Annotated in this window: 54 protein-coding genes (2 of these 54 running past the window's edge); 27 read left to right on the top strand and 27 right to left on the bottom strand. The window is 63.2% G+C overall.

Translation table 11 applies throughout. From position 1 onward, the window contains the following. Positions 1–272, top strand: partial view of a DUF2087 domain-containing protein gene (locus K1X15_RS12620; protein ID WP_220303981.1) — the 3' portion only. It extends 250 nt beyond the left edge of the window; the window shows 272 of its 522 coding nt (coding positions 251–522); its start codon lies beyond the left edge, outside the window; it ends in the stop codon at positions 270–272. A gap of 75 nt (positions 273–347) precedes the next feature. On the opposite strand, the gene K1X15_RS12615 is transcribed toward K1X15_RS12620, so the two are convergent. The 3 genes from K1X15_RS12615 to K1X15_RS12605 form a co-directional block, all read right to left on the bottom strand. Continuing rightward, complete coding sequence (locus K1X15_RS12615) at positions 348–566, bottom strand: hypothetical protein (RefSeq protein WP_220303980.1); 219 nt, start codon at positions 564–566, stop codon at positions 348–350. 96 nt (positions 567–662) lie between these two features. Further along, positions 663–884 carry a hypothetical protein gene (locus K1X15_RS12610; protein ID WP_220303979.1) on the bottom strand — a complete coding sequence of 74 codons (222 nt, stop codon included), beginning with the start codon at positions 882–884 and terminating at the stop codon, positions 663–665. 60 nt (positions 885–944) lie between these two features. Next, entirely contained in the window at positions 945–1,556 is a 612-nt protein-coding gene (locus K1X15_RS12605; RefSeq protein WP_220303978.1) for a LysE family translocator, read from the bottom strand. A gap of 186 nt (positions 1,557–1,742) precedes the next feature. Here K1X15_RS12605 and K1X15_RS12600 point away from each other — a divergent pair, with 186 nt between their 5' ends. Both K1X15_RS12600 and K1X15_RS12595 read left to right on the top strand, forming a co-directional pair. Then, complete coding sequence (locus tag K1X15_RS12600; protein WP_220303977.1) at positions 1,743–3,320, top strand: ABC-F family ATP-binding cassette domain-containing protein; 1,578 nt, start codon at positions 1,743–1,745, stop codon at positions 3,318–3,320. A gap of 279 nt (positions 3,321–3,599) precedes the next feature. Further along, positions 3,600–4,766 carry a hypothetical protein gene (locus tag K1X15_RS12595; protein WP_220303976.1) on the top strand — a complete coding sequence of 389 codons (1,167 nt, stop codon included), beginning with the start codon at positions 3,600–3,602 and terminating at the stop codon, positions 4,764–4,766. A gap of 197 nt (positions 4,767–4,963) precedes the next feature. Here K1X15_RS12595 and K1X15_RS12590 read toward each other — a convergent pair whose 3' ends face one another. Together K1X15_RS12590 and K1X15_RS12585 are read right to left on the bottom strand one after the other, a co-directional pair. Continuing rightward, a complete protein-coding gene (locus tag K1X15_RS12590; protein ID WP_220303975.1) occupies positions 4,964–5,515 on the bottom strand; it encodes a fasciclin domain-containing protein in 552 nt (183 codons plus the stop codon). A 110-nt stretch (positions 5,516–5,625) separates the two neighbouring features. Then, positions 5,626–6,573, bottom strand: a complete 948-nt coding sequence (locus tag K1X15_RS12585) for a nucleoside hydrolase (RefSeq protein WP_220307534.1) — start codon at positions 6,571–6,573, stop codon at positions 5,626–5,628. Between the two features lie 189 nt (positions 6,574–6,762). Between K1X15_RS12585 and K1X15_RS12580 the strand changes: the two genes are divergently transcribed. The 8 genes from K1X15_RS12580 to glgX all read left to right on the top strand — a co-directional run bounded on the left by K1X15_RS12580 (position 6,763) and on the right by glgX (position 21,292). After that, on the top strand, positions 6,763–8,016 hold the full coding sequence (locus K1X15_RS12580; protein WP_220303974.1) for an AI-2E family transporter: 1,254 nt from the start codon (positions 6,763–6,765) through the stop codon (positions 8,014–8,016). A gap of 80 nt (positions 8,017–8,096) precedes the next feature. After that, positions 8,097–9,953 (top strand): monovalent cation:proton antiporter-2 (CPA2) family protein, encoded by a 1,857-nt coding sequence (locus K1X15_RS12575; protein WP_220303973.1) that lies wholly within the window; start codon positions 8,097–8,099, stop codon positions 9,951–9,953. A gap of 97 nt (positions 9,954–10,050) precedes the next feature. Beyond that, complete coding sequence (locus K1X15_RS12570) at positions 10,051–12,522, top strand: glycogen/starch/alpha-glucan phosphorylase (protein WP_220303972.1); 2,472 nt, start codon at positions 10,051–10,053, stop codon at positions 12,520–12,522. Positions 12,523–12,676: 154 nt separating this feature from the next. Then, positions 12,677–14,872, top strand: coding sequence for a 1,4-alpha-glucan branching protein GlgB (gene glgB, locus K1X15_RS12565; protein WP_240549482.1), 2,196 nt, complete (start codon positions 12,677–12,679; stop codon positions 14,870–14,872). A gap of 56 nt (positions 14,873–14,928) precedes the next feature. After that, the gene (glgC, locus tag K1X15_RS12560) at positions 14,929–16,200 is read left to right on the top strand and encodes a glucose-1-phosphate adenylyltransferase (RefSeq protein ID WP_220303970.1); all 1,272 of its coding nucleotides are present in this window, start codon (positions 14,929–14,931) and stop codon (positions 16,198–16,200) included. Continuing rightward, complete coding sequence (gene glgA / locus K1X15_RS12555; protein ID WP_220307533.1) at positions 16,200–17,660, top strand: glycogen synthase GlgA; 1,461 nt, start codon at positions 16,200–16,202, stop codon at positions 17,658–17,660. The genes glgC and glgA overlap by 1 nt, the downstream gene beginning before the upstream one ends. Next, on the top strand, positions 17,641–19,275 hold the full coding sequence (locus tag K1X15_RS12550) for an alpha-D-glucose phosphate-specific phosphoglucomutase (RefSeq protein WP_220303969.1): 1,635 nt from the start codon (positions 17,641–17,643) through the stop codon (positions 19,273–19,275). The genes glgA and K1X15_RS12550 overlap by 20 nt, the downstream gene beginning before the upstream one ends. Positions 19,276–19,288: 13 nt before the next feature. Next, positions 19,289–21,292 carry a glycogen debranching protein GlgX gene (gene glgX, locus K1X15_RS12545; RefSeq protein WP_220303968.1) on the top strand — a complete coding sequence of 668 codons (2,004 nt, stop codon included), beginning with the start codon at positions 19,289–19,291 and terminating at the stop codon, positions 21,290–21,292. Here glgX and K1X15_RS12540 read toward each other — a convergent pair. From K1X15_RS12540 to K1X15_RS12475, 14 genes are all read right to left on the bottom strand, one after another. Further along, the gene (locus K1X15_RS12540; RefSeq protein WP_220303967.1) at positions 21,289–21,753 is read right to left on the bottom strand and encodes a GNAT family N-acetyltransferase; all 465 of its coding nucleotides are present in this window, start codon (positions 21,751–21,753) and stop codon (positions 21,289–21,291) included. The genes glgX and K1X15_RS12540 overlap by 4 nt on opposite strands. Positions 21,754–21,755: 2 nt before the next feature. After that, positions 21,756–22,388 carry an urease accessory protein UreG gene (gene ureG / locus K1X15_RS12535; protein ID WP_220303966.1) on the bottom strand — a complete coding sequence of 211 codons (633 nt, stop codon included), beginning with the start codon at positions 22,386–22,388 and terminating at the stop codon, positions 21,756–21,758. 14 nt (positions 22,389–22,402) lie between these two features. Then, on the bottom strand, positions 22,403–22,834 hold the full coding sequence (locus K1X15_RS12530; RefSeq protein WP_220303965.1) for a DUF3995 domain-containing protein: 432 nt from the start codon (positions 22,832–22,834) through the stop codon (positions 22,403–22,405). After that, complete coding sequence (locus tag K1X15_RS12525; protein ID WP_220303964.1) at positions 22,831–23,484, bottom strand: urease accessory protein UreF; 654 nt, start codon at positions 23,482–23,484, stop codon at positions 22,831–22,833. Before K1X15_RS12525 ends, K1X15_RS12530 begins: the two co-directional genes overlap by 4 nt. Then, a complete protein-coding gene (locus K1X15_RS12520; protein WP_220303963.1) occupies positions 23,481–23,954 on the bottom strand; it encodes an urease accessory protein UreE in 474 nt (157 codons plus the stop codon). Before K1X15_RS12520 ends, K1X15_RS12525 begins: the two co-directional genes overlap by 4 nt. Before the next feature lie 5 nt (positions 23,955–23,959). Further along, a complete protein-coding gene (locus K1X15_RS12515) occupies positions 23,960–24,547 on the bottom strand; it encodes a hypothetical protein (protein WP_220303962.1) in 588 nt (195 codons plus the stop codon). A 5-nt stretch (positions 24,548–24,552) separates the two neighbouring features. Beyond that, complete coding sequence (locus tag K1X15_RS12510; protein ID WP_220303961.1) at positions 24,553–24,981, bottom strand: MliC family protein; 429 nt, start codon at positions 24,979–24,981, stop codon at positions 24,553–24,555. A gap of 85 nt (positions 24,982–25,066) precedes the next feature. Further along, positions 25,067–25,348, bottom strand: a complete 282-nt coding sequence (locus K1X15_RS12505) for a YrhK family protein (RefSeq protein ID WP_220303960.1) — start codon at positions 25,346–25,348, stop codon at positions 25,067–25,069. 130 nt (positions 25,349–25,478) lie between these two features. Then, positions 25,479–27,188, bottom strand: coding sequence for an urease subunit alpha (gene ureC, locus K1X15_RS12500; RefSeq protein WP_220303959.1), 1,710 nt, complete (start codon positions 27,186–27,188; stop codon positions 25,479–25,481). Between the two features lie 118 nt (positions 27,189–27,306). Further along, positions 27,307–27,708 (bottom strand): hypothetical protein, encoded by a 402-nt coding sequence (locus K1X15_RS12495; protein WP_220303958.1) that lies wholly within the window; start codon positions 27,706–27,708, stop codon positions 27,307–27,309. A gap of 91 nt (positions 27,709–27,799) precedes the next feature. Beyond that, positions 27,800–28,105 carry an urease subunit beta gene (locus tag K1X15_RS12490; protein ID WP_220303957.1) on the bottom strand — a complete coding sequence of 102 codons (306 nt, stop codon included), beginning with the start codon at positions 28,103–28,105 and terminating at the stop codon, positions 27,800–27,802. Positions 28,106–28,115: 10 nt separating this feature from the next. Further along, positions 28,116–28,694 carry a HupE/UreJ family protein gene (locus K1X15_RS12485; protein ID WP_220303955.1) on the bottom strand — a complete coding sequence of 193 codons (579 nt, stop codon included), beginning with the start codon at positions 28,692–28,694 and terminating at the stop codon, positions 28,116–28,118. 10 nt (positions 28,695–28,704) lie between these two features. After that, positions 28,705–29,007 carry an urease subunit gamma gene (locus tag K1X15_RS12480; RefSeq protein WP_220303953.1) on the bottom strand — a complete coding sequence of 101 codons (303 nt, stop codon included), beginning with the start codon at positions 29,005–29,007 and terminating at the stop codon, positions 28,705–28,707. A gap of 9 nt (positions 29,008–29,016) precedes the next feature. After that, complete coding sequence (locus tag K1X15_RS12475) at positions 29,017–29,859, bottom strand: urease accessory protein UreD (RefSeq protein ID WP_240549481.1); 843 nt, start codon at positions 29,857–29,859, stop codon at positions 29,017–29,019. Positions 29,860–29,936: 77 nt separating this feature from the next. Between K1X15_RS12475 and K1X15_RS12470 the strand changes: the two genes are divergently transcribed. Continuing rightward, a complete protein-coding gene (locus K1X15_RS12470) occupies positions 29,937–30,281 on the top strand; it encodes a hypothetical protein (RefSeq protein WP_220303951.1) in 345 nt (114 codons plus the stop codon). Between the two features lie 55 nt (positions 30,282–30,336). On the opposite strand, the gene urtE is transcribed toward K1X15_RS12470, so the two are convergent. The 5 genes from urtE to urtA form a co-directional block, all read right to left on the bottom strand. Then, positions 30,337–31,041, bottom strand: a complete 705-nt coding sequence (urtE, locus tag K1X15_RS12465) for an urea ABC transporter ATP-binding subunit UrtE (RefSeq protein ID WP_220303949.1) — start codon at positions 31,039–31,041, stop codon at positions 30,337–30,339. 2 nt (positions 31,042–31,043) lie between these two features. Then, positions 31,044–31,793, bottom strand: coding sequence for an urea ABC transporter ATP-binding protein UrtD (urtD, locus tag K1X15_RS12460; protein WP_220303948.1), 750 nt, complete (start codon positions 31,791–31,793; stop codon positions 31,044–31,046). Between the two features lie 5 nt (positions 31,794–31,798). After that, positions 31,799–33,007 carry an urea ABC transporter permease subunit UrtC gene (gene urtC / locus K1X15_RS12455; RefSeq protein ID WP_220303946.1) on the bottom strand — a complete coding sequence of 403 codons (1,209 nt, stop codon included), beginning with the start codon at positions 33,005–33,007 and terminating at the stop codon, positions 31,799–31,801. Between the two features lie 163 nt (positions 33,008–33,170). Then, complete coding sequence (urtB, locus tag K1X15_RS12450) at positions 33,171–34,784, bottom strand: urea ABC transporter permease subunit UrtB (RefSeq protein WP_240549480.1); 1,614 nt, start codon at positions 34,782–34,784, stop codon at positions 33,171–33,173. 184 nt (positions 34,785–34,968) lie between these two features. Next, positions 34,969–36,264 (bottom strand): urea ABC transporter substrate-binding protein, encoded by a 1,296-nt coding sequence (gene urtA / locus K1X15_RS12445; protein WP_220303944.1) that lies wholly within the window; start codon positions 36,262–36,264, stop codon positions 34,969–34,971. Between the two features lie 240 nt (positions 36,265–36,504). On the opposite strand from urtA, the gene K1X15_RS12440 reads away from it, so the two are divergent. From K1X15_RS12440 to K1X15_RS12405, 8 genes are all read left to right on the top strand, one after another. Further along, complete coding sequence (locus K1X15_RS12440) at positions 36,505–39,873, top strand: hybrid sensor histidine kinase/response regulator (RefSeq protein WP_220303942.1); 3,369 nt, start codon at positions 36,505–36,507, stop codon at positions 39,871–39,873. Then, positions 39,860–40,789 carry a response regulator transcription factor gene (locus K1X15_RS12435; protein WP_220303940.1) on the top strand — a complete coding sequence of 310 codons (930 nt, stop codon included), beginning with the start codon at positions 39,860–39,862 and terminating at the stop codon, positions 40,787–40,789. Before K1X15_RS12440 ends, K1X15_RS12435 begins: the two co-directional genes overlap by 14 nt. A gap of 419 nt (positions 40,790–41,208) precedes the next feature. Then, positions 41,209–41,670: an Lrp/AsnC family transcriptional regulator gene (locus tag K1X15_RS12430; RefSeq protein WP_220303939.1), complete on the top strand. Its 462-nt coding sequence runs from the start codon at positions 41,209–41,211 to the stop codon at positions 41,668–41,670. Between the two features lie 138 nt (positions 41,671–41,808). Beyond that, positions 41,809–42,840 carry an ABC transporter substrate-binding protein gene (locus tag K1X15_RS12425; RefSeq protein ID WP_220303937.1) on the top strand — a complete coding sequence of 344 codons (1,032 nt, stop codon included), beginning with the start codon at positions 41,809–41,811 and terminating at the stop codon, positions 42,838–42,840. A gap of 145 nt (positions 42,841–42,985) precedes the next feature. Continuing rightward, complete coding sequence (locus K1X15_RS12420; protein ID WP_240549479.1) at positions 42,986–43,777, top strand: ABC transporter ATP-binding protein; 792 nt, start codon at positions 42,986–42,988, stop codon at positions 43,775–43,777. Next, positions 43,774–44,589, top strand: coding sequence for an ABC transporter permease (locus K1X15_RS12415; RefSeq protein ID WP_220303936.1), 816 nt, complete (start codon positions 43,774–43,776; stop codon positions 44,587–44,589). Before K1X15_RS12420 ends, K1X15_RS12415 begins: the two co-directional genes overlap by 4 nt. Positions 44,590–44,656: 67 nt before the next feature. After that, the gene (locus tag K1X15_RS12410; protein ID WP_240549478.1) at positions 44,657–46,828 is read left to right on the top strand and encodes an FdhF/YdeP family oxidoreductase; all 2,172 of its coding nucleotides are present in this window, start codon (positions 44,657–44,659) and stop codon (positions 46,826–46,828) included. After that, positions 46,825–47,514 (top strand): DUF2461 domain-containing protein, encoded by a 690-nt coding sequence (locus K1X15_RS12405; protein ID WP_220303935.1) that lies wholly within the window; start codon positions 46,825–46,827, stop codon positions 47,512–47,514. Before K1X15_RS12410 ends, K1X15_RS12405 begins: the two co-directional genes overlap by 4 nt. A gap of 10 nt (positions 47,515–47,524) precedes the next feature. Here K1X15_RS12405 and K1X15_RS12400 read toward each other — a convergent pair whose 3' ends face one another. Further along, positions 47,525–49,156, bottom strand: a complete 1,632-nt coding sequence (locus K1X15_RS12400; protein ID WP_220303933.1) for an alpha-amylase family protein — start codon at positions 49,154–49,156, stop codon at positions 47,525–47,527. A gap of 159 nt (positions 49,157–49,315) precedes the next feature. On the opposite strand from K1X15_RS12400, the gene ettA reads away from it, so the two are divergent. Beyond that, positions 49,316–50,971, top strand: coding sequence for an energy-dependent translational throttle protein EttA (ettA, locus tag K1X15_RS12395; RefSeq protein ID WP_220303931.1), 1,656 nt, complete (start codon positions 49,316–49,318; stop codon positions 50,969–50,971). Positions 50,972–50,984: 13 nt separating this feature from the next. Next, the gene (locus tag K1X15_RS12390; protein WP_220303929.1) at positions 50,985–51,761 is read left to right on the top strand and encodes a BglII/BstYI family type II restriction endonuclease; all 777 of its coding nucleotides are present in this window, start codon (positions 50,985–50,987) and stop codon (positions 51,759–51,761) included. Here the strand turns inward: K1X15_RS12390 and K1X15_RS12385 are convergent. Next, positions 51,740–52,375, bottom strand: a complete 636-nt coding sequence (locus K1X15_RS12385) for an MT-A70 family methyltransferase (protein WP_220303928.1) — start codon at positions 52,373–52,375, stop codon at positions 51,740–51,742. The genes K1X15_RS12390 and K1X15_RS12385 overlap by 22 nt on opposite strands. 269 nt (positions 52,376–52,644) lie before the next feature. On the opposite strand from K1X15_RS12385, the gene K1X15_RS12380 reads away from it, so the two are divergent. From K1X15_RS12380 to K1X15_RS12365, 4 genes are all read left to right on the top strand, one after another. Next, the gene (locus K1X15_RS12380) at positions 52,645–54,087 is read left to right on the top strand and encodes a sensor histidine kinase (protein WP_220303927.1); all 1,443 of its coding nucleotides are present in this window, start codon (positions 52,645–52,647) and stop codon (positions 54,085–54,087) included. Continuing rightward, entirely contained in the window at positions 54,080–54,445 is a 366-nt protein-coding gene (locus tag K1X15_RS12375) for a response regulator (protein ID WP_220303926.1), read from the top strand. The genes K1X15_RS12380 and K1X15_RS12375 overlap by 8 nt, the downstream gene beginning before the upstream one ends. Positions 54,446–54,571: 126 nt before the next feature. Further along, a complete protein-coding gene (locus K1X15_RS12370) occupies positions 54,572–54,910 on the top strand; it encodes a hypothetical protein (RefSeq protein WP_220303925.1) in 339 nt (112 codons plus the stop codon). A 4-nt stretch (positions 54,911–54,914) separates the two neighbouring features. Then, on the top strand, positions 54,915–55,757 hold the full coding sequence (locus K1X15_RS12365; RefSeq protein WP_220303924.1) for an alpha/beta fold hydrolase: 843 nt from the start codon (positions 54,915–54,917) through the stop codon (positions 55,755–55,757). A 151-nt stretch (positions 55,758–55,908) separates the two neighbouring features. On the opposite strand, the gene K1X15_RS12360 is transcribed toward K1X15_RS12365, so the two are convergent. Beyond that, the gene (locus K1X15_RS12360; RefSeq protein WP_220303923.1) at positions 55,909–56,358 is read right to left on the bottom strand and encodes a host attachment protein; all 450 of its coding nucleotides are present in this window, start codon (positions 56,356–56,358) and stop codon (positions 55,909–55,911) included. Between the two features lie 194 nt (positions 56,359–56,552). On the opposite strand from K1X15_RS12360, the gene rarD reads away from it, so the two are divergent. Further along, positions 56,553–56,710: the 5' portion of an EamA family transporter RarD gene (gene rarD, locus K1X15_RS12355; RefSeq protein WP_220303922.1), read on the top strand. The gene runs 790 nt beyond the window's last position; only the first 158 of its 948 coding nucleotides appear in the window; it begins with the start codon at positions 56,553–56,555; the stop codon falls past the right edge of the window.

Genomic DNA, 56,710 nt, shown 5'->3' with positions numbered 1-56,710 from the left:
TGCGCTGGCCTTCAAAGAACAGCCTGCAGCCACTCTGCCTGTGGGTCCTGTGGTCGCGGATGGAGCCGGGGCGCGACTATGCGGACCGGGAAAACACCGAATTGCTCAATGCCTGGGCGAGTTTTGGCGACCATGCCCTGCTGCGGCGCGCCATGGTGGACATGGGCTATGTGACGCGGACGCCGGATGGCCGGACCTACCGCCGGATCGAGCAGAAGCCGCCGGCCGAATTGTCGGCCCTGCTCAAGCGCATTATGCCGCAAGACGCCTGATCGGCGATCCCGCCGGGCGTGACGCGTGCTTCCGGCTGTGCGCTGGAGGACATGCTGACCCCGGCAGGGCCCGGCTCAGGCCGTCTTGGAAATGCGCTGCATCGCCATTTTGGAGAAGAGGTTGCCCATTTGCGCAGCGTTGTTCTGCTGGATGCTGGCAAAGCTGCCGGCAAAGGCGGCCTGGCGCTGGGCCTCGGCCGCAGCTTCGGCTCGGCGCGAGCGCATGAACTGCATTCGGTCGTATGCCGAAAGCTGATGCATGTTGAAGCGGGTGATGCGATCACTATAGCCCATGGCCCATTAGGCGCGGAGAGAGGTTACCCAAGCCTAAACGCGGTGCGCGGGAATCTGCCGCTTCTTCTAAGGATTTTTGGGGCGTGATGAGCAGCGTCAGGCTGTTTTGGAGATGCGCTGCATCGCCATCTTGGAGATGAGATTCCCCATCTCGGTGGCGTTGTTGCTCTGTATTGAGGCGAAGCTATTGGCCGTGCTGGCATTTTTCTGCGCCACTTCGGCTGCCGCCGCACGGCGCTCGCGCAGATATTGCATCCGCTCATAGGGCGGAAGCTGATGCATGTTGAAGCGCGTGATCTTGACGTCGCCATAGGCCATGGCGGCAAGCTTCGACAATTATGGTTAATGGGCGGTTAACTGGTTAGCGATTGATTAACGTCAGTGCTGCATGACCACCAGGCCCGCCGCGCCGGCCATCATGGCGCCCGCAGTCTTGTTGAGGCGTCCGAGGGCCTTTTCGCTGCGGAACATCTCGCGTGCCGCCGAGGCCAGCCAGGCATAGCCGCAGCCGATGAGCAGCAGCACCACAATCACGATGCTCGTCAGTTCGACAAAGGCCACAGGGTTCATCTCGCCCAGCGGCACGACGGTGGGCAGGATGGCAAGGTAGAAGACGATGGTCTTGGGATTGCCCATGGTCAGCGAGAAGCCGGCGAGGAAGGTCCTCCAGGGGTCTTCATTGCGCGGCTTCATCTGTTCGGAGCCGGGGCGGGCGGTCCAGAACTTCCAGGCGATGTAGAGCAGGTAGGCAGCACCGGCCCAACGCACAATGACGAAGACAGGGCCGAACCAGGTGGCAATGGCGGCCAGGCCAAAGACGGCAAAGAAGAAATAGACCAGGTCCCCGGCCAGGATGCCAAGCACCATTGGGAACGCCCCCTTGAATCCGCCACCAAGGGCGCGGGCCACCACGGCGGCCACGCCCGGACCCGGCACGAGTACGGCAATGGCATAGGCGATGGTGAATGCGGCGAGGGTGAAGAGGTCCATTTCAGAGGCTTCCGGGCAATAGGGCGGGCGGACACTACGCCTCGACCCCGAAATTTGCCAGCCCACGCTTGACCCGCCGCTCGTCTCGCCTATGTTTGGCCCATCGCAACCCGACCGGACGGTTCCCAATGGATCGCATCCTCACCGCAATGCCCACCTGCCTTGCCCCTGAGGATTTGTCGAACCATGCCTTCCGTGACGCTGTCGCACCTGACCTGTACCGGCCCTGACGGCCGGACGCTCTTCTCCGATCTCGATCTCAGCTTTGGTGCCGGACGCACCGGACTTGTCGGCCGCAACGGCGTTGGCAAGACCACGCTTTTGCGCCTTGTTGCCGGTGAACTGACCCCCGCTGCCGGAACGGTCAGCGTTTCGGGCCGGATGGGCCTGTTGCGGCAGGCGGTGCAGCCGGCGGCCGATGAAACCATCGCCGATCTGTTTGGGGTGCGCGAGGACCTGGCCCTGTTGGAGAGGGCCGCCGCCGGCCTGGCCGACAGTGCTGAGCTGGCGGAGGCCGACTGGACGCTGGAGGCACGATTGGGCGAGGCGCTTGCAGCGCTCAAGCTGGACGTGGGCCCTGGCACGCTGCTCTCGACCCTTTCGGGTGGCCAGCGGACGCGGGCGGCATTGGCCGCATTGGTGTTCGATGAACCGGACCTGATCCTGCTGGACGAGCCGACCAACAATCTCGATGCCGAGGGGCGGGAGGCGGTGGCCGGGCTGCTGGAGAGCTGGCGCGGTGCGGCCATCGTCATCAGTCACGACCGGACCCTGCTCGACACAATGGACGCCATTGTCGAGCTCACAAGCCTGAGCGCCAGCACCTATGGCGGCAACTGGAGCCATTATCGTGAGCGCAAGGCACTCGAGCTCGCTGCCGCGCAGCACGATCTCACCGTGGCCGAGCGGCAGGTGCGAGACGCTTCCAGGACCGCGCAGGAGAACAGGGAGCGGCAGGACCGTCGAGACGCCGGCGGCCGGCGCAAGGCGGCCAAGGGCGACATGCCCAAGATCCTGCTTGGTGGGTTGAAACGGCGGGCCGAAGCCACGGCCGGCGGGATCGACCGGCTGGCAGAAAAGCAGGCCGATGCGGCACACGCGCAGGCGGCGGGGGCCCGGGCCAGGATCGAGGTCCTGGCGCCCTTTGCAATAAGGCTCGTGCCGAGCGGCCTACCTGCGGGCAAGGTCGTGCTGCGGGCCAGTGATCTATGGGGCGGATATGAAAAGGATCGCCCGCTGATCCGTGCCTTTTCCATGGATTTGATCGGCCCCGAGCGGGTGGCGATCACCGGTCCGAACGGGGTGGGAAAAACAACGCTGCTCAGGCTGCTGACGGGCGAAATGGAGCCGTTGTCGGGGGCGGTGCAGGTTGGCGGGGCGATGGTCCTGCTCGACCAGCAGGTCGGTCTGCTCGACCGCAGCCAGAGCATTGTCGACAATTTCCGGCGGCTCAATCCGGAGAGTTCGGTCAATGACTGCCGCGCCGTGCTGGCGGCCTTCAAGTTCCGCAATGACGCGGCACTGCAGGTGGTGGGCACGCTGAGCGGCGGTGAGATGCTGCGTGCCGGGCTGGCCTGCGTCCTGGGCGGCAAGACGCCACCCATGCTGGTGGTGCTGGACGAGCCGACCAACCATCTCGACATCGAGGCGATCGAAGTGGTCGAGGCAGGACTGCGTGCTTATGACGGCGCGCTGCTGGTCATCAGCCATGACCGGGCGTTTCTCGATGCGATCGGCGTGGAGCGGGAGGTGGTGCTGGGGTGAGGCGAGGCGAGGCGAGGAGAGGAGAGGAGAGGAGAGGAGAGGAGAGGAGAGGGGCAGGAAGTAGGGACGTTTTGGTGGCAGGCGCCAAACGGGCATGTACCGTCTCGCTGGAAGTAGTCTTGATGATCAAATTGGACGGGGTGCATAATTGGTCGGCGCGGGTGCGTACAGAGTAACTCGCACACATGTACTCAATCATCGAATCTCCCCATACATTGTGCTTTCTGGTCGATTCCTCGCTTCAGACGGCGAAGTTCGGTCATCGGGGGAGACGGCATAATGCAAGAACAAATATTGAGAGTGTTGTTCGGAGCCAGTCTGGCGCTGCTTGCGTACCCTGCTCATGCTGTCGAGGTTGATGACTTCGTGAGGAGCATCGAGGCTTCCGGGGGTAATTTGATATATCTTGGCGATGCCAGGGTCGCGGGGGACGCTGTAATCGTGGATGGCTTGAGCGTCCGGGATGGTGTCAGAGATATACTTCTCGATGGCCAATTCACTTTTGCAGGCATAACCAGGCAACCCAATTCGGGTTATCTGGTAGACTCGATCACCGCGCCGAAAATCGTGTTTCGAGACCAGGCAACCGACTTTGCCTTTGCAACGCTGAAGGGTCTATCGCTCGAAGGGTATGTGGTCCCGGGCCAATCGAGTCCGATACCTTACCCGATCTACCTGCATACGGGGCGCTTCACCTGGCTTGATTTCCCTCTGACGGTTGGGGGATTCGCATTCGAAATCGAGCCGACAATCATCAACGACACCGTAGCCAGCGTGGCGATCTCGACGGCCATCAATGGGTTGAACGTCGACCTGCCGGACGACCCGCCCCAATCGGATAAACTTGCCAGCACACTGAGCGCTTTGGACGTGCACGAGCTCACGTTCGACTTCAGCGAGTCATATCTCTGGCACGACGACGGTCGGCTGAGTTACTCCAACCAGACCCGCCTTGCCGGATTTGGCGAGGCGCTGCTGGAATTTGCCGTCGATGGCCTGACCCAGGCCAGAATTGAAGACATCGGATTAGCCTGGATAACGGCGCAAATCGACAATCCCACCGCCAGAACATCATGGGCCGACCCAATCTTTGGCCTTTCCATTGAACAGGCCAGCTTCCGTTATGAAGCTGGGCCTCTGCTTCCCCAAGTCCTCGACCACCTGGGGGGCGAGATAGGCAGTCGGGATGCCCTCGCTGCTGCGATCGAAGACACCATCATGGCGCAAGTGGAAGCCCTCGATATTCCCGCAGTGACGGTTATGGTTCGCCCGACTCTGCGAGCGTTCCTGGCCGCGCCGTCCAGCCTGGAGGTCCGGAGCGATCCTCCGGCGCCAGTTACGCTCATGTCCGTCAGTGCAGCCATGATGCTCGACAAGGCTGGCATTGTGCGGCTGCTTGGCCTGTCGATCGACGCAAACAACCCGCCCCGTGCTGACGCCCCCTAGCAACTGGAGTGGCACGACAGGGGGCAACTTGTGCGCTCGTCATATTTGCAGTTCGAACACTGATCGGCATTGCTGTCATGGCTGGCTAACTTGAACGGCCGAAACGCGGCCGACGAGGGCATCAGTATTTCTTGGTACCCCACACGACTGGACCCCGCACTCGCGTACGGGGCCCGGGCCGTGCCGGACGGAAGGGACTATCGCGGCAACAGCACGTCGTCGACGACGTGGATGACGCCGTTGGACTGGTTGACGTCGGCAATCGTCACGAGGGCCGCACCGCCTGCTTCGTCGTAGATATAAACGTGGCTGCCGCGCACCTCGGCGGTGAGGGCGTCGCCACTGACGGTCTGCATATTGTAGCGGCCGCCATTGGCGCGGGCGCGGCTCACCAGATCGGCGGCGGAGAGCTTGCCCGCGACCACATGGGCGGTAAGCACCTTGACCAGCTGATCCTTGTTCTCCTTCATCAGCAGCGTATCCACCGTGCCGGCGGGCAGCTTGCCGAAGGCATCATTGGTGGGTGCGAAAACGGTGAAGGGACCCGGGCTCTGGAGCGTTTCCACCAGGCCTGCGGCCTTGACGGCGGCAACCAGGGTGGTGTGGTCGGCCGAATTGACGGCGTTTTCGACGATGTTCTTGTCGGCGAACATGGCGGCCCCGCCGACCATGGGATTGTCCTGCGCGACGGCAAAGCTCGAGACGAGTGCGAAGGCGGTGGCGGCCGCGATTGTCCTGGCGAATTGCATGATGTTCTCCCTGTTGACCACGCCGGCGGTATTGTCCGCCGGTCGTGACAGAGGGAGCTACGGCATGGTTGCGGGGCGGGTTTCGACCCGCCCTTCACGCTTTGGTGAGGTCAGGGCAGCCGCGCCAGGCGTTCCATGAGCAGGGCATAGAAGCCCTCGGCATCGCCGGAGCGGAGGTAGTTCGCGTTGTAGCTGCGGCCGCTGACGTGCCAGTAGTCCACCACGGTCATGCCCATGGTCAGCTCGCTGGCGGTCTCGATGGTGACATTGCAGTGCCGGCCTTCGAAGAGCTCCGGCTTGAGCAGGTAGGCGATGACGGTGGGGTCGTGCAGCGGGGCGCCCTCCCGTCCATATTTCTGCAGGTCGAAGGTTTCCGAGAAGGTCAGCATGGCGTGGACCGCATCGCCGGTCTTGCTGTTGAGCGCCTTGATGGCGTCGAGCCGCGCCGGGGTCGACTGGATCATGTGGGTGACATCGAGCGGCAGGATGGTGATCGGCGCGCCGCAGCGCATCACGACGTCGGCCGCTTCGGGGTCGACATAGATGTTGAATTCGGCCGCAGGGGTGATGTTTCCCACCTCGAAATAGGCGCCGCCCATCATGACGATTTCCTGGATGCGCTCGGCGATGGCGGGCTGCTTGACCAGGGCCATGGCGATATTGGTCAGCGGTCCGAGGGTGCACAGGGTAATGGTTTTCGGTTCCGCGTTCATCAAGGTGTCGATGATGAAGTCGACGCCGTGCTGGTCCTGGAGCGGCAGTTCGGGCTCGGGCAGGTCGGGGCCATTGAGGCCGGTCTCGCCATGCACGTGCTCGGCGGTCACCAGATGACGGCGCATGGGGCGGGCGCAGCCTGCATAGACCGGCACATCGGTGCGGCCGGACAGTTCCACGACCTTGCGGGCATTGTTGGCATTGTGGTGCAGGCCGACATTGCCGGCCACCGCAACGACGCCCAGCACGTCGAGCTCCTCGGGCGAGGCGAGGGCGAGAAGGATCGCCACGGCATCGTCCTGGCCGGGGTCGGTATCGATAATGATCTTGCGGGACATGGGAATTTCCGTCGACTCGGTAAGCATTTGGCCGGGACATTATCCAAGTGTGTGCGTCGGGTCGACGGGGGCAGGGCAGCGCCTCGTAGCGGGGGCGTGGAAGGAGGTGTTCCGCCGGCATGAGTGCCGGGCCGGTGGCGGAACGAAAGCCGTCAGTCGGGCGTTTCCTGTCACCTCTCCCCCGTGGATCAAGACATGCGTCGCCCCTATGCCGGCCCACAGCCTTTGGATGTAAATGAAAGCCAGTTCGAGCGCGTGCTCAACAACGCGGCACGGCTGGCCGTGGTGGGTATCGGCTTGGCCGTCCTGCTGGCCGTGCTACAGGCGGGGCAGGTGTTCCTCGCCCCCGTCACGCTGGCAATCGTGGTGGGCCTGATGTTCGGCCCGGTGGCCGACCGGGTGGAAAGCTGGGGCGTGCCGCCGGCCCTGTCGGCGGGTGTCGTCGTGCTGCTGCTTCTGGGCGTCATTGCGGGCTTTGCCACGCTGTTCGCGGTCCCGCTGAGCGAATGGGTGGCGCGGGCGCCGCTGATCTGGGACAAATTGCAGGGGCAGTTGGCGAACCTCAAAGAGCCACTGGAATCGATCGGCCAGTTCCAGGAGCAGCTGACCTCAGTCCTGGGCTCGGATGGCGCTATGTCGGTGCAGGTTGAGGATGCCAGCACGGTCACCGGCATGGCCATGCTGGCGCCAGCGGTGCTCGCGCAGGTCGCGATCTTCCTGGCCAGCCTCTACTTCTTTGTCGCGACGCGCGACCATATCCGCATGTCCGTGCTCTCGATGTGCGTCACCCGCCGGATGCGCTGGCGCACCGCCCATGTGTTTCGCGACGTTGAATTCAAGGTCAGCCGCTTCCTGCTCTCAGTGACCATGATCAACCTGTGCGTGGGTACGGCGGTGTCGATCGCGATGTGGGTGATCGGCATGCCCTCGCCGCTGCTCTGGGGAGCCATGGCGGCCGTGCTCAACTATATCCCCTATGTGGGGCAGGCGATCATGGTCACGGTGTTGCTGGCCGTGGGCCTGGGGACCCAGACCGAACTGGTGCAGATCCTGCTGCCGGTAGCGTGCTACGCCAGCATCAACTTCGTCGAAGGACAGATTTTCACGCCCCATTTCATCGGGCGTTCTCTGACCCTCAACCCCTTCATCATCTTTTTGTCCATCACCTTCTGGATCTGGGCCTGGGGTCCGGTTGGCGGGCTGGTTGCGGTACCGACCCTGCTCATCGCGCAGTCGCTGATCGCCCACGCGCTCCCGAGCAAGCCGGTCAAGCCGCGCCGTCCGGTGCGCCGCACGCGCACCATGACCGACCGCGAGGAGCTGCTCGCCAATGCCGCGCAGGTGATCAGGGAACAGCGCCAGGACGAACGCGCTGGAAATCGCGAGCGTGAGCGCGACGAGCCGCCACAGGGCACCGGGCCGACCGGCGTGGAGCCGAGCACGAACTGAGGGGCAGGGTCGCGCCAGGCCCGCTTGACGGAGGCGCGCGCCAGCACCAGTGTCGCAATGAATTGGCGCTGGGGGAATGAATGGCAGGTGAAGTTGTAGCGCATGCGGCCGAGGCGGCTCACCATGGCGTGGACCTGGTGCCGGTGGTGGCGCTACTGGCGGCAGGCGCCATTGCGGTCCCCATCTTCCGTCGCATTGGCCTTGGTTCAGTCCTGGGTTACCTGGCCGCCGGCCTGTTGCTCGGGCCCTCGGGGACAGGGCTGATTTCCGATCCGGCCTCGGTGCTGGCGGCGGCCGAGCTGGGCGTCGTGCTGTTCCTGTTCATCATCGGGCTGGAAATGGAGCCCAGCCGGCTCTGGGCGCTACGCAAGCAGATTTTCGGGCTCGGCATCATCCAGGTCGCGACCTGCGGTGCGCTCCTGACCGGCATCGGCGTCCTGCTCGGTTTTGCTCCCGTCGTGGCCTTCGTCTTCGGCATGGGATTCGTGCTGACCTCGACGGCCATCGTCATGCAGATCTTGGGCGAGCGCGGGGAAATGTCCACCGAGGGTGGGCAGAAGATGGTCTCGATATTGCTGCTCGAGGACCTTGCGATCGTGCCGCTGCTGGCGGTGGTATCGCTGCTGGCGCCGTCAACGGACGATGTCAGCATGCTCACGCGGCTGGTGTCGCTTGGCATTGCCGTCGGCGCCATCCTGTTGCTGATCTTCCTGGGGCGCCGGATCATGAATCCGTTCTTCTCGCTCCTGGCCCAGGCGCGGGTGCGCGAGGTCATGACGGCGGCCGCCCTGCTTGTGGTGCTCGGCGCGGCCTTGCTGTTCCAGGTCAGTGGCCTCTCAATGGCCATGGGCGCGTTCCTCGCCGGCGTGCTGCTCTCGACCTCGGCCTTCAAGCATCAGCTCGAGGCCGACGTGGAGCCGTTCCGCGGCCTGTTGCTCGGCCTGTTCTTCCTGGCGGTGGGCATGTCGCTCGACCTCGCCGTGGTCGTCGATAGCTGGCAGATCATCGCGCTCAGCGTGGTGGCCTATATGCTGGTCAAGGCAGCGGCTATCTATGTCATCGCGCGGCTCATGCGGTCCGGTCACGGGGAGGCGCTGGAACGCGCGGTGCTGATGGGGCAGGGCGGCGAATTCGCCTTCGTGCTCTATACTACCGCCGCGGCCAGCGGGCTCATCGATGCGCCGACCAATGCCATCTTCACCGCAACCGTTATCATTTCCATGGTGCTCACGCCCTTCACCATCATCGGCATGCGTTACCTGATGCCCCGGGCGGTGGAATCAATGGACGGCGTCGAGCCCGCGGACGACCTCTCGGCCAAGGTCCTGATCATCGGGTTCGGGCGCTTCGGGCAGATTGTCAGCCAGCCGCTGCTGGCCCTGCACCACACCGTTTCAATCATCGACAATGACACCGACATGATCCGGGCGGCGGCGCAGATCGGTTTCAAGGTCTATTACGGGGACGGCACGCGGCTCGACATCCTGCGTGCGGCGGGCGCTGCGACGGCGGACCTGATCCTGGTGTGTACGGACAAGCGCGAGCAGACCACGCGAATCGTGGAACTGTTGCGAGACGAATTCCCCCTAGCGCGGGTCATGGCCCGGGCATTCGACCGCTCGCACGGGATCGAGCTGATGCGCCATGGCGTCGACTTCCAGATACGCGAAACCTTCGAATCGGCGCTGCAGTTCGGCAGTGAGGCGGTCACGCTGCTGGGGGCCACGGACGAGGAGGCCGCCGAAGTGCTCGAAGGCGTGCGCGGTCGCGACCGGCAGCGCTTCGAGCGCCAATTGGCCGGCGAGGACTGGCGCAATCTGAGCCAGCTGTTGATCAGCAATGCCCAGGACCAGGCACGCGAAGGCGGGGTGTCGGTCAGCGAGGAGAGCGCCGAGGCGGCGGCAAGCCAGTCTGCCCGGCCTGCGCAGACGAGCTAGAGGGGACCGGTTCGCGCGGGGGCTTTCCCCTGCACAAATTAAGTGCAAGAGTGTTCCTATTCTGAGGGGAACATCGTCATGAACACTGGATTGCGAGATGCCGCAAAAGCCGATCGTCTACGATGCGCCCACGCCCGAACCCCGCGCGACGACTGTTGAGGCCCTACAGGCCGAAATCCTTGAAAATCTGATCTACTCGGTTGGCAAGGATCCCATCGTTGCCCGGCCGCATGACTGGCTCAAGGCAACGATCCTGGCGGTGCGTGATCGCATCATGGACCGCTGGATGGAGAGCTCCCGCGAGACGTGGCGGACCTCGCACAAGCGCGTCTACTATCTCAGCCTCGAATTTCTGATCGGGCGCCTGATGCGCGACGCGATGAGCAATGTCGGGCTGATGGAACCTGTGGCCGAGGCGCTCAAGAACCTCGATGTCGACCTCGGTGACCTGATCAATCTCGAGCCCGACGCGGCGCTGGGCAATGGCGGCCTGGGGCGCCTGGCGGCGTGTTTCCTCGAATCCATGTCCTCTGTGAAGATCCCGGCCTATGGCTATGGCATCCGCTATGTGCATGGGCTGTTCCGCCAGGAAATGAGCGAGGGCTGGCAGGTCGAGCTGCCCGAGGACTGGCTGGCGCATGGCAATCCCTGGGAATTCGAGCGTCGCGAAAGCGCCTACGAGGTTGGCTTTGGCGGACATGTCGAGCCGGTAACCGACCCGGACGGCACGGAGCGTCAGGAGTGGCGACCCAACGAGCACCTGCTGGCGGTTGCCTACGACACGCCCATTGTTGGCTGGCGCGGCGCGCGGGTGAACACGCTCCGGCTCTGGAGCGCGCAGCCGATCGATCCGATCCTGCTCGACAAGTTCAACTCAGGCGACCATATCGGCGCGCTTGAAGAAAGCGCCAAGGCGGAAGCCATTACCCGGGTTCTCTATCCCGCCGACTCGACGGCGGCGGGCCAGGAATTGCGGCTGCGGCAGGAGTTTTTCTTCTCCTCGGCGTCGCTGCAGGACATCGTTCGGCGGCATCTGCAGCAATATGGCGATCTGGGTTCGCTCTCCGACAAGGTCGCCATCCAGCTCAACGACACGCACCCGGCCATTTCGGTGGCCGAGCTGATGCGCATCCTGGTCGATGACAACGGCATCAAATGGGCCAAGGCCTGGAAGATTGCCAAGGGCACATTCGGCTATACCAACCACACCTTGCTGCCCGAGGCGCTCGAGAGCTGGCCGGTGGCGCTGCTGGAACGGCTGCTGCCGCGCCACATGCAGATCGTCTACCAGATCAATGCCGATATCCTGGCCGAGGCCCGGGCGAAGAAGGGGTTCTCGGACCAGCAGATCGCCGCGGTCTCGCTGATCGACGAGCATGGCGGCCGACGGGTCCGCATGGGGCAACTCGCCTTTGTCGGGTCGCATTCGATCAATGGCGTATCGGCGCTGCACACGGAGCTCATGAAGCAGACGGTGTTTGCCGACCTGCACAAGCTCTATCCGGATCGCATCAACAACAAGACCAATGGCATCACGCCGCGCCGCTGGCTGATGCAGTGCAATCCGGCGCTGACCAAGCTGGTGTCGGACCGTATCGGCACCGATTTTCTCGACGACGTGCAGAAGCTGCACCAGCTTCTGCCGCACGCCGAGGATCCGGGCTTCCAGAAGCAGTTCGCCCAGGTCAAGCTTGCCAACAAGAAGCGGTTGGCCAAGCTGATCAAGGACCGGCTCAATATCACGGTCTCGCCCGATGCGATGTTCGACGTGCAGATCAAGCGCATCCACGAATACAAGCGGCAATTGCTCAACATCATCCACGCGGTCGCGCTCTATGACGAGATCCGCGCCCATCCCGAGAGGGAATGGGTGCCGCGCGTCAAGATTTTCGCCGGCAAGGCGGCGCCGAGCTACTGGAACGCCAAGCTGATCATCAAGCTGATCAACGACGTGGCGCGGGTGATCAACAACGATCCGGCGGTGCGGGGCCTGCTCAAGGTGGTGTTCCTGCCCAATTACAATGTGAGCCTGGCCGAGGTGATCGTGCCGGCGGCCGATCTCTCCGAGCAGATTTCCACCGCCGGTATGGAGGCCTCGGGCACTGGCAACATGAAGTTCATGGCCAATGGCGCCATCACCATCGGCACGATGGATGGCGCCAATGTCGAGATGCACAAGGAAGTGGGGGCGGACAATATCGTCATCTTCGGCCTGACCACCGACCAGGTCGAGGACAAGCGGGCGCGCTCGGAAGTGCCACGCTCCGCCATCGATGCCTCCCCGCGTCTTCGCGAAGCGCTCGATTCCATCGCCTCGGGCGTGTTCTCGCCGGATGATCCCCATCGCTATCGCGATCTGATCGGGGGGCTCTATGACCACGACTGGTTCATGGTGGCCCGCGATTTCGAGGCCTATGTCGCGGCGCAGACCAAGGTGGACAGCATCTGGCGGGACAAGAAACGCTGGACCGCCATGGCGATCCGCAACACGGCCAGCGTCGGCTTCTTCTCGTCCGACCGGACGATCCGGCAATATGCAGAGGAGATCTGGGGCGTTCCAACGGCATAGGGTGTTTTGGGGTGCGGTTGACCGCGAGGGCCTGCGGGCCTGGTGGTCACCTGGCCCGGTGCAGCGCCCGGACCCCTGACACCAAGATCAGGGCGGGCGCAGGTAAGTTCAGGCCGGTCGAAATGGCGCGGCTGACGCGTGGGGGAGTTTGGGTGTGAGCGTGAGCAAGGAAAACTGGCAGGCAGAGGCGTGGGAAGTCGAGGCCATCGTGGCGGGTCGCCACAGCAATGCCTTTGCCTTTCTGGGCCTGCACGAGGTCAATGGACACTGGGTCCTCAGGGCCTTCGTGCCCCATGCCGATACGCTCAATGCCTTCACGCTCGATGGGACGCCTCTTGGCCATATGATCCCGCGCCATGCCGCGGGTTTCTTCGAGGCCAAGGTCAAGATCGACCAGCGCCAGCCTGTCCGCTACGAGGCGAAGAATGCCGGAGGCACCTGGACGGTGTTCGACCCCTATTCCTTCGGTCCGGTGCTGGGGCCGATGGACGATTACTATATCGGCGAGGGCAGCCATTTGCGGCTGTTCGACAAGCTGGGCGCCCACGAAATGGAGTTCGAGGGCATTCACGGTACCCATTTCGCCGTCTGGGCGCCCAATGCGCAGCGCGTCTCGGTCGTCGGTCCGTGGAACGACTGGGACGGGCGGCGCCACCCGATGCGCAACCGGCAGGGTATCTGGGAAGTCTTCATCCCCGTGCTGGGCACGGGCACCATCTATAAATACGAGATTGTCGGCCCCAACGGGCAGGTGCTGCCATTGAAGGCTGACCCCTTCGCCCGGCAAGCCGAGTTGCGGCCGCGCACGGCCTCGGTCGTGCCCGATCCGACGCCCTTCACCTGGACCGACCAGAAATACATGGAAGAGCGCGCCACCCGGGATTGGCGGCGCACGCCGATGTCGATCTACGAGGTGCATCTGGGCAGCTGGCGCCGCCGGCCCGATGGCAGCTTCATGAGCTATGACCAGCTGGCCGAACAGCTTGTCCCCTATGCCGCCGACATGGGCTATACCCATCTCGAATTCCTGCCCGTCTCCGAGCATCCTTTCGATCCGAGCTGGGGATACCAGCCGACCGGGCTCTATGCACCGACAGCGCGTTTCGGCGATCCGGCGGGTTTCGCCCGGCTGGTCAATGCCGCGCACGAGGCCGGGCTGGGCGTGATCCTGGACTGGGTGCCGGCGCATTTCCCCACCGATGAATTCGGCCTCAGCCATTTTGACGGCACCGCGCTCTATGAGCACGAGGACCCGCGCCAGGGTTTCCATCCGGACTGGAACACGGCGATCTACAATTTCGGGCGCAAGGAGGTCTCGGCCTTCCTCACCAATAATGCGCTGTTCTGGTTCGACCAGTTCCATGTCGATGGGCTGCGCGTGGATGCCGTGGCCTCGATGCTCTATCTCGACTATTCCCGCCAGCCCGGTGAATGGGTGCCCAACAAGCATGGCGGCAACCAGAACCTGGAGGCCGTTGCCTTCCTGCAGCGGGTCAATGCCGAGGTTTACCGCCAGTTTCCTGGCGCCTTCATGATCGCCGAGGAATCGACGGCCTGGCCGGGGGTGAGCTCGCCCATTTATGCGGGCGGGCTGGGCTTCGGCTTCAAGTGGAACATGGGCTTCATGAACGACACGCTGCGCTTCATGAGCCGCGAGGCCGTGCACCGCCGCTTCCATCACAACGACATGACCTTCGGCCTGGTCTATGCGTTCTCGGAAAATTTCGTGCTGCCGCTCAGCCATGACGAGGTGGTGCATGGCAAGGGGGCGCTGCTCTCCAAGATGCCCGGTGATGACTGGCAGCAATTCGCCAATCTGAGGGCTTATCTGGCGTTCATGTGGGGGCATCCGGGCAAGAAGCTTCTGTTCATGGGTCAGGAATTTGCGCAGCGTGAGGAATGGAGCGAAAGCCGCGCGCTCGACTGGTGGCTGCTCGATGCGCCGAGCCACGAGGGCATGCGGCGGCTGGTCTCGGACCTCAACGCGGCCTATCGCAGCCTGCCGGCGCTGCATGAGCGCGACTGCGAGCCAGAGGGTTTCGAATGGATCATCGGCAATGATCAGGCCAATTCGGTCCTGGCCTGGTTGCGCAAGGCACCCGATGCCGATCCGGTGCTGGTGATCTCCAATTTCACGCCGGTGCCGCGCAGCGGTTACAAGGTGCCGCTGCCCAAGGCCGGGCGCTGGGTGGAGCGGATCAATACCGATGCCGGCTGGTATTCTGGCGGGAACACCGGAAACCAGGGTGGCATCGTTGCCAAGGCCGTCGAAGGACAGCACTGGCCGGCCGAGGCGGAAGTCTATCTACCGCCACTGGCGACCCTGTTTCTGAAATACGAGCCGGCATAGCGCGGCTGACGGGACAAGACCCGGTGAAATCCGGGCACAAGCGGAGGGAAGTAAATATGGCTGACTATCGAGTTCCATCGCCTCTGGCGCGTGAGGCCATGGCCTATGTGCTGGCCGGAGGGCGCGGCACGCGATTGATGGAGTTGACGGACAGGCGCGCCAAGCCTGCGGTGTATTTTGGCGGCAAGTCCCGCATCATCGATTTCGCGCTCTCCAACGCGATCAATTCGGGCATTCGACGCATTTCGGTGGCGACGCAGTACCAGGCCCATTCGCTGATCCGTCACCTGTCGCGCGGCTGGAACTTCCTGCGTCCCGAGCGCAATGAAAGCTTCGACGTGCTGCCGGCCAGCCAGCGGGTGCGCGAGGACATGTGGTATGCCGGCACCGCCGACGCGGTCTACCAGAACATGGACATCATCGAGGATTCGGGCGCCCGCTACATCGTCATCCTGGCAGGCGACCACATCTACAAGATGGACTACGAGATCATGCTGCGCCAGCATGTGGATACCGGTGCCGACGTCACCATAGGATGTCTGGAAGTGCCGCGCATGGAAGCCACGGGCTTCGGCGTGATGCATGTGGACGGGCGCGACCGGGTGGTCGATTTCGTCGAGAAACCCAAGGATCCGCCCGGCATTCCCGACAAGCCGGACATGGCGCTGGCCTCGATGGGCATCTATGTGTTCGAGACGCGGTTCCTGATGGAACAGCTTCGTCGCGATGCGGCTACCGAAGGCTCGAGCCGCGACTTCGGCAAGGACATCATTCCCTATATCGTCAAGAACGGCACGGCCTGGGCCCACCGTTTCCCGCGCTCCTGCGTGCGTTCGAGCAATGAGGAAGTCAGCTACTGGCGCGATGTCGGCACTATCGACGCTTATTGGAAGGCGTCGATCGACCTCACCGACATCAAGCCGCAGCTCGATCTTTACGACCGCGACTGGCCGATCTGGACCTATGCGGAAATCACTCCGCCGGCCAAGTTCGTGCATGATTTCGATGGCCGTCGCGGCTCGGCGGTCAACTCGCTGGTCTCGGGCGATTGCATCGTCTCGGGTGGCCACCTGCAGAAGACGCTGCTGTCCACCGGCTCGCGCGTGCATTCCTATTCGATGCTCGATGAGGCCGTGGTGCTGCCTTATTGCGATATCGGGCGCAATGCGCGGCTCAAGAAGGTCGTGATCGATCGCGGCGTCAACATTCCGGAAGGCCTGGTTGTGGGCGAAGATCCCGAATTCGACGCCAAATGGTTCCGCCGTTCGGATGACGGCGTGACGCTGATCACCCAAAGCATGGTCAACAAATATCTGGCGGATCGATGATCGAAGTTCTTTCGGTCACCTCGGAGATCTACCCGCTGATCAAGACCGGGGGGCTGGCGGATGTCGCCGGCGCCCTGCCGGGGGCGCTCAGCGAATCCGGGGTCACCATGCGCACGCTGGTGCCGGGTTATCCCGCGGTGACCGGCAAAATGACAGGCGGACGCGAAGTCGCCCGGTTCGATGATCTGTTCGGCGTCACCGGCCGGCTGGTTGCCGGTCGAGTCGAGGGGCTCGACCTCATCGTCCTCGACGCGCCGGCGCTCTACGACCGGCCGGGCAATCCCTATATGGGGCCGGAGGGCTGGGACTGGCCGGATAACTGGAAGCGGTTCGCGGCGCTGAGCTGGGTGGCTTCCGAACTGGGCCTGGGTTTGGTCGATGGCTATCGGCCACAGGTGATCCACGCGCATGACTGGCAGGCCGGGCTGGTGCCCGCCTATGTGAAATTCGGTCCCTCCACCAGGTTGCGAACGGTGATGACGGTCCACAACATGGCCTTCCAGGGCACGTTCGGGGCGGAAATCTTTCCGCAGCTGCGGCTGCCGGCCCACGCCTTCTCGGTCGAGGGCGTCGAATATTACGGCGGTGTCGGCTATCTCAAAGCGGGCGTGGAATGCGCCGATGTGGTGACCACGGTGTCGCCCACCTATGCCGCAGAAATCCGCACGCCGGCCTTCGGCATGGGCCTCGAAGGGCTGCTCAACAATCGCTCCGCCACGGTCTTTGGCGTTCTCAACGGCATCGACATGGATGCCTGGAACCCGGCGACCGATCCGGCGCTGGCGCAGAACTATACGGCCAGCACGATGCAGGGGCGCCTTGCCAACAAGCGGGCCGTGCAGGAGGCGTTCGGGCTTGAGGCCGCCGATGGCCCGCTGTTCGCGGTGGTCAGCCGCTTGACCTGGCAGAAGGGCATCGACCTGCTCGCTGCCAATATCGACATGCTGGTCGCCTCGGGCGGCCAACTCGCGGTGCTCGGCTCGGGCGACGCGGAACTGGAAAATGCGGTGCGCGGTGCGGCCCTGCAATATCCAGGCAAGGTCGGGCTCGTCACCGGCTACAATGAGAGGCTGAGCCATCTGGTGCAGGGCGGGGCGGACGTGATGGTGGTGCCCTCGCGGTTCGAGCCCTGCGGGCTCACCCAGCTTTACGCCTTGCGCTATGGCTGCGTGCCGCTGGTCAGCCGCGTGGGCGGGCTCAATGACACGGTGATCGACGCCAATGTGGCCGCGCTGCAGGCCGAGGTGGCGACCGGCGTGCAGTTCGCGCCGCCGAGCGAAACGGCGCTGGCAGACGCCATAAGGCGGGTGCTGGCGCTCTACGCCGACGAGAAATCATGGAAGAAGATGCAGAGGCGCGGCATGAAATCGGATGTGAGCTGGCAGGCCAGCGCCGCCCGCTACGCCGAACTCTATGCCTTGTTGATCGGATATTCGACAGATGACAGTGCAAGTGAATAAGACCACACCCTACGCCGACCAGAAGCCCGGGACTTCGGGCCTGAGAAAGCGCGTGACGGTCTATCAGCAGCCCAATTATGTCGAGAACTACATCCAGGCCATCTTCGACAGCCTTGAAGGCTTTGCCGGCCAGACGCTGGTGATTGGCGGGGATGGACGGTTCTACAACGACGTGGCGATCCAGAAAGCCATTCGCATTGCGGCGGCCAATGGGTTCGGCAAGGTGCTGGTGGGGCAGGGTGGTTTGCTTTCGACCCCGGCCGCCAGCCATGTCATTCGCCACTACAAGGCCTTCGGGGGGCTGGTCCTGTCAGCCAGCCACAATCCCGGCGGGCCCGAGGGTGATTTCGGCATCAAGTACAATATCGGCAATGGTGGTCCGGCACCCGAAAAGATCACCGACGCAGTCTATGCCCGCACCAAGGTGATCGACAGCTACAGAACGCTCGATACGCCCGATATCGACCTGGATGCGATTGGCACGCAGATGGTCGGCGACATGGTGGTCGAAGTGATCGATCCGGTCAAAGACTACGCCGCGCTGATGCAGACGCTGTTTGATTTTGACGCCATCCGCGCCCTGTTCGCCGGTGGATTCCGCATGACGTTCGATGCCATGCATGCCGTTACCGGCCCCTATGCCCATGCCATTCTCGAAGGCATGCTCGGCGCGCCCAAGGGCACCGTCATCAATGGCGTGCCCTCGCCATCGTTCAACGATGGGCACCCGGATCCGAACCTGGTCTATTGCAAGGACATGCACGACCTGCTGATGACACCCGATGGTCCCGATTTCGGTGCCGCCTCGGATGGGGACGGGGACCGGAACCTGATCATCGGCAAGAACCGGTTCGTTACCCCCTCGGACTCGCTGGCGCTGCTGGCGGCCAATGCGCATCTGGCGCCGGGCTACAAGCAGGGCATTGCCGGCATTGCGCGTTCGATGCCGACCAGCGCGGCGGCGGACCGGGTGGCCGAGAAGCTCGGCATCGAGATGCATGAGACGCCGACGGGCTGGAAATTCTTCGGCAATCTGCTCGATGCGGGCCGCGTGACCATCTGTGGCGAAGAGAGCGCCGGAACGGGCTCGAACCATGTCCGCGAAAAGGACGGGCTCTGGGCCGTGCTGCTCTGGCTCAACATCCTGGCCGTGCGCAAGCAGAGTGTCGACGCGATCGTGCGCGAGCACTGGAAGACCTATGGCCGCAATTACTACACGCGGCACGATTATGAAGAGGTCGACGCGAGCATTGCCGGCAAGCTGGTGGAAGACCTGCGCGCGCAGCTGCCGTCGTTGCCAGGCAAGGTGCTGGCTGACGATATGCAGGTCGCCTATGCGGACGATTTCACCTATCACGACCCGGTCGATGGCTCGACCAGCGCCAGGCAGGGCATTCGCATCGGTTTTACCGACGGCTCGCGCATTGTGCTCAGGCTCTCCGGAACCGGGACCGTGGGCGCCACGTTGCGGCTCTACCTTGAACGGTATGAGGCCGCCGATGGACGCCATGATCTCGATACCCAGCTTGCCCTCGAGCCCCTTATCGGGATCGCCGACTCCCTGGCCCAAATCCAATCCAGAACCGGGCGAGACGCGCCCAGCGTCATCACCTAGGCTGGCATTGTCCATGAAACCTGAACTTGTGCCCCATGGCGGGCACACCGAGCAACTCGGCGCGGTGGCGACCGCCGAGGGTGTCAATTTTGCCGTCTATTCGGAAAGCGCCTCGGCCATCTGGGTCTGCCTGTTCGACGAACAGGACAAGGAGATCGGGCGCTTCGAACTGGATGTGCATGAGGACAATATCCATGCCGGGCTGATCGCCAATGTGGGGCCAGGCGCCCGCTATGGTTTGAGGGCAGACGGTCCCTACGATCCGGACCAAGGTCTGTTCTTCGATCCGCACAAGCTGCTGGTCGATCCCTATGCCCGGCATCTGGATCGGGTTTTCGTTCGTTCGCCGCGCTTGCGACTGGCGCGCGAGGATGCGGTAGACACCGCGGAACTGGTGCCAAAAGCCATCGTTCCCGGTGGCGGCAACGAGCCGGCGCATCCGCGGCGCAAGGCGCCGGGGCTCTATTACGAGCTCAATGTGCGCGGCTTCACCATGCGCCATCCGAGCGTGCAGGGCCCGCTTCGCGGAAGCGTTGCGGCGCTGACGACCCGCCGCGTCATCGATCATTTCAAGCATCTGGGCGTCGATACGGTGCAATTGATGCCGACTGCGGCCTGGATCGACGAGGGACATCTGCCCCAGCTCGGCCTGACCAATGCCTGGGGCTATAATCCGGTCGCCTATTTCGCGGTCGATCCGCGCCTGGCGCCCCGCGGGCCGCAGGAATTGCGGGTGATGACCGATGCCTATCGCAAGGCCGGCATCTCGGTGATCCTCGATGTGGTCTATAACCATACCGGCGAGGGCGATAGCCAGGGGCCGATCCTCTCGATGATGGGCCTGGACCCGCAGACCTACTATCGGTGGGTGGATGTGGACGGGAAGAAGCACCTGGTCAACGACACGGGCACCGGCAATACGCTGCGCTGCGATCACCCGGCCGTCCAGCGCCTGGTGATCGAGAGCCTGCGCTATTATGTCGAGGAACTGGGCGTGTCCGGGTTCCGGTTCGACCTCGCCACTATCCTGGCTCGCGATCCGGGCTTTGATCCCGAGGCCGAGATGCTCAGGAAGATCAAGGCCGACCCGGTGCTCAAGAAGGCGATCCTTGTGGCCGAGCCCTGGGACCCGGGTCCGGGCGGCTATGGGTTGGGCAAGTTCGGCAAGGAATTTGCCGAGCATAACGATACTTATCGCGACGAAATCCGCGCCTTCTGGAAGGGCGAGAACGGCAAGATCGGCGCGCTGGCCGGCAAGGTTGCGGGCTCATCGGAAATCTTCGATGTGGCCGGACGCAAGCCCAGTGCCGGGGTCAACATGCTCGCCGTGCATGACGGCTTTACCCTGCGTGACCTCGTCACCTATCACGACAAGCACAACGAGGCGAATGGCGAGAACAATCGCGACGGCCACAACCACAATTCGTCATGGAATTGCGGTGTCGAGGGCGAGACCGACGATGCGGCGATCAACGATGCGCGCAAGCGCGACGTCCGCGCCTTGCTGGCAACGCTGTTCCTGTCGCGGGGCACGCCGCTGATCCAGCAGGGCGACGAGATGTTCCGCACCCAGCAGGGCAATAACAATGCCTATGCGCAGGACAATGAGATCACCTGGGTCGATTGGGAAAGCGCCGACGGGACACTGGTCGATTTCGTGGCCGCAATGAGCCGGTTCCGCAAGGACCATCCCTCGGTCAGCCACGATCACTGGTTGACCGGGCAGGATCGCAACGGCGTGCGCGACGTGGTGTGGCTGCACCCGGATGGCCGCGAGATGAACGAGGGCGACTGGAGCGACAGCGCCGCCTCGGTTTTGGGCATGCATCTCAGGCACAAGGACGACGAGGTGCTGGTCTGGTTCAACCGGCGGGTCGAGCCGGTGGTCGCGCGCCTGCCGGAGGGCCATTGGGCCGTCGGCATCCAGTCTGACCCCGGTTCCGAAGTGCCGTTGACCGAGGGCACTGCGACCCTGCCGCCCCGCTCCGTCGTGGCCCTCGTGCGGCCGCAGGCCTAGCTGTCGACTTCGGTCATGCCGTGGCGCGCATAGAATCGGCGCGCCGCGCTGTTGGTTGCTTCAACCTTGAGGTCGACATGCGGGTGTCCGCGCTCGCGCAGCAGGGCAAAGGCGCGGGTCAGCAGGGCCGAACCAAGTCCCCGGTTCCGGGCGCTAGGATCAACCACGATGTCCTTGACGAAGCTGCTCGTCCAGCATTGGACCAGCCCCAGCGGGTCGCCGGCAGCATCAGCCAGAATGACAACCAGTTCGGGGTCGAACTCGGCATCCTCCACCAGCGGCCACCACCATTGGTCGAAATTGTCGACCGTGCCGCCGCCATCGGCATAGGCGCGTCCAAGCAGGCGGTGCAGTTCGATCGGCTTGCTGCGCCAGAGCGGCAATATCTCCACCCCCGGCGCCAGGCCGGACAGTGCTACAGGTTCTGCAAGCGCGCGCCGCAGGCGGACGAAGTCGGCCAAGGCTATTCCGCCGCTTCGGCGGCAAAGCCGCCATGCTTCTCGATGAAGCCGATGATCTGGTCGAGGCTTTCGCGACGCAGCAGATCGGTAAAGACATAGGGCCGGCCCTCGCGCACCTTCTGCGTGTCGCTTTCCATCACCTCGAGGCTGGCCCCGACATAGGGCGCCAGGTCGGTATGGGTAATGACCAGCAGGTCGGAGCGGGAAATCGCCGGGCCGCCCTTGCGGGGCACCTTTTCGCCCTGCGCCACCGAGATGACGTAGATGGTGAGGTCCGCCAGATCCGGCGAGAAGGTGGCGGCCAGATTGTCGCCGCCGCTTTCGATCAGCACGATGTCGAGATCGGGGAACTTGCGATTGAGATCGTCGATGGCCGCCAGGTTCAGCGAGGCATCTTCGCGAATGGCGGTGTGCGGGCAGCCGCCGGTTTCCACGCCCACGATGCGGTCCTCGGAAATCGCCTGCGCCCGCGCCAGGATCAGAGCGTCTTCCTGGGTGTAGATGTCATTGGTGACCACGGCCATGGAATAGCGCTCGCGCATGGCCTTGAGCAGCATCTCGCACAAGGTGGTCTTGCCCGAGCCGACCGGCCCGCCAATGCCGATGCGCAGGGGTCCGTTGAGGCTCTTGGACATGTTCCCTCCTTGGGTCAGACGAAGCGAAGCCAGACCAGGGCGAAGAAGCCCAGGGCCAGCAGGATGCAGAGCGGAGAATAGACGCGGCGGTCGTTGAGACGGAAATTGGGCTCGGGGGTAATGCCCGCCCACCATGATGTGTAGCCGACAACGCCGCGTGCCAGGAATACCAGGCCCAGCGCGATGCCCCCCAGGTTCAGCCACAGGCCGCCGCTGTCATGGTCGGCCAGCGCCAGGCCATAGACCGCCGCCGCAATGGTGGCGATCGACACGGCCAGCGAGGCCAGGCGCGGCGGCATGCGTTCGATATCCTTGAACCCCACCACGGTCTGGGCCAGCAACTTCTCGTTGCGGATCGGCCAGGTGCGTCCCAGGGCCCAGATGAAATGGGCCATGGAGACGGCGAAGAGCGCGATGAACATGAGGGATGAAATGAACATGTTCATGAGCGGAAGATCCTTGTGGGCAGGGTTTCGTGCTGCATCTGCGCAATATCGGCGCCATAGGCCACGCTGCCAATCTCGTCCAGTGCGGCATGAAGGCACAGATCGGCCAATGCCGCGACCTGCGGCTCCAGCCTGGCCATGATGGCAAGCCCATCACTCTGCCCGATCGGGACCAGCCGGACGGCGACCGAGACCTGGCTATGGACCGTGGCCGTGAGGAAGGCAATGAGGGTATCGCGCCGGTCGATGCCATGGGCACCGGCCAGAGCACCCACCGCCACCGGGTAGGGGCAAGGGTTGGGTAGGGCTGATGGTGCTTCGGTTGGCCAGGCGGCACTGGCCAGCACGAAGGCATTGCCCGTCTGCAGGGTTTCGGCGTGACGTTCCCGCGCTGGTGCCAGGGCGAGACACAGGTCGGCGAGGGCGTTGATGTCGTCTGCGTCGGCGAAGCCGGAATGGGCATGGGAGAGCAGGATGGCATCGGTTCTGAGCCCGCCAAGGGTGAGCGCGCCTCCAATCCAGTCCTCGGCGCTGGCCCGGTCCGTCACCCGCCCCTGTACAATCGCGGTTTCCAGTCCGGCCGACCAGGCAAAGGCGCCGACGGGAAAGGCCGGCGATAGCCAGGTCAGGAGTTTTTGCAGGTCACTCATTTGCGGTTGAGCAGCGCGTGGCCGCCATCGCCATGGGAATGGCTGTGATAGGCGCCATGCTCGGCGGAAAAGGGCTCGCTGACATTGGTCACCGTGGCGCCGAGGCCTTCGAGCATGGTCTTGAGCACGTGGTCACGCTTAATCAGGATACGGTCCTTTTCCATCTGGGCCGGGGTGTGCCGGTTGCCGATATGCCAGGCGAGGCGCAGCAGGTGTTCCCCATCCCTGCCGCGCACTTCGTAGAGCAGTTCCTCGGCGGCAATCACCTCGACCAGACGGCCATCTTCCAGCTTGAGCACCTGCCGGTCCTCGAGCGTGATGGTCTGGGGAAAGTCCACCAATATCTCGTCGCCATGCATGAGGCGCAGCATCTTGCGGCGCATGCGGCGCTCGTCGTGTTCGAGGACGACCAGATCGAAGGGGGTGCCCTGGGCGTGATCGGGCGGCAGGACGGAGACGACGCGAAGCATGGGCACTAGCTGACCGTGTTGAAAAAGCGCGTGATGAGGAACACTTGGAAGGCAATGTGCAGGCCGACAATGGCCAGGTGCACATTGCGGCTGGCACTGCGCCAGGCGATGACGCAGAGGACGAGGCCGAGCGGCACCTGGCTGAAATAACTCCAGTCGAAGCGCGACCAATGGTTCTGGCCCTTGACCAGGGTGTCTATGGTGTCGAGCAGAAACGTGGCCGCCAGCAGCCCGAAGAACCAGTGCCGGCGCTTGAGGAAAAAGTCCTCATAGCCGGTATAGTCCGAGACGCTGTCGGGGGAGAGCAGGGCCGCCATCAGGAACAGCGTGGTGGCGTAGAACATGATGAAGAGGACGAGGCCGAAGCTCCAGAACTCGATCCGGTGCAGCGCAAACTCCCACCACCAGAACAGCACCAGTTCGAGCAGCATCGACCCGATCCAGAGCAGGTGCAACAGGGAGCGCTTGCCGCGTTGCGGATGCTGGATGATGCTCGCCACCGTCATCAGCAGGCGCGTGATGGCGAGCCCGACAACGGTGCCCATGACGATGCGCACATGTGGAAACAGCTCGGCGACGGGCGATGGATCCATCCGGGTCAGGGCGTGTTGCTGGTTTCGGTGCAGCTGGCCAGCGGGGCGGCATCCTCATCCTGCATGAGGTCACGCAGGGCCGCCTCGCCCTGGTGGCTCCACCACTCATAAGGACCGGACACATAGCGGGCGCCGGAGGCCGACAGCGCCGATGCGAAGACCAGGTTCTGCCCCTCGACCGGAACGATGGCGAGAAAATTGGGCGCGGCGTTGATATATTGTACGCTTAGGGTCTGATCGCCCTCGCAATTGTAGCCCACGATACGCCGCTCGATATCGCCGGTGCTGTCGAGAGACAGAGTGAGACCTGCCCGGGCCGACACCATCTCATCAATGGCCATTGGCGTTGCGGGCACCTCAGTGCCGGTGTCCTGACCAAGTGCCGGAGCTGCCATGAGCGGCAGGACCATGGCGAGAGCGCGATAAGGGATCATGGGTCAGTCCAATCTTGCGTTTTGCGGCGGCTTGAGCCTCCGCACAATCATGGCGTTTGCATGGAGTGGCAAGGCCCGGATCGCCCTAACCTCGAAAGCGCCGCGCCAGGTCGTCGTAATCGCCCTCCGAGGCGAGGTGAAGCTCGCGGACAATGCGCAAGATCGGCTTGAAGGCGAAGAAGACCGAACCGATGACGAAGCACCAGATGGCCGGGTTTTCGAGCGACTTGTCAAAGAACATGATCGAACCGATCAGAAACAGCAGCGCCGCAGAGACATCGATCAGCGTATAGGCCAGTTCGTAAAGCGCGTAGAGCTTGCGTTGACCTGGGGTCCGGATGCCACGATCTCTCTCGAAAAACGACATGGATGAATGGTCTCCTTGCGGTTGTAGTGTCCGGGCCAAGAACGCGACTTCTGACCCTCGCTGCCCTCGAGGAGCCGGGCGGCCCGAACGAGCCTTGGTCGCAAGGCACGCTGTGCCTGTTCGCCGTGCCTCAGAACAGGAAATAGCGCTGTGCCATGGGAAGGACCGTGGCCGGTTCGCAGGTGAGCAATTCGCCGTCTGCACGCACCTCGTAGGTTTCGGGGTGGACGTCGATTCTCGGGGTAGCGGTGTTGAGTTTCATGGCCGCCTTGCCGATCCCACCGCGCGTATTGGTGACGGGCAGGAGCTGTTTGTCGATCCCGAGACGTCCGCGCAGGCCAGCATCATGGGCAGCCTGGGAGATGAAGACCACCGAAGAGCGGCTCACCAGTTTGCCATGGGCGGCGAACATGGGGCGGTAATGCATGGGCTGGGGCGTGGGGATGGAAGCATTGGGGTCGCCCATCGGCGCCGCGGCGATGGAGCCACCCAGCAGCACCATTTCCGGTTTCACACCGAAAAAGGCAGGGTTCCAGAGGACCAGGTCGGCGCGCTTGCCCACTTCCACCGAGCCGATATGCTGGCTCATGCCATGGGCGATGGCCGGGTTGATGGTATATTTGGCGACATAGCGGCGGACGCGGAAATTGTCGTTGTCGCCGGTCTCGTCCGGCAGGCGCCCGCGCTGGCGCTTCATCTTGTCTGCGGTCTGCCAGGTGCGGATCAGCACTTCGCCGACGCGGCCCATGGCCTGGCTGTCCGACGAGATGATCGAGAGGGCACCCATGTCGTGCAGGATATCCTCGGCGGCAATCGTCTCCTTGCGGATGCGGCTTTCGGCAAAGGCCACGTCTTCGGGGATGGACTGGTCGAGATGGTGGCACACCATGAGCATGTCGAGATGCTCGGCGATGGTGTTGACCGTGTAGGGCCGGGTCGGATTGGTCGAGGAGGGGATGACATTGGGCAGGCCCGCGACCTTCAAAATGTCAGGCGCGTGCCCACCACCGGCGCCTTCGGTGTGGAAGGCGTGGATGGTGCGGCCCTTGAAGGCGCCCACCGTGTCCTCGACGAAGCCGCTCTCGTTGAGCGTGTCGGTATGGATCATCACCTGCACGTCATAGGCGTCGGCGACCGAGAGGCAATTGTCGATGGCGGCGGGCGTGGTGCCCCAGTCCTCGTGCAGCTTAAGCGCGGATGCGCCCGCCAGGATCATCTCCTCGAGCGGCGCGGGCAAAGCCGCGTTGCCCTTGCCGGCGAGCGCCAGGTTCATTGGAAAAGCATCGAAGCTTTCGATCATGCGCTCGATATGCCAGGCGCCGGTGCAGGTGGTGGCGAGGGTGCCATGGGCCGGGCCGGAGCCGCCGCCGAGCATGGTGGTGACGCCGCTCATCAGCGCTTCTTCGATCTGCTGGGGGCAGATGAAATGGATGTGGGCATCCATGCCGCCGGCGGTAATGATCTTGCCTTCGCCGGCAATGGCCTCGGTGGAAGGCCCGATGATGATGTCGACGCCGGGCTGGGTATCGGGATTGCCGGCCTTGCCGATGCCGGCGATCAGCCCGTTTTTCAGGCCGATATCGGCCTTGTAGATGCCGGTGTGGTCGACGATCAGCGCATTGGTGATGACAGTGTCGACGGCCCCTTCGGCCCGGGTGCGCTGGGACTGGCCCATGCCGTCGCGGATGACCTTGCCGCCGCCGAACTTCACCTCTTCGCCATAGGTGGTGAAGTCCTTCTCCACCTCGATGAAAAGCTCGGTATCGGCCAGGCGGACGCGATCGCCCGTGGTGGGGCCATACATATCGGCGTAGGTGGCGCGAGAAATCCGTGCTGGCATGTCATGTCCCGTTCTATAGGCCCGGAACAATGGCTTGCCGGGCGTGACTGTGGTCCATCGCATCCGGCTCGCAAATCAGTCCGGCGCGCGTTGTTGTGCCATCGCGCGCCGTGCAGCATCAGTGCCTTGGGCGGTTCTGGCGGTGGATGGCGGCGGCACGGTCGATCAACTGATCCACCAATTGTTCGCCCGCCGCGATATCGGCGTCGCTGCGCTGGGTGAAGGCGACCAGCGAAACGCTCAGCAGCTGGATGGCGTAAGCAAGTTTGGTGCGGCCATCCTTGTGGTATTCATTGCCGCGCTTCTGGAAGGTCTGCAGGAGCTCGTCATAGATGGCCGGCGTCAGGCTCTGCTTGATCCCTGTCCAGCTCGTCTTGTTGAGGGCATCGGCCAGTTCCGCCGCCAGGCCGCCAATCATGGCCATGGCTTCAGGATCATTGATGCCATCCTGCCGCAGATCCGCGACTACGGAAATGAAGCGCTGCTTGAACTGGGCTTGGGTGGTCGGCTGGTCGGTCATGGCTCGGTCCTAGATGGGATCGGAGCCCTTTAACCAGCTTTCGCCTGCAAGCGCCATCGTTGGAGGGATGAAAAGAACCCGCCAAACGCTCTCAAAGTCCTCCCATCACCTGTTGGCGGAACCCGAAAATGCGCCGGTCGCCGCCGATCGGCACCAGCCGCACCTCGCGGGACTGGCCCGGCTCGAACCTCACGGCGGTGCCAGCGGCAATGTCGAGCCGCATGCCGCGCGCCTTGTCGCGATCAAAGCGGAGGCCGGCATTGGTTTCGAAGAAATGGTAGTGGGAGCCGACCTGGATCGGGCGGTCGCCGGTATTGGCGACTTCCAGCACCACCTGCGCGGCGCCGGCATTGAGCTCGATGTCGCCTTTGGCGGGAATGACTTCTCCTGGGATCATGCCTGCCTCCTTAGCCGCCGATAGCCAGATAGAGACCACCAAAAGCTGTTGCCGCCCCGGCAATGCGGGTGAGGCCCTTGCCGCCGAAGCGACCAAGCAGCAGGCCGATGGCAATGCCGACCACATGCAGGACCGCGGTGGCCAGGATGAAACCGGCCGCGAATTGCCAGGCGCCGGCGTTGCCCAGTTCGCCACCATGCGCGTGGCCATGGAAGAAGGCAAAAAAGCCGACCATGGCGGCAATTGCCGACGTGGGAACGGGCAAGGCCAGCGCGATGGCAATACCGATGAAGATGACCGAAGCGAGGATCACCGGTTCGACAAAGGGCAGTGGCATGCCGGCGATGGCCGCCGCAAAGCCCAGCGCCATGGTGCCGACAAAGGCGGCAGGAACCAGCCAGAGTGCGCGCCCACCCTGCATGGCGGCCCAGAGGCCGACTGCCACCATGGCCAGGATATGGTCGAGGCCGAACAGGGGGTGGCTGAAGCCGGCGGCAAGGGAGCCATGTTCGGCCGGATTGAGATGGGCAAAGGCGGGCAGAGTGGCGGCGATGGAAATTGCCAGGGTCAGCAGGCTGCGCTTGAGCATTTTTGCCTCGTTATCGAATTGGCTGGTGAACAGTGACGAGCTTGGTACCGTCGGGGAAGGTGGCCTCGACCTGGACGTCGTGGATCATCTCGGCAACGCCCTCCATGACCTGGTCGCGGGTGATGACATGGGCGCCGTCCTCCATCAGCTCGGAAACCGCGCGGCCGTCGCGGGCGCCTTCGACCACGAAATCGGTGATCAGCGCGATGGCCTCGGGATGGTTGAGCTTGACGCCGCGCTCGAGGCGGCGACGCGCCACCATGGCGGCCATCGAGATCAGCAGCTTGTCTTTTTCGCGGGGGGTGAGGTTCATCCAACGATCCTAGAGATGCCAGAGGCGCGGCAGGCTGCCGGCGCCGGTGAGTTCGATCAAGACTGGTACGATCAGGCGCCGCAAGGCAAGCCCGGTGGGCGCCATGGCCCGCACGACCAGGCGTTCGCCCGTTGCGCTGGCGCCGATGGCGCCGCCTTCGGGCAGCATGGCGCGAAGCTGGGCACAGAGCGCTTCAGCCTGGTCGGGCGTCGCGGCGACATGCAGCACCGTGGCAAAGGCCCGGTTGCCAGCCAGCAGCGAGAGGCTTCGGCGTTCCGCGGGGTCGGCCCGAAGGGCGGTGGCCTCGGCGTGAATGAGCCGGCCATTGCGGCGGATGCGCCAATTGTCGCGCAGCAGCGCGTCGGCGGCATCCTCACCCATGGCATCGCGTCCCAGCAGCACCGATTCAATCGCGGTCAGCGTGGCGCCCTCCGCCATGTCGACATCCAGTTTCCGCGCCAGCTTGCTGGCGGCGAAAAGGATCGTTTCCTGGGGCAGCCAGTCGAGATGGGCGCCAGCGCCCAGCTGCAGGCGTGTTTCGACCCGTCCGAAATCGCCTGTGGAGCGATAGCTGCGTTCGCAGGCCTGGGTGGTGAGCACGAGATGCCCATCAGGGGCCACCTCGGCGGACCAACTCAAGTGATCGCCGCCGGTTATGCCTCCGGCAGTGTTGATCAGCACGGCCTCAAGGCTCGGTGAATGCGTATTGGGCAAGCGGATCTTGCCGCAGCCCTCCTGAAACAGCGTGTCGAGGCGGGTGCGGCCGTTGCCCTGCTTGGTCGCAATTCGGCCGACACCGCGCGCCCTTTGCAGGGCCGGGGCGATCACGATTTCTTTCTGAGCCGATTTCACTGCAACGATCCTGGGGTCTCGCCGTTCTGTGGATGAGCAAGCGCTCTTTCATAGATAATTTTCAAGAGGTTATTCAAATGACCATCAAATCTGCACTGTCCGTTGTTGCTCTCGCCGCCGGTCTGGTTGCCGGCCCGGCCTTCGCCCAGAGCTCCATGATGATCGGTACCCAGAGCGTTGCCGAGACCGATGTTGGAGCCGTGAAGGCCCGTTGCGCCGATCTGAAGCTGGCGGACGAAACGCAGTCGCTGTCCGACGATGCCAATACCGACACCGATGATGAGGAAACGGCCGACGACAACGTTGCCGGTGACGCCGACATCGAAGACGTGCCCGCCACCGATTCCGAGACTGCCCTGCAGGTCGATCTGGGTATCATCACCCTCGCAGAATGTGAGGCAGACGGCTGGTTCGACATGTAATCGGGGCCCTTCCGGTTCCAAGGCGCCTGGCTCCGGCCGGGCGCCTTTTTTGTTTCTAGACCATCAGATGGCGGCGCACATCGGGATGGTCGAGATCGCTCGCCGGGCCTGCATGCATGATTTCGCCGCGATCCATGACGTAGATGTCGTCGGCGATCTCGCGACAAAAATCGAGGAACTGCTCGACCAGCAGAATGGTCATCCCTTTCTCGTCGCGGAGAAACTGCAGCGCGCGGCCGATATCCTTGATGATCGAGGGTTGGATGCCTTCGGTCGGCTCATCGAGCACCAGCACCTTGGGTCGCGTGACCAGGGCGCGGCCGATTGCCAATTGCTGCTGCTGGCCGCCCGAAAGATCACCGCCGCGGCGCCCGAGCATGGACTTGAGGACCGGGAACAGCTCGAAGATGTATTCGGGAATGTTGCGCTCGGATCGCAGCAGGCCGGCATAGCCGGTCTCGAGATTCTCCTTCACTGTCAGCAATGGAAAGATTTCGCGGCCCTGCGGCACATAGCCAATGCCCATGCGTGCGCGCTTATAGGGCGGGGTGCGCTTGAGGACGTCGGTGCCGAAGGTGATGTCGCCGGCCGAGATGTGATTGATTCCGGTGATGGCGCGCAGCGTCGAGGATTTGCCCACGCCGTTGCGGCCCAGCACGGCCGTGATCCTGCCCGGCTGGCAGGTGATGGAAATGCCCTTGAGCGCCTGGGCGGCGCCGTAATGCAGGTCGATGGCGTTGATCGAAAGTGCAGTGGTCATGTTCACCTCCCCAGATAGCGTTCGATGACGACCGGATTGGCGCTGACCTGGTCGAGCGAGCCTTCGGCCAGGACCGACCCTTCGGCGAGGCAGACCACGCGTGACCCCAGGTCTCGCACGAAGCTCATGTCGTGTTCGACCACGACGACAGAGCGCGTCTCGGCGATCTCGCGCAGCAGCTTGGCGGTTTCCTCGGTCTCGCTGTCGGTCATGCCGGCCACGGGTTCGTCGACCAGCAGCAGCTTGGGGTCCTGCGCCAACAGCATGCCGATCTCCAGCCACTGTTTCTGGCCGTGGCTGAGATTGGCGGCCAGCTCGTCCTTGCGGGCGATCAGCCGCACGGTTTCAAGGAGTTCGGTGATGCGCGCGATGTCTTCATCTTTGGCGGTGTAGAACAGCGCATTGAAGATGCCGCGCGGCTTTTTCAGCGCCATTTCCAGATTGTCCCAGACCGTGTGGCTCTCGAACACGGTTGGCTTCTGGAATTTCCGGCCAATGCCCAGATTGGCAATGGCGGCCTCGTCGAGCCTGGTCAGGTCGGTGCGACCATCGAACAGGACCTGACCGGCATCGGGTCGCGTCTTGCCGGTAATGATGTCCATCATCGTGGTCTTGCCTGCGCCATTTGGGCCGATAATGGCCAGCATTTCAGCCGGTTTGACGATGATGGAGAGGTTGTTGATCGCCTTGAAGCCGTCAAAGGCGACCGAAACGCCGTCGAGATAGAGCATGGTGTCGGTGGCTGTGCTCATGTCTCTCACTCCGCCGGCTTGGGTTGGGGGTCGTCGCCGAAACTGGCTGGGTCTTCGCCGCGCTCGATATCGGCGGACTGGGCCGGATTGGGTGCCGCCGGCTGCGCCTTCCCCACCTGGGAACGCTTCGACCCGAAGAGCTGCGCCCACAGACCCACCAGGCCCTTGGGCAGGAAGAGCGTGGTGAAGATGAACAGCGCGCCCAGCGCAAACAGCCAGAATTCGGGCAGGGTGGTGGTGAACCAGGATTTGCCGAGGTTGACCACGATGGCGCCGATGATCGGCCCGATCAGCGTGCCGCGCCCACCCACGGCGGTCCAGATGACCACCTCGATGGAATTGCCCGGCTCGAATTCGGACGGGTTGATGATGCCGACCTGCGGCACATAGAGCGCGCCGGCAATGCCGGCCATGATGGCCGAGACGGTGAAGGCGAAGAGCTTCACATATTCAACGCGATAGCCGAGGAAGCGGGTGCGGCTCTCCGCATCGCGCACCGCGACCATGACCTTGCCCAGCTTGGAATTGACGATCATCGAGCAGACCAGCACCGAGAGGGCCAGGGCAATGGCAGTGGCCGCGAAGAGGGCCGCGCGGGTGCCCGGCGCCTGCACCGAGGCTCCCAGAATATCCTTGAAGTCGGTGAGGCCGTTATTGCCGCCAAAGCCCATGTCATTGCGGAAAAAGGCCAGCAGCAGCGCGAAGGTCATCGCCTGGGTAATGATCGAAAGATAGACGCCGGTGACGCGGCTCCTGAAGGCGAAGAAGCCGAAGATGAAGGCCAGCAGGCCCGGCACGAAGACCACCATCGCACAGGCGAACCAGAAATTATCGAAGCCCAGCCAGTACCAGGGCAGTTCCTTCCAGTTCAGGAACACCATGAAGTCGGGCAGGACCGGGTTTCCATAGACGCCGCGCGTGCCGATCTGGCGCATGAGATACATGCCCATGGCGTAGCCGCCGAGCGCGAAGAAGGCGCCGTGGCCCAGCGAGAGAATGCCGCAATAGCCCCAGACCAGGTCGAGCGCCAGCGCCAGGATGGCATAGGCCAGGTACTTGCCCATCAGCGAGACGAGATAGGTCGGCACATGCCCGAACTGGCCCGGCGGGATCAAGAGGTTGGCCATGGGCACGAGAATGGCGACGGCCAGGAAGATGCCGATGACCCAGACGGCCTTCTTGTCGAGCGCACGGAACAGGGCTTGGGTCAGCATGGTTTTGTGCCTTTCAGAAGGGCCCCCTCACCCGGCGCTGCGCGCCGACCTCTCCCCCAAAGGGAGAGGTGAAGAGGGCCGAGGTCGCGGAGCGACACCTCTCCCTGGGGGGAGAGGTCGACGGCGAAGCCGGCGGGTGAGGGGGCCTTGAACCACATCGGCATCACTGCTCCACCGCCCTTCCCTTGAGGGCGAAGAGCCCGCGCGGCCGCCGCTGGATGAAGAGGATGATGAGGACGAGGATCAGGATCTTGCCCAGCACAGCGCCGGCATAGGGCTCGAGGAACTTGTTGGCGACGCCGAGCGTCAGCGCCCCGACCAGCGTGCCCCAGAGATTGCCGACCCCACCGAAGACCACGACCATGAAGCTGTCGATGATGTAGTTCTGCCCCAGATTGGGGGAGATGTTGTCGATCTGGGTCAGGGCGACGCCGGCGAGGCCTGCAATGCCCGAGCCCAAGCCGAAGGTCATGGCGTCCACGAAGGGGGTGCGAATGCCCATGGCAGAGGCCATGCGGCGGTTCTGGGTGACGGCGCGCATCTGCAGGCCCAGAGGCGTTCTGTTGAGGATCAGCAGCAGCAGGGCGAAGACGATCATCGCAAAGATGACGATCCAGAAGCGGCCATAGGTGATCGAGAGGCCGTAGAATTCCGTCGAGCCGGCCATCCAGGTCGGCGCAATGACCATCTGGTTGGTGGGGCCGAAGATGGATCGAACCGTCTGCTGCAGGATCAGCGACAATCCCCAGGTGGCCAGCAGGGTTTCGAGCGGGCGGCCATAGAGCCAGCGGATGATGCCGCGTTCGATCCCCACGCCAATGGCGCCGGTGACGAGGAAGGCGCCGGGCAGGGCAATCAGCAGCGAGTAGTCGAGCAGTCCCGGGAAGTTCTGGCGGATGACCAGTTGCACAATGAAGGTGGTGTAGGCGCCCAGCATGACCATCTCGCCATGAGCCATGTTGATGACCCCCATCACGCCGAAGGTGATGGCAAGACCGATGGCGGCGAGCAGCAGAACCGAGCCGAGCGAAACGCCGAACCAGACATTCTGCAGGGCCCCCCAGATGGCGCGTTCCTGTTCGAGGCCGGCAATGGCCGCCTTTATGGCTGGCGCCAGCTCCTCGGGGGCGTCGTTGAGCGCGGAATTGAGAATGGTCAGGGCATTGCGACCAGCGCCAGCGGCAACCAGCGGAACGGCCGCCTGGCGAACCTCGACGCCCTGTTCACTATCGCCCAGAATGGTGACCGCGCGGGCGGTCTGCATGGCCCTGAGCACCTCGGCATCGGTCTCGGCGGCAATCGCTTCGTCGAGCAGGGGGATATTGGCCGGGTCGGGGTTGGAGAGAAAACCCTGTGCGGCGGTCAGGCGGGTGGCCGGGTTGGCACTCATCAGCGTCATTCCGGCCAGGGCCGCCGCGATGTCGCGCCTCAAGCCGTTATTGACGCGAATTTTCGAGAGGTCGGCGTCGGCGCCCAGTTCGACGGGGTCGCCGGAGACCGGATCGAGATAGGTCGAGCCGCGCTCGATGACGACGATGCCGGAGGTTTCATCGAAATAGAGATTGCCATCGCCAAGGGCGGTCAGCGCTGGCACCACGGCACTGTCACCGGTGCCGGCCAGGTCGGTGACGATCTGCCCAAGTTCCTTGAGGCTGGCGTCGCCCATGGCCCGGATCGCGGCAGGAATGTCGGTCGGCATATCCTGGGCCTGTGTGGCGGGGACAAGCAGGAACGACAGGGCCAGCAGCACCAGGCGGAGAGCACGGAGGGTCAACATCGCGGGGCAAGTCCTTGTCGTTCGAGTCATTTTGGGCCTTACCCAAGCCTGGGTTCTGCCCACCCTCCCCCTTGAGGGGAGGGCCGGGGAGGGGGTGGTTTTGTGGATCGCCGATAGCCCCCCACCCCCGACCCCTCCCCTCAAGGGGGAGGGGAGCAAAGGCGCCGGAGCGCCTCTGCCGTGATTACATCGCCGAGCCGCAGCTCTTGGTCTCGGTGTTGTAGTTGCCGCAGTTGATCGGGGCGGTCCAATCAGCCTCGAGCATCTTGCTCTCAGGCAGGAAGTCGGACCATGCGTCGCCGGGGACCAGGTCCTCGGTTTCCCAGACCACGAAGAACTGGCCGTCGTCCTGGATTTCGCCGATCAGCACCGGCTTGGTGATGTGGTGGTTGGGGAGCATCTTGGCCATGCCGCCGGTCAGGTTCGGGGTTTCCAGGCCCACGATGGAGTCGATGACGGCGTCGGCATCGGTGGTGCCGGCGGCCTCGACGGCCTTCACCCAGAGGTTGAAGCCGATCATGTGGGCTTCCATCGGGTCATTGGTAACGCGGTCTTCCGAACCTATGAACTTCTGCCAATCGGCAATGAAGGCCTCGTTTTCGGGCGTATCGACGCTCATGAAGTAGTTCCAGGCCGCCAGATGGCCGACCAGCGGGGTGGTGTCGAAGCCGGAGAGTTCTTCTTCACCCACCGAGAAGGCGACGACCGGGATGTCCTCGGCCTTGATGCCCTGGTTACCCAGCTCGCGGTAGAACGGGACGTTGGCGTCGCCGTTGATGGTCGAGACCACGGCGGTCTTCTTGCCCTGCGAGCCGAAGGCCTTGATGTCGGAGACGATGGTCTGCCAGTCGGAATGACCGAAGGGGGTGTAGTTGATCATGATGTCTTCAGCGGCCACGCCCTTGTCCTTGAGATACTGCTCAAGGATCTTGTTGGTGGTCTGGGGATAGACATAGTCGGTGCCGGCCAGCACCCAGCGCTCCACGCCTTCTTCATTCATCAGGTAGTCGACGGCCGGGATGGCCTGCTGGTTCGGCGCGGCGCCGGTGTAGAACACGTTGCGCTGGGATTCCTCACCCTCGTACTGGACGGGGTAGAAAAGCAGGCTGTTGAGTTCCTCAAAGACCGGCAGCACCGACTTGCGGCAGACCGAGGTCCAGCAGCCGAAGACCACGTCGACATCATCGACTTCGATCAGCTGGCGGGCGAGTTCGGCGGCCAGCGGCCAGTCGGACGCGATATCGACCACGACGGGTTCGAGCATCTTGCCCATCACGCCGCCCTTGGCATTCTGCTGGTCGATCAGGAACAGCATGGTGTCCTTGAGCGTGGTTTCCGAAATCGCCATCGTGCCCGAAAGCGAATGCAGGATGCCCACCTTGATGGTGTCGTCCTGAGCCATGGCCGGCACGGCAGTGAGCGCGACGCTGCCGGCAAGGGCGGCGGCGAGCAGTGCGCGCTTGGCGCTGAGAATGTTCATGTGTTTGTCCCTCTAGAACTGTTGAGCCCCGAAGACACCGTATGGGAGGCGTCTGAAGCGGACTGTGGGACACATCTTGAGCGGGGCCCTATACGTCGATTGACGTAGCCTCGGGCGAGGCCGCATCGCCTATGGAGGCGAAAGCCCTGAAAAACCGCGTGATTTGCGCAAAATTCGTGCTATTCAGGTGCTGGCGATTTTTTGGGCAGAACGCTGAATTGGTCAAGGCTTGAGCGGGTAATGGCACGGCAGCGGATTATTCCGATCAGGCGCGAATATAATCGCTGGGTCGCCAACCAGACGCTGGAAGACTACGCCCTCAGGTTCACGGCCAAATCCGCGCGGCGCTTTTCCAACGACCGAATCTCGCAGACGGCCATCGGCGCCATTTCCTTCCTGGCACTCGAGGCCATTGGCGGCTCGATCACGCTAAGCTACGGCACCACCAATGCGCTCATTGCCATCCTGATCGCCTCGGTGGCGATCCTCCTGGTCGGCGTGCCCATTGCCCGCTATGCCACGCGTCATGGCGTCGATGTGGACCTGCTGACCCGCGGCGCCAGCTTTGGCTATATCGGCTCGACCATCACCTCGCTGATCTATGCCAGCTTCACCTTCATCCTCTTCGCCATCGAGGCCTCGATCATGTCGAGCGCCCTGCAACTGGCCTTCGGCATTCCGCTCTGGATCGGCCATATCATCTCGGCGCTGGTGGTCATTCCGCTGGTGACGCACGGCATCCGCATGATCTCCTCGTTCCAGATGCTGACCCAGCCGGTCTGGATCGTGCTCAACATCCTGCCGTTCTTCTTCATCGCCTTCATGGATTGGGAGAAGTTCGACCTGTGGCGCGCCTTTGCCGGTCTCGGGCAGCCAGAAGGCGCGGCAGGCAGCATTGCCCCGTTCGAAATCGCCAAGTTCGGTGCGGCCTCGGCGGTGATCCTGGCGCTGATGACCCAGATCGGCGAGCAGGTGGACTTCCTGCGCTTCCTGCCGGCAGAGGGAGCCTCGAAATGGCGGCATCGGCTGGGCATCTTTCTCGCCGGTGCCGGCTGGGTCGTGGTGGGAGCGCCAAAACTGATTGCCGGATCGTTCCTCGCTTTCCTTGCGCTTTCTGCCGGAGTCACGCCGGACCACGCTTCCGAGCCGGGCTATATGTATGCCGTGGCCTTTGGCTACATGATCCCCAATGAGATCGTGGCCCTGATGCTGATGGCGGTCTTCGTGGTCGTCAGCCAGCTCAAGATCAATGTCATGAATGCCTATGCCGGCTCGCTGGCCTGGTCGAACTTCTTCTCCCGGCTGACCCACAGTCATCCCGGACGCGTGGTGTGGCTGCTGTTCAATGTCGCCATTGCCCTGCTGCTGATGGAACTGGGCATCTATCGGCTGCTCGAAGAAACGCTGGGCATGTTCTCGATCATCGCCATGGCCTGGCTCTGCACTATCTCGGCGGATCTGTTCATCAACAAGCCCCTGGGTCTGGCCCCGGCCGGCATCGAGTTCAAGCGCGCCCATCTCTACGACATCAATCCGGTCGGCGTGGGTTCCATGCTGATCTCGGCCAGCATCGCGCTCACCGCCCATTTCGGGGCCTTTGGCGAGATGGCCGCGGCGCTGGCGCCCTATATCGCGCTGGTCATCTGCTTCATCGCCTCGCCGGCGATCGCCTGGGCCACGAAGGGCAAATATTACCTCGCCCGCAAACCGCGCAAGGCCTGGGCATCCAGGACGTCGCTCACCTGCTCGATCTGCGAACACCCGTTCGAGCCCGAAGACATGGCCTGGTGCCCGGCCTATGCGGCACCGATCTGTTCGCTCTGCTGTTCGCTCGATGCCCGCTGCCACGACATGTGCAAGCCGCATGCGCATTTCCGGGCCCAGAGCCATGCGGTGGCGGCATCCGTGTTGCCGGAATGGGCAATCGAGAAACTGCAATCGCGGCTGGGGCGCTATGGCATCGCCATGGCGTCGGCGCTGGCGATCCTTGGCGGCATGCTCGGGCTCATCTACTATTTTGCCAGCCGCTCGGCGCCGCATACGGCAGACGTTGTGGGCGGCACGCTGCTGGTGGTCTTCTTCGTACTCGCGGTGGCGGCCGGGGTGATGACCTGGTTCCTGGTGCTGGCCCATGACAGCCGCCTCGTCGCCGAGGAGGAAAGCTCGCGCCAGAACACACTGCTGCTCAAGGAGATCGATGCGCATTCGAAGACCGATGCCGAATTGCAGCGGGCCAAGGAGAAGGCCGAGGCCGCCAATCAGGCCAAGAGCCGCTATGTGGTGGGCCTGAGCCACGAATTGCGCACCCCGCTCAATGCGGTCATGGGCTATGCGCAAATTCTCGAACGCGATGCGCAACTCCCGGAAAACCGCCGAGGCTCGGCGCAAGTGATCCGCCGCAGTGCCGAGCACCTGTCGGGCCTGATCGATGGTCTGCTCGATATCTCCAAGATCGAGGCGGGGCGGCTGCAGGTCTATTCGAACGAGCTCAACATCCAGGATTTCCTCGACCAGATCGTCGACATGTTCCGCCTGCAGGCCGAGGCCAAGGGCCTCGAGTTCCGGCATGTGCGATCGTCGGCATTGCCCAGCCATGTGCGAACGGACGAGAAGCGACTGCGGCAGATCCTGGTCAACCTCCTGTCCAATGCCATCAAGTTCACGGGCACCGGATATGTGAGCTTCGAGGTCGGCTATCGCATGCAGGTCGCAACGTTCACCGTCGAGGACAGCGGCAGCGGCATTACGCCATCGGACCTCGACCACATCTTCGAGCCCTTTGTGCGGGGTGAAGCCGAGCGCCACCGCTTCACGCCCGGCCTAGGGCTCGGCTTGACCATCACCAGGCTGCTCACTGAAACACTGGGCGGTGAAATCACGGTCTCCAGCACGGTCGGTGTGGGCACGCGCTTTCAGGCGCGGCTGATGCTGGCCAAGGTGGAGCGGCCGGTGCGGACGATTGCGCCGGCTCGCCAGATCATCGGCTATGCCGGGCCGCAGCGCACCATCATGGTGGTCGACGACAATGCCGACCATCGCGAACTGATGCGCGAAATGCTCTCGCCACTCGGCTTTGTTGTGATGACGGCCGGCGATGGCCCGACCTGCCTCGCCATGCTGGAGGTTGCCGAGCCGGATCTCTACTTCCTCGATATCCGTATGCCCGGCATGAGCGGTTGGGAGCTGGTGCGCGCCATGCGCGAACGGGGTGTGACCGCGCCATTGATCATGCTCTCGGCCAATATCGGGGACGGCGCCAATCCCACCAGCGCCGATGCCGGGCATAGCGATACCCTTGCCAAGCCGGTCGATCTCAACCAGCTCATCGATCGGCTGGGTGCTCATCTGGGGCTGGACTGGACCCATGAGGCGGCGCGGGTTTCCGGGACCCCTGCCGGAAAGATTCGCTCGCCCGGCGCCGAGCACTTGCGCGACCTCGCCAGCCTGGGGCAAATCGGGCATGTGCGGGGGATCGATGCCAAGCTGGCGGAGCTATCGTCTGATCCTGCCAATCAGCCGCTGGTGGATACCTTGCGGCGCCATATGCAGGATTTCGATTTCGACGGTTTCGCCGAGACGCTGGAGCGGGTGGGTCATGAGCCGGATTGAGAAGGAACAGGATATCGTTCTTCTGGTCGACGACTCGCCAGAGTCGCTGGGCTTTCTCACCTCTGCGCTGGAGCAGGCGGGGGTCACCGTGCTGGTGGCACGCAGCGGCGAGGCCGCCCTCAATATTGTGGGGCGGGTGACGCCCGACGTGGTGCTTATGGACGCTGTCATGCCGGGGCTCGATGGCTTCGAGACCTGCCGACGCATGAAGGCGCTGACCCCACTCACCCATGTGCCCATCATTTTCATGACGGGGCTCACCGAGACCGAACACATCGTGCATGCGCTGGAGAGCGGGGGCGTGGACTATCTGTCCAAGCCTATCAATGTCGACGAACTGCGGGCGCGTATCCGGGTGCATCTGGCCAATGCCCGCCGGGCCCAGAGCGCCCGCATCGCCCTGGACGCGGCCGGCAGGCACCTCGTGGCCTTCGGTGCGGGCGGAGAGGTCTTGTGGTCGACCCCTCAGGCAAGCCGGCTGCTGGAGCGCTCCGGCGGTGATGCGGCGCTGCAGCCGGAGATGTCCCGCCGGTTCCTGGCCTGGCACCAGCAAGAGGGAGCCGCGCTGGTCCCCGGCGGTGGCTTCGATCTCGATGTTTCGGCGGGGTCCGGCCTGCAATTCTCCTATCTCGGGGCCGTGGGCGGAAATGAATACCTGTTCCGGATCGCGCGCGCTCAGGAGGAAGGCCAGGAGGAAATGCTGCGCCAGCATTTTGGCCTGACTGCGCGTGAGAGCGATGTGCTGCTCTGGATCGCGCGCGGCAAGTCCAACAAGGATATCGGCGATATTCTCGGGCTCAGCCCGCGGACGGTGAACAAGCATCTCGAACAGGTCTATGCCAAGCTCGGCGTCGAGAACCGGGCTTCGGCCGCCATCAAGGCGATCCAGGCGCTGCAGGCGCCGTTCGAGCTCTGATCCCCGCCCCTCGCTCCCTGGTGGCAATCACAAAATCCACGCGCTCCACTTTGGTTGGAACCGGGCGCCGGGCTGCTCGTTGAGCAAGCGAACCGGGTAAGTAATCACGACCTGGATTCTGATCTGGTGGATGGCCAATAGAGCCTCCACCAACCGATCGGTGGCCGGCCGCAAAGGCTGACGCTCCTTTGTGGTCGCCCCGGAGGGGCGCGAAACTTCGGTTTCGCGCCCTGTTTTTTTGCCAGCGCAGGCAGGATTGGCCAAATCGGCGACGGTCTGTCGCGTTTGGCCTTAACGCCCTGTTAAGGGCTTTCCCAGTGCCGCGGGCAAGGTTCTGTGAGGTTCGGTCAGGCGGCTTGAATTTCGCCCTAACCGCACCGCATGGTCGTGTCGGAACTTGTTCTGCGTGGAGGCCGACAATGGCGCAACCCGATGCCACCGACCGCAAGCTGCTGCGTGAATTGCAGCGCGATTCCCATCGCAGTGTGCAGGTTCTTGGCGATAGCGTGGGGCTGTCGCCTTCTGCCTGCCACAGGCGCATCAAGGCGTTGGAGGATGCCGGCTATATCAGCGGCTATCGCGCCGAGCTGGATGCGGAAAGACTGGGCTTTGCGATGCAGTTCTTCATCGAGGTCGGGCTCAACAGCCAGAGCGAGGCCGCGCTCGATGCCTTTGAGGCGGCCGTGCAGGATATTCCGGAAGTGCTGGAGTGCCACCTGATGGCGGGCCACTCGGATTATATCCTGCGCGTCATCTGCCGTGATCACGAGGATTTCGAGCATTTGCACCGGCGGCTCAGCGCGCGCCTGCCCGGGGTCGCCCGCATCCATTCGAATATGAGCATTCGTCGCGTGAAGGCCCGGACCGGCCTGCCAATCTGATGATGCCTACCAAAAAATCGGCCGCATGCACAAGAAATATGCAACTTGATATTTTGGCGCGATTTTAGTCGGATTCTGCTTGCGCGCCGCAATTTGCTGCGCTTGATTTCCCCATAACAATCTCGGGGACGTCACATCATGCTTTCTCGCCGCCACTTTTCCGCAGCATTGGCGCTGGCCGCCGGCCTTGCCGTATCCGGCGTGGCGCTGCCTGCACTTGCGCAGACCGATATCAAGCTGACGCTGGACTGGCGCTTCGAGGGGCCGGCAGCCGGGTTCCTTCTGGCGCAGGACAAGGGTTACTTCGCCGAGGAGGGTCTCAACGTCACCATCGATACCGGCAATGGCTCGGTCGAGGCCATTCCGCGCGTCGCCACCGGCGCCTATCAGTTCGGCTTTGGTGACATCAACTCGCTGATCAAGTTTCTCGATGAGGACCCATCACAGCCGGTCAAGGCCATCATGATGGTGTATGACAAGCCGGTGTTTTCCGTGATTGGCCGCAAGTCGCTCGGCATTACCGAAGACCCCAAGTCGCTCGAGGGCAAGACGCTCGGCGCGCCGCCGCCGGATGGCGCCTTTGCCCAATGGGCGGCCTTCAAGGAAGTTGCCGGCATTGATGATAGCGGCATTACGCTGGAATCGATCGGCTTCCCGGTGCGCGAGCCGATGCTGGCTTCCGGTGATGTCGATGGCGTGTTCGGCTTCGCCTTTTCGGTGATCCTCAACCTCAAGGCCAATGGCGTGCCTGATGAGGATATCGTGCCGATCCTGTTCGCCGATCATGGACTCAACCTTTACGGCAACGCCGTTCTGGTCAACGAGGCCTTCGCCGACGAGAATCCCGAGGCCGTGAAAGGCTTCCTCAAGGCGCTTGCCAAGGGTTTTGCCGATGCCGTGGCCGATCCGGCGGCTGGTGCGGCGGCCGTGCTGGCCCGCAATGAGACGCTCAATATCGACACCGAGACCGAGCGGCTCGAAATGGCCAATGAGATGAACATCAAGACCCCCTATGTGGTCGAAAATGGCTTTGGTGGCATCGACGAAGCACGCCTCGCTGCCTCAATCGATACCCTCAAGATATCGATGGGCCTAAAGGGCAATGTGGCCGCCGCCGATGTGTTCGATCCGCAGTATCTGCCGCCGGTCGAAGAGCGCATGCTTCCCTGAGTGTGACAGGTCTCGGCGCCGCCATCTGGCGGCGCCCACAAAGACCCGGCTCGGGCGATAAGGGCGCCCGGGCTCTCGGCCCCGGTCCGTTCGTCGAGGGAACGGGAACGGATCGGGGCGGGTCCAAGGTCGGAAAGGGCAGGGCATGGCGTCTCCACTGGTTTCCATCGAGAATGTCGACATGCGCTATGGCGGGCCCGATGGCACGCTGGCGGTCAGTGGCCTCAATCTCAGGATCAACCGCGGCGAGTTCGTTGCCGTGGTGGGCCCGTCTGGCTGCGGCAAGTCCACGCTCATGAAACTGACGACCGGCCTGCATATTCCGCAGTCGGGAACAGTCATTGTCGCCAACAGCCAGGTGACCAAGCCTGTCTCGATCGTCGGCATGGCTTTCCAGAACCCGACAATGCTGCCCTGGCGGACGACGCTGGAAAACATCCTGCTGCCACTCGAGATCGTCGAGAAGCACCGCCGTCGCCTGCGCAGCCACAAGGCAGAATATGTAGCCAAGGCCGAAAACCTGCTCGAAACCGTCGGGCTCAAGGGTTTTGGACAGAAGTTTCCCTGGCAGCTCTCGGGCGGCATGCAGCAGCGCGCCAATCTATGCCGGGCGCTCATTCACGAGCCCGAATTGCTGATGCTGGACGAACCCTTCGGAGCGCTCGACGCCTTTACCCGTGAAGAGCTCTGGTGCGTTATCCGCGACCTCCACGCAAGTCAGGACGTCACCATCGTGCTGGTGACGCATGATCTGCGCGAGAGCGTGTTCCTGGCTGACAAGGTGGTGGTGATGAGTGCGCGACCGGGCCGGGTCATTTCCGAGCATGTTGTGCCCTTTGCGCGGCCACGCCAGCTCGACCTGCTGTACGAGCCCGACTTCAACGACATGGTGCAGAAGCTGCACGGTGAAATTGCCACCGCGAGGGCGGCCGCATGAGTGCCATCGAGACAAATTCGCCGGTTGCAGCCGCGCCGAAGCCGGCCATCAGGATCAACTGGGTGCGGCTTTCGCCCGTGCTCTACACGGTCGGACTGTTCGTCCTGTGGGAGCTGGGGGCGCGCATTTCGGGCCTGCCCCACACTATTCTGCCCACGCCGACCCGGGTCTTCGAGGCCATCATTCAGTACTGGTCACCGATCTGGAAGAATTCGGTCCAGACCCTCTATACGACCGTTCTCGGGTTCATCATTGCGATCGTGGCGGGGCTCGGTATCGGCCTCTTCATCGGCTGGTCGAAAACCATATATGCGGGGCTTTATCCGATCATGGTCGGCTTCAATGCCATTCCCAAGGTGGCGCTGGTGCCAATCCTCGTCATCTGGTTCGGCATCGGCACGGTGCCGGCCGTGCTGACGGCGTTCCTGATTTCGTTCTTCCCGATCGTCGTCAATGTGGCTACGGGGCTCGCCACCATCGAGCCGGAGACCGAGGACGTCCTGCGGGCGCTGGGGGCCAGGAAGCTCGATATTATGCTCAAGGTCGGTATCCCGCGCTCCATGCCCTATTTCTTCGGCTCGCTGAAGGTGGCGATCACCCTGGCTTTTGTCGGCTCGGTGGTGAGCGAGACCGTGGCCTCCAATTCGGGTCTGGGCAACATGATGGCCTCGGCGCAATCCAACTTTAACGTGCCACTGGTCTTTGCCGGCCTGCTCATGCTGGCGGTGGAAGGCATTGCCATGTATGCGCTGATGGCCTGGGTCGAAAAGCGCATGACCGGATGGGCGCATCGGAGCATCATGGCGAACTAGTTGTGTTGCGCGGGCCCTTGCCCCAATGCCCGTCGCTGGCGGACAATGGCGTTGAGGAGACTGCTTCGTGAGTGACACCAGCCATATCGTGGGCGGCGGCCCCAAAAAGGTGCTCTATACCCTTGCCACCATTGGCCAGATGGGTGTGGGCAAGGCGGCCAAGGCCCTGACCGCCAAAAACACCTGCAAAGCCTGTGCCTATGGCATGGGCGGGCAGAAGGGCGGCATGACCAATGAGCTGGGGGAGTTCCCCTCGGTCTGCAACAAGTCGGTGCAGGCGCAGTCCACCGATATCCAGCCCGCCATTCCAGGCGCCATCTTCGACCACACCATCGATGACCTGGCGGAGCTGACCGGCCGGGAAATGGAAAAGCTCGGTCGGCTGGGCACGCCCCTGTTCCGCCGCGCCGGCTCGAACCGGTTCGAGCCGCTGGACTGGGACAGCGCGCTCGATCATGCGGCGCATAGGCTGGCAGAGACCGAGCCGGCGCGGAGCTTCTTCTACTCGTCCGGGCGGTCGTCCAACGAGGCGGGGTTCCTGTTCCAGTTGCTGGCGCGCGCCTATGGCACCAACAATGTCAACAATTGCTCCTACTACTGCCACCAGGCGACCAGCGAGGGACTGGCGACCACGATCGGCAAGGGCACGGCGACGATCGAGCTGGAGGATTTGACCGGGGCGGACCTGATCTTCGTCATTGGCGCCAATCCCTCGTCCAATCATCCCCGCTTCATCCATATGCTCAAGGCGTGCCGCGAGCGGGGCGGGCAGGTGATTATCATCAACCCGGCGAAGGAGCCGGGCCTGGTCAAGTTCGCGGTGCCGAAGTCGCCGGTCTCCATGCTCAAGGGCGGCAGCGAGATCGCCTCGGATTATCTGCAGCCGCGCATCGGCTCGGACATTGCGCTGTTCAAGGGGTTGGCAAAGGCCGTACTGGCGCAGGGCACCGCGGATCGCGAGTTCATCGCTACCCATGGCGCCGGCTTTGCGGCCTTCGAGGCCGATCTCAAGGCCCTGAGCTGGGAGGAGATCACTGAGGCCTGCGGATTGTCCCGCACTGATATCGAACGCGTCGCCGCTGCCTATGGCCGGTCGAATAACGCCGTTTTCGCCTGGGGCATGGGCATGACGCACCATGTCCATGGCGTGGCCAATGTCGAGGCCATTGCCAATCTGGCCCTCCTGCGCGGCATGATCGGCAAGCGTTTTGCTGGCCTGCTGCCGCTGCGCGGGCACTCCAATGTGCAGGGCATCGGCACCATCGGGGTCAAGCCCGTCCTGGCCCGCGATGTGCTCGAGAAAATGGAGCAGGCCTTCGGTGTGACCTTCCCCGAGGAAAAGGGTCTCGACACCATGGCCTGCATGCAGCGCGCCGCAGCCGGGGCGATCGACGCGGCCGTGATCATGGGCGGCAATCTGTGGGCGGCGACACCCGATACCGCCTTCTCCACCCGCGCCATGGCCAGCATCGGCTTCAAGCTTTATCTCACCACCACGCTCAACCAGGGCCATGTGCATGGGCTGGGGGAGGGCGAGGTGATGATCCTGCCGGTGACCGCGCGCGACGAGGAATGGGAGCCCACCACGCAGGAATCCATGTTCAACTTCGTGCGTCTCTCCGATGGTGGGATCAACCGCATCGACAGCGTCCGGCCCGAAAGCTGGATCCTGGGGCAGTTGGGCCGGCGCATGCTGCCCAATTCGCCGATCGATTTCGCGGCCTTTTCGGGCCACGCCCGGTTGCGCGACGCGATCGCCGCCATCGTGCCCGGAATGGAAGAATTGGCCGATATCGACGTGGCGAAGCGCGAATTCCATATCCGCAACCGCGTTCTGCATGCGCCCAGTTTCGGTACGCCGGACGGCAAGGCGCATTTCGTGGTGACGCCTGTTCCCAGGGCAGAGCCTGGCCGGCTGATGCTGGCCTCGGTGCGCAGCGAGGGGCAGTTCAACTCCATCATCTATGAGGAGACCGACAGCTATCGCGGCAAGGCCGGGCGGCTCGCGGTGTTCCTAAATGCCGAGGACATGGCCGAGCGCGGTCTGGTCGAGGGGCAGGGGGTGACTGTCACCTCCGACGTGGGACAGATGCAGGGCCTGGCCACGCGCTTCGACCTGCCGCGTGGTTCGGCGCTGGCTTACTACCCGGAAGCCAATGTGCTGGTCGGCACCGCAGTTGATCCGCGCAGCAAGACCCCCGCGTTCAAGTCCGTGCCGGTGGAGGTCGTGGCCCGATGACTGCCTTCGAGCATTTTCCCGAGGCGACGCGGCAGTTTCTCGCTGGCATTTCGGCGATCAACGAGAAGGCGTGGTTCGAGGAGAACCGCGCCCTCTACGAGGCCGGCTATGTGGAGGCCGGCAAGGCTTTTGTGGCCGCCATCGCCCCGCGCCTCACCGCGATTTCGCCCGGCGTTCACGCCGAGCCGCGCATCAATGGTTCGATCATGCGCGTCAACCGCGATGTGCGCTTTTCCAAGGACAAGCGCCCCTACAAGACCCATCTCGATTTCTGGTTCTGGCATGGCGAGAAGAAGGGCTGGTCCAGTCCCGGATTCTATCTGCGCGTCACACCGGACGTCGTGTTCATCGGCACGGGCATGCATGGCTTTGACAAGGAGACGCTCGACAGCTTCCGCCATTCGGTGGTGTTGCCGCGTTCCGGCAAGGCGCTCGTCGAGGCCGTCGCGCGGGTGAGGGCGGCGGGTCCATACGCGATCGGTGAGCAGACCCGCCAGCGCCCGCCACAGGGCTTCGAAACCGAGCCCGAACGGGCGCATTTCCTGCTGTTCGAAGGCCTGACCGCGACCATTGAGCTGCCGGCAGAAACGGCATTTTCGCCTGGCTTCGTCGATCTGGCCGCCGATCACTTCGCCGCATCCTGGCCCGTGGGGCAGTGGCTATTGCAGGAGTTGTCCCTGGGCTGAAGCGCCGGGTCTACCGCCGCTCGCCATTGCAGCGAAGCCAGCAATAGCCATAGGGCGACAGCGAGATTTCGTCGTCTCCGGCCAATGGCCCCGAAGGGGATTCGGTGAGCATGGGCATCAGCGCGCCGATGCTCTCATCCGACAGATGAAAAATCTTGGGCTGGTCTGAAAAGTTGTGCGCCGTGATGACGCGATTGCCGCGCCACTGGCTCGACAGAACCAGTACCTCGTCGTCACCCACATCGATGATGTCGATGCCACCCCAGCCGATTTCGGGAGAGGATCGCCGGGCCGAGACCATGTCGGCAATGGCGTGGAAGAACGAGTTGCGGTGCTGCGTCTCAATGGCCGCGTTCACATGCTGGTAGCCGAACTTGCCCTTGTCGATCACCGGCCGAACCAGCTTGCTGCGTGGCGCGCTGGAAAAGCCTCCATTGGCCTGGGGTGACCACTGCATCGGGGTGCGCACGGCCTCGCGCTCGGGCAGGGACAGGTCCTCGCCCATGCCGATCTCGTCGCCATACCAGATGACCGGCGTGCCGGGCAAAGCGAGCAGCAGTGAGAACGCCATCTTGAGGCGCGTCTGGTCGCCATCGAACATGGCCGCGAGGCGGCGGCGCAGGCCACGGTCGTAAACCTGCATGTCGGGCTTGGGGCCGAACTGGGCAAAGCACTCGTCGCGCTCCTGTTCGGTCAGGTTGCCCAGGTTGAGTTCGTCGTGATTGCGCAGGAACACCGCCCACTGGCCCATGCCGCCCGGTTCGGGCCGGGCGGCCAGCGAGCGGCGCAGCGGCGCGGCGGTCTTGCGAGCCAGCGACAGGAACAATTGCTGGTTGCCGACAAAGTCGAAAACCATGGTCATGCGATCCCCGGCGGAAAAGTAGGCCGGTGCCTCCTCGTAGCGGATATTGGCCTCTGCGAGCAGGATCGCCTCAGCCTTGCGCCAGGACAGGAAGTCGTGGATTTCGGTGAGCATGGCATGGGGATCGACCATGGGCTTGTCGGTCAGCACACCGCGGGGCTCGATGAGGAACGGCACGGCATCGACCCGGAAACCGGATACGCCCAGCGCCAGCCAGAACCCCATGATCTTGAGGATCTCCTGGCGGACCGCCGGGTTGGTGGTGTTGAGATCGGGCTGGAACTTGTAGAACCGGTGCATGTACCAGGCCTTGGCCGTATGGTCATAGCTCCAGGTGGCCTTCTGAACCCCGGGAAACACGATGCCGTCGGTGATGTTGTCCGGCTTTTCGTCCCGCCAGACATACCAGTCGCGATAGGGGGAGGCGGGGTCGGCGCGGGACGACTGGAACCAGTGGTGCTGGTCGGAGGTGTGATTGACCACGAGGTCGACGATCACCCGCATGCCGCGGTCCTTCGCCGCCTCGATGAACTCGACGAAATCGCCCAGCGTGCCCAGTTGCGGATCGACCCCGTAATAGTCGGATATGTCGTAGCCATTGTCCTGGCGCGGCGAAGGATAGAACGGGTTGAGCCAGATGCAGGTGACGCCCAGCCTTTCGAGATGGTCGAGCCGATCGGCCAGCCCGATAAAGTCGCCCGTGCCGTCGCCATTGGCGTCCATGAAGCTTTTGACATCGACGCAATAGACGATGGCGTTCTTGTACCAGAGATTGGCCATTGAGGTGGGTCCTGACGCTTTGCTGGCAAACACGGTGACGCCGGCATTCGTTCCATCGGAAATGGGTCGGAAATGGGTCGGGCGCGACGATTGCGTCGCTTCCATGCATGCCCTACATAGGCGCCAATCTTCGAAACACTCCCCAAGAGGTCATGACGCATGGCGCGCCAGTTCATCTATCACATGCACGGAATGAGTAAGGCCTATGCCGGGGGCAAGAAGGTGCTGGATAACATCCACCTTTCCTTCTACCCCGACGCCAAGATCGGCATCCTCGGCCCCAATGGCTCGGGCAAGTCGACGCTGCTCAAGATCATGGCCGGCATCGACACCGAATTCACCGGCGAGGCCTGGGCCGCCGAAGGCGCCAAGGTCGGCTATCTGGCGCAGGAACCGCAGCTTGATCCGGCGCTCAACGTGCTGGGCAATGTGATGACCGGCGTCAAGGAAAAGAAGGACATCGTCGACCGCTACAACGAGTTGATGATGAACTATTCCGACGAGACCGCCGACGAGGCGACCGCGCTCCAGGACATCATCGACGCGCAGAACCTGTGGGACCTCGAATCCCAGGTGGAAGTGGCCATGGAAGCGCTGGGCTGCCCGCCGGGCGATGCCGATGTCAGCAATCTTTCGGGTGGTGAAAAGCGCCGCGTGGCCCTCTGCGCGCTGCTGCTGAGCAAGCCGGACCTCTTGCTGCTCGACGAACCGACCAACCATCTCGATGCCGAGACCACGGCCTGGCTCGAACGCCACCTGCGCGAATTCGAAGGCGCGGTGCTGATTATCACCCACGACCGCTACTTCCTCGACAATGTCACGGGCTGGATTCTCGAGCTCGATCGCGGCCGCGGCGTGCCCTATGAGGGCAATTACTCGGCCTATCTCGACGCCAAGGCCAAGCGCTTCGCCCAGGAAAAGAGCGAAGACGCGGCCCGCGCCAAGGTGCTGGAGCGTGAAAAGGAATGGATGGGCCAGTCCCCGCAGGCGCGGCAGGCCAAGTCCAAGGCGCGCATCAAGGCCTATGACGAGCTGGTCAAGCTCAACGAGGCCCGCACCCAGTCGCACACGGCCCAGATCATCATTCCGCCCGGCGAACGCCTGGGCCAGAATGTCATCACGGTGGAAAACCTCTCCAAGTCTTTCGGCGATCGTTTGCTCATCGACGATCTCAGCTTCAAGCTGCCGCCGGGTGGCATTGTCGGCATCATCGGGCCGAACGGGGCCGGTAAGACCACGCTCTTCAAGATGCTGACCGGCCAGGAAAAGCCCGATAGCGGCTCCATCACCGTGGCCGAGAACGTGCATCTGGGCTATGTCGACCAGAGCCGCGACGCGCTCAATCCCAACAAGACCGTCTGGGAGGAAATCTCGGAGGGCGACGACGTGCTGATGCTGGGCAAGCGCGAAATGAATTCGCGCGCCTATACCTCGGCCTTCAACTTCAAGGGCGGCGACCAGCAGCAGAAGGTGGGCAATCTCTCGGGCGGCCAGCGCAACCGCGTGCACCTGGCCAAGATGCTCAAGTCCGGCGCCAACGTCCTGCTCCTCGACGAACCGACCAACGACCTCGACACCGAAACCCTGGCCGCGCTCGAAGAGGCGCTGGAGGAATTCGCCGGCTGCGCCGTGATCATCAGCCACGACCGCATGTTCCTCGACCGCCTGGCCACCCACATGCTTGCCTTCGAGGGCGACAGCCATGTCGAATGGTTCGAAGGCAATTTCCAGGACTACGAGGCCGACAAGGTCCGGCGCCTCGGCGCCGACGCGGTCAACCCCAAGCGGGCAACGTATAAGCCGCTAACGAGGTAGGGGGCGAGGTTGTATGTTTGAGAAGCTTAGGGCGAAGGGTTTTGATGTTATTGCCCTTCATCACGCTGAGGCCATCATCACTCACGATATGGCCGCAGCGGCTTCGGACCTTGAGGCGGTCCTGGACGGACTTAGCGTGCCAATCACAGAACTTGTTGCCGGCGGTGGCGGTGAAGCCCAAGGTACGCAGCGGATGAGGCGCCATCTTGCGGAACTCGGCTGGATCAAACGCAATGTAATAGTGCGAAAGGGTGTCAAATGGGGTGAGGAGGCTCCTGAAAGGGAGATCGCATCGCTGTCCCATGAAATTGATCATGTGAAGGTGTTCGGCGACGAGAAGGTTTTCGCTCTTGAAATCGAGTGGAACAACAAAGATCCATTCTTCGATAGAGATCTCGAAAACTTCAAAAGACTGCACGCAGAAGGCGCCATCTCAATTGGCGGAATTGTCACACGCGGCAGCTCACTCCAGGCCAATATTCGATCATTGTTGCGACGGTTTGCCGACGAAATTCAGCTGGCTGATATCGAAACACTCGACGCCTTTGGATACAATCCGACCCGCAGGCAAAGGAGACTAATTCAAGAACGGGCGGAACGCTCCGGTGACTTTCGTCAAGCGTGGGTGGAAGTGTTCTGCAGCGACAAGTATGGCGAAGCCACTACCCACTGGCGCAAACTGCAAGATCGTGTTTTGCGTGGTGTTGGAAACCCATGCCCACTGGTGTTGATCGGAATCCCAGATAGGGTGGTTAGTTTCGAGGCGCCTTATTCGGCCGCCGAGTTGTAGGCGTAGGTTTCCCAGGTCGGCTTGTAACTCTCGTCCGCTTGGTTGCCCCAATAGCTCCAACCGGGGCGGGTGCCGCGGGCAAAAAGCTCCAGATAGGGGCCCTTGGAGCAGCTTTCGATCAGTTCGTACTGCTCGTCGGGTTTGCGCGAATGCTCGCGCTTGCGCGAGGAAATGTAGTTGACCTGGCTGCGACCGGGCGCCTCGGTCCGCGCATTCTTGCCGCGAACGCCGAACAGCATGAGTTCGGTCACGTTGCGGAAATAGAAGCCCACTCCACGCCCGTCGGAGCCGCCATCCTTGCGCACTTTGTGCCAAACGATGTTGGATTTGTACTGGAAGCCCCAAGCCTCCATAACCCTCAGACCATCGGGCAAGAGGGCATTGGGGACCCACATATAAAGATGAGCGGTCTGCTCGGCATGTTCCGAGATTGGCAGCGCGCAGATCTCGTCCGTCGACATCGTCCCGTAGCGCGCCAGACGACGGTGCTCCGGAGCAACCTTCCCTGTACGGTTGGTGAACCGCCACGGTGGATCAGCCAGAATGGTGCGAAACTTCTGACCATGCATCTTGCCGGTCAGGTCAAGAATTGTCTCGTTGACGTGCATATTCATGTGAGTGCCCTCCACGTCAGAGACGTTAACACCAGAACAAAACTAGAACAACCATGTTGCTAAGAGTGTTACTTGAGTCGGTGTGCCGAGTCTGCCGACCTTCGGGATAGCTTACGGTTCTCCTCAGAATCGTTCCCGCTTGTTTACCTCCGAGCCACCCATCCACGGAACATTAGGAAAAATCCGTATGATGCGGAACCATACTCATCCTTTTGAGTTATAGAGGTTCGGCGGGACAGGACCCGCCTGGTGTCAGGGGCGTATTCCATATGGCTGAGCTGGACTTCGCGCGCATTTTCGAGGCGCTGCCCAGCCCGTTCATGATCCTGGACCGTCAGTTGCGCTATGTGGCGGCAAATCGCGCCTATGAGGAAGTGACCGGCACGCCTTTCGCCCAGTTGCAAGGGCGCGTGCTGTTCGATCTGTTTCCCAATGAAGGGGAGGCGGGCACACGCCTGCGCGAGTCGTTCGAGCGCGTCCTGGCGACCGGTGAGCCCGACACCCTAGCCTATATCAACTATCCCATCACCGATAGCGACGGCAACGTCACCAATCGCTACTGGACGGCCGTGCATGTGCCCCTTGCCGGGTCTTCCGGCGCCACCGAATTCGTCATGCAGAACACGGTCGACGTGACAGAGCTGGTGCGCATGCGCGAGGCCGCCACCATGCCCTATAGCTCGATTTCGGCGGCCACAAGGCTGATCGAGCGGTCCCGCGAGGCGGAGGCGTCCAGCGCCGAGTTCCGCCGCCTGTTCCAGCAAGCGCCGGCTTTCGTAGCGGTGCTCTCGGGGGCCTCCCACATCTTCACCTTTGCCTCCGATTCCTATGTGCGCCTGATCGGGGGTCGCAACGTGATCGGCCAGCGGATCGTGGATGCATTGCCAGAAGTGGTGGAACAGGGGTTTGTCGAGGAGCTGGACCGTGTCTATCGGGAGGGCAGCGTGCACGCCGCGGAAGGCGCCCGCGTGATGCTCGAAAACGCGCCGGGACAACCGGCGCAGGAAACCTTCCTCGATTTCACCTACAATCCCATTCGCGACAGCGCCGGGGCCATAACCGGCGTGTTTGTCCAGGGGATGGATCGCACCGAGGCGGTGCGCGCCGCGCAGCGGCAGCGCCTCTTGATCGATGAACTCAACCACCGGGTGAAGAATACGCTTGCCACCGTCCAGTCCATCGCCAGCCAGACGCTGCGCAGCACCAATGACGTCGCCTTGGCCCGCAAAGCCTTCGAGGCCCGGATCATGGCCCTGTCCAAGGCCCATACCATGCTCAGCGACCGGCAATGGCACGATACCGAGATCGGACACCTGATCTGCCAGGAGCTGCGGGCTTTCGACGGCGACCAGGTGCGCTATGGCGGGCCGGTGCTGGTGGTCAATGCCAAGGCCACGGTGGCGCTGGCGCTGGTCGTGCACGAGCTGGCCACCAATGCGGCCCGGCATGGCGCCCTTTCGGTTCCCGAGGGCACCCTGGCGGTCAACTGGCGGGAGGGCGAGGACGATAGCCTGGTTCTCGAATGGGTCGAGCGCGGCGGGCCGCCGGTGCGCGAACCCTCGCGCCGCGGCTTCGGGTCGAGGCTCCTGAGCACGGTGGTGACCGGCGAACTGGGCGGGGAGCTGTCGCTCGAGCACGAAGAGGCGGGCCTTCGCGCCCAGCTCAGCATTCCCCTTTCCGCCTATCGTGTGCAGGAGGCGGTCTTTGTCTAGCGCGGCGCGGCGCGTCTTCGTCGTTGAGGACGAAGCGTTGGTCCTGATCAATCTCGAGGACATGCTCGACGATCTGGGGTGGACGGTTATCGGCCAGGCCATGGGGCTGGGCGAGGCCGAACGGCTGGCCGCGAATGTCGAGCCCGATGTGGCGATCCTCGATGTCAACCTTGGCGGCACGCCGGTGTTTCCGGCGGCACGCATCCTGGCCGAGCGCGGCGTGCCAATCCTGTTTGCAACGGGCTATGGCCGCGATGGCCTGCCGCCCGAATGGCAGGACCGACCGGTGATCCTCAAACCCTATACCCAGGGCGAGGTTGCCGCTGCCCTGGCCAACCTGGTCGGTTCGGTCTCCTGAGGCGCTTTTTCCCCCTTTACCAAGTCTCCATCGATCTGTGAAAAGCATTGGGTTTGCGGGCCTTGTGAAATAGGCTGCATGCCATCGGGCCGAAGCCCGGCCAGAATCGGTTCTTTGGGGGACTGTATGAGAGTTTTTGTGACGGGGGCGGCGCTCGTGGTTGGCCTCGCCCTCGCCGCTCCGGCCGTTGCTGCGCCGGGGCAGTGTTCCATGACGGGCTATGACGCGTTCGCGTGCGACGTGACCGTGGATGGAGGGGGGATCACCTTCGAACTGCCCAGTGGCGAGACCTTCGTCTTCGCCCATGAGGCCGATGGCGAGGGCCTGGGCTATCTGATCCCTGCCGAGCCGCAGCCCGGGCGCTATCCCGAGGAACTGGGGCGTTTCGTGCCGGTCGAAGGGGAAGCCGGCTGCTGGTTCGGCGCCAAGGACGAGATCACCTTCTGCGCCGCGCTGGAACAATAGCGTCATGACTGCCGAACCGTTCTCTATCGATATTGGCGGCGCTACGCTGACCGGGCTGGAGCAGGGCGACGGTCTGCCCGTCGTGTTCCTGCATGCCGGGGTCTGCGACAAGCGCATGTGGCTCGACCAGATGCAGGCGGTCGCCGATGCCGGCTGGCATGCCATTGCCTATGATCGGCGCGGTTATGGCGAGACCACCAGCGCCGATGAGCCGTTCAGCCATCTCGAGGATCTCGAAGCGCTGCTCGAAGCGCTCGACGTCCACGCGGCGGTGCTGGTCGGCTGTTCGATGGGCGGCGGTCTGGCCGTCGATTTTGCGCTGGCTCATCCGGGCCGGGTGATCGGCCTCGTGCTGATCGGCACCTCCATCACCGGGGCGCCCTGGACGGCCACCGCCGAAGAGCGTGCCATCGAGATGGCCGAGGAAGATGCCTGGGAGCGGGGCGACCTCGACCTGCTCAACAAGGTCCAGGCGCATGAATGGCTCGATGGTCCCCGTACCCGCAGCGGCCGCGTCGGCGGCGAGGCCCGCACCCTGTTCCTGGACATGAATGCCCTGGCGCTGAACAAGCCGCAGCTGACCCAGGAAGAGGCGCGGCCCGATGCCTGGAACCGCATGGAGGAGGTCAGCGCACCGACCCTCCTGGTCGTGGGCGATGAGGACTTTACCGCGCTGGTCGACCGGCACGAGACGCTTTCCGAGACCATGCCGAACGCGTTCGGGGTGGTGCTGGAGGGCGCGGCGCATTTTCCCAGCATCGAGAAGCCCGATCTCGTCAACTCGCTGCTTTTGCAGTTTCTCGATGCCTTTGATGGCGATGAAAGTGACGTGGATTCAGACGACTAGCGGCGCGACGCAAGGCGCGGTGCCGCCAACCTGCCAGACTGATTCAAGCCCTTCGCAGATTGATTCCGGTTTCTGAGAGACTGATTCATCTACTTGAATCAATCTCTCAGAATTTTCCCGTTATCTGTTGTTTTTCTTATCTTTTTGTCGTTCAGACGGCGATGATGCCGTCCAGATGGCGATCCAGCTGTGGCGTGGGGACATTGGTGAGGTCCTTGTTGAGCTCGGCCACCACGGTCTTCTTGACATGCTCGGACATCGCCTTGCGCAGATTGCCCAGGGCGATGGGCGCTGCGGCAATCACCAGTCGGTCGAAGGCGCCGGACTTGGCCTTTTCGTCCAGGATGCCGGCCACGGATCGGACGAACTCGGCCTCACGATGATCGGCCGGATCGGTCTTGGGTTCCATGGCGCTGCGACCCGGCCCCACGGAGGAGAAGCTGCGGCCAGGCCGGTCGGCATTGATGTCCTGGGTCTGGAGCGGCGGAATGGACCAGTCGAGGCCCTTGACGGTCGCCAGCCCCTTGCCGGGGCCGGAATGCTCGAGCACGCGGGCCTGGGTTCCATCGGCGATCAGGATCCAGGTAACGGTCTTTTTCATCTGCTGCTCCTCGTATTGGGACGGGCTCGGGCGCGCGACTGTGGCCGGCGCCTCCTGGGCCCAACGTCCGACACAAGTAAAGGTTGGGACGATGCCATCACCATTGCAAGGGTTGGCGATCACAAAGTCTGATTGGTCGCGAGCGCGACCCGCTGCTAGACCCGATTTGCGCCTCCCTTGGCGTGGAGCCTCGCATGACCCTTCCCGAACAAGCCCCGGAGCTCGCCGCTCCGGTCGTCGCCGCGCCCGCGGTTGATCCCAACGAGACCCGCAAGGGAGTGCTGTCGGCCCTGTCGGCTTATCTGCTCTGGGGTTTCCTGCCCATTCTGTTCCATTTGCTCGAACAGGCCGG

This window comes from Devosia salina, from assembly GCF_019504385.1.
Lineage (GTDB): Bacteria > Pseudomonadota > Alphaproteobacteria > Rhizobiales > Devosiaceae > Devosia > Devosia salina.
The sequence above is the reverse complement of the archived record's forward strand: the minus strand, read 5'-3'. Positions and strand labels throughout refer to the sequence as shown.

Bases quoted from the DNA above. Each gene is read 5' to 3' on its own strand.
- K1X15_RS12615 (WP_220303980.1), bottom strand. From the start codon at position 566: ATGGGCTATAGTGATCGCATCACCCGCTTCAACATGCATCAGCTTTCG.
- K1X15_RS12610 (WP_220303979.1), bottom strand. From the start codon at position 884: ATGGCCTATGGCGACGTCAAGATCACGCGCTTCAACATGCATCAGCTT.
- K1X15_RS12605 (WP_220303978.1), bottom strand. From the start codon at position 1,556: ATGGACCTCTTCACCCTCGCCGCATTCACCATCGCCTATGCCATTGCC.
- K1X15_RS12600 (WP_220303977.1), top strand. From the start codon at position 1,743: ATGCCTTCCGTGACGCTGTCGCACCTGACCTGTACCGGCCCTGACGGC.
- K1X15_RS12595 (WP_220303976.1), top strand. From the start codon at position 3,600: ATGCAAGAACAAATATTGAGAGTGTTGTTCGGAGCCAGTCTGGCGCTG.
- K1X15_RS12590 (WP_220303975.1), bottom strand. From the start codon at position 5,515: ATGCAATTCGCCAGGACAATCGCGGCCGCCACCGCCTTCGCACTCGTC.
- K1X15_RS12580 (WP_220303974.1), top strand. From the start codon at position 6,763: ATGCGTCGCCCCTATGCCGGCCCACAGCCTTTGGATGTAAATGAAAGC.
- K1X15_RS12575 (WP_220303973.1), top strand. From the start codon at position 8,097: ATGGCAGGTGAAGTTGTAGCGCATGCGGCCGAGGCGGCTCACCATGGC.
- K1X15_RS12570 (WP_220303972.1), top strand. From the start codon at position 10,051: ATGCCGCAAAAGCCGATCGTCTACGATGCGCCCACGCCCGAACCCCGC.
- glgC (WP_220303970.1), top strand. From the start codon at position 14,929: ATGGCTGACTATCGAGTTCCATCGCCTCTGGCGCGTGAGGCCATGGCC.
- K1X15_RS12550 (WP_220303969.1), top strand. From the start codon at position 17,641: ATGACAGTGCAAGTGAATAAGACCACACCCTACGCCGACCAGAAGCCC.
- glgX (WP_220303968.1), top strand. From the start codon at position 19,289: ATGAAACCTGAACTTGTGCCCCATGGCGGGCACACCGAGCAACTCGGC.
- ureG (WP_220303966.1), bottom strand. From the start codon at position 22,388: ATGTCCAAGAGCCTCAACGGACCCCTGCGCATCGGCATTGGCGGGCCG.
- K1X15_RS12530 (WP_220303965.1), bottom strand. From the start codon at position 22,834: ATGAACATGTTCATTTCATCCCTCATGTTCATCGCGCTCTTCGCCGTC.
- K1X15_RS12525 (WP_220303964.1), bottom strand. From the start codon at position 23,484: ATGAGTGACCTGCAAAAACTCCTGACCTGGCTATCGCCGGCCTTTCCC.
- K1X15_RS12520 (WP_220303963.1), bottom strand. From the start codon at position 23,954: ATGCTTCGCGTCGTCTCCGTCCTGCCGCCCGATCACGCCCAGGGCACC.
- K1X15_RS12515 (WP_220303962.1), bottom strand. From the start codon at position 24,547: ATGGATCCATCGCCCGTCGCCGAGCTGTTTCCACATGTGCGCATCGTC.
- K1X15_RS12510 (WP_220303961.1), bottom strand. From the start codon at position 24,981: ATGATCCCTTATCGCGCTCTCGCCATGGTCCTGCCGCTCATGGCAGCT.
- K1X15_RS12505 (WP_220303960.1), bottom strand. From the start codon at position 25,348: ATGTCGTTTTTCGAGAGAGATCGTGGCATCCGGACCCCAGGTCAACGC.
- ureC (WP_220303959.1), bottom strand. From the start codon at position 27,188: ATGCCAGCACGGATTTCTCGCGCCACCTACGCCGATATGTATGGCCCC.
- K1X15_RS12495 (WP_220303958.1), bottom strand. From the start codon at position 27,708: ATGACCGACCAGCCGACCACCCAAGCCCAGTTCAAGCAGCGCTTCATT.
- K1X15_RS12490 (WP_220303957.1), bottom strand. From the start codon at position 28,105: ATGATCCCAGGAGAAGTCATTCCCGCCAAAGGCGACATCGAGCTCAAT.
- K1X15_RS12485 (WP_220303955.1), bottom strand. From the start codon at position 28,694: ATGCTCAAGCGCAGCCTGCTGACCCTGGCAATTTCCATCGCCGCCACT.
- K1X15_RS12480 (WP_220303953.1), bottom strand. From the start codon at position 29,007: ATGAACCTCACCCCCCGCGAAAAAGACAAGCTGCTGATCTCGATGGCC.
- K1X15_RS12470 (WP_220303951.1), top strand. From the start codon at position 29,937: ATGACCATCAAATCTGCACTGTCCGTTGTTGCTCTCGCCGCCGGTCTG.
- urtE (WP_220303949.1), bottom strand. From the start codon at position 31,041: ATGACCACTGCACTTTCGATCAACGCCATCGACCTGCATTACGGCGCC.
- urtD (WP_220303948.1), bottom strand. From the start codon at position 31,793: ATGAGCACAGCCACCGACACCATGCTCTATCTCGACGGCGTTTCGGTC.
- urtC (WP_220303946.1), bottom strand. From the start codon at position 33,007: ATGCTGACCCAAGCCCTGTTCCGTGCGCTCGACAAGAAGGCCGTCTGG.
- urtB (WP_240549480.1), bottom strand. From the start codon at position 34,784: ATGTTGACCCTCCGTGCTCTCCGCCTGGTGCTGCTGGCCCTGTCGTTC.
- urtA (WP_220303944.1), bottom strand. From the start codon at position 36,264: ATGAACATTCTCAGCGCCAAGCGCGCACTGCTCGCCGCCGCCCTTGCC.
- K1X15_RS12440 (WP_220303942.1), top strand. From the start codon at position 36,505: ATGGCACGGCAGCGGATTATTCCGATCAGGCGCGAATATAATCGCTGG.
- K1X15_RS12435 (WP_220303940.1), top strand. From the start codon at position 39,860: ATGAGCCGGATTGAGAAGGAACAGGATATCGTTCTTCTGGTCGACGAC.
- K1X15_RS12430 (WP_220303939.1), top strand. From the start codon at position 41,209: ATGGCGCAACCCGATGCCACCGACCGCAAGCTGCTGCGTGAATTGCAG.
- K1X15_RS12425 (WP_220303937.1), top strand. From the start codon at position 41,809: ATGCTTTCTCGCCGCCACTTTTCCGCAGCATTGGCGCTGGCCGCCGGC.
- K1X15_RS12420 (WP_240549479.1), top strand. From the start codon at position 42,986: ATGGCGTCTCCACTGGTTTCCATCGAGAATGTCGACATGCGCTATGGC.
- K1X15_RS12415 (WP_220303936.1), top strand. From the start codon at position 43,774: ATGAGTGCCATCGAGACAAATTCGCCGGTTGCAGCCGCGCCGAAGCCG.
- K1X15_RS12405 (WP_220303935.1), top strand. From the start codon at position 46,825: ATGACTGCCTTCGAGCATTTTCCCGAGGCGACGCGGCAGTTTCTCGCT.
- K1X15_RS12400 (WP_220303933.1), bottom strand. From the start codon at position 49,156: ATGGCCAATCTCTGGTACAAGAACGCCATCGTCTATTGCGTCGATGTC.
- ettA (WP_220303931.1), top strand. From the start codon at position 49,316: ATGGCGCGCCAGTTCATCTATCACATGCACGGAATGAGTAAGGCCTAT.
- K1X15_RS12390 (WP_220303929.1), top strand. From the start codon at position 50,985: ATGTTTGAGAAGCTTAGGGCGAAGGGTTTTGATGTTATTGCCCTTCAT.
- K1X15_RS12385 (WP_220303928.1), bottom strand. From the start codon at position 52,375: ATGAATATGCACGTCAACGAGACAATTCTTGACCTGACCGGCAAGATG.
- K1X15_RS12380 (WP_220303927.1), top strand. From the start codon at position 52,645: ATGGCTGAGCTGGACTTCGCGCGCATTTTCGAGGCGCTGCCCAGCCCG.
- K1X15_RS12370 (WP_220303925.1), top strand. From the start codon at position 54,572: ATGAGAGTTTTTGTGACGGGGGCGGCGCTCGTGGTTGGCCTCGCCCTC.
- K1X15_RS12365 (WP_220303924.1), top strand. From the start codon at position 54,915: ATGACTGCCGAACCGTTCTCTATCGATATTGGCGGCGCTACGCTGACC.
- K1X15_RS12360 (WP_220303923.1), bottom strand. From the start codon at position 56,358: ATGAAAAAGACCGTTACCTGGATCCTGATCGCCGATGGAACCCAGGCC.